This is a genomic window from Rhodococcus sp. 05-2254-5 (assembly GCF_002258575.1).
GTDB classification, from domain to species: domain Bacteria; phylum Actinomycetota; class Actinomycetes; order Mycobacteriales; family Mycobacteriaceae; genus Rhodococcoides; species Rhodococcoides fascians.
Window position 1 is genome coordinate 172,368 of the sequence record NZ_NOZG01000026.1, and the last position, 57,267, is coordinate 229,634.

The 57,267-nt window shown below is 66.0% G+C and carries 53 protein-coding genes and 2 tRNA genes (2 of these 55 running past the window's edge); 37 read left to right on the forward strand and 18 right to left on the reverse strand.

The genetic code is table 11. The features are described from left to right. Positions 1-244: the end of an acyltransferase gene (locus tag CH278_RS16645; protein ID WP_027496620.1), read on the forward strand. 518 nt of this gene lie to the left of the window's left edge; 244 of the gene's 762 nt are visible here — the last part of the coding sequence; the start codon falls outside the window, past its left edge; its stop codon occupies positions 242-244. Between the two features lie 52 nt (positions 245-296). Here the strand turns inward: CH278_RS16645 and CH278_RS16650 are convergent, their stop codons facing one another. From CH278_RS16650 to CH278_RS16660, 3 genes are read right to left on the reverse strand one after another with little or no spacing between them, the layout of a single operon-like run. Beyond that, positions 297-1,544: a glycosyltransferase family 4 protein gene (locus CH278_RS16650; RefSeq protein WP_094622408.1), complete on the reverse strand. Its 1,248-nt coding sequence runs from the start codon at positions 1,542-1,544 to the stop codon at positions 297-299. Continuing rightward, a complete protein-coding gene (locus CH278_RS16655; RefSeq protein WP_094622511.1) occupies positions 1,545-3,056 on the reverse strand; it encodes a 1,4-alpha-glucan branching protein domain-containing protein in 1,512 nt (503 codons plus the stop codon). Between the two features lie 23 nt (positions 3,057-3,079). Further along, positions 3,080-3,919: a class I SAM-dependent methyltransferase gene (locus tag CH278_RS16660; RefSeq protein ID WP_094622409.1), complete on the reverse strand. Its 840-nt coding sequence runs from the start codon at positions 3,917-3,919 to the stop codon at positions 3,080-3,082. Positions 3,920-4,092: 173 nt separating this feature from the next. Here CH278_RS16660 and CH278_RS16665 point away from each other — a divergent pair, with 173 nt between their 5' ends. The 10 genes from CH278_RS16665 to ligA all read left to right on the forward strand — a co-directional run bounded on the left by CH278_RS16665 (position 4,093) and on the right by ligA (position 14,966). After that, the gene (locus tag CH278_RS16665; RefSeq protein ID WP_027496624.1) at positions 4,093-4,893 is read left to right on the forward strand and encodes an electron transfer flavoprotein subunit beta/FixA family protein; all 801 of its coding nucleotides are present in this window, start codon (positions 4,093-4,095) and stop codon (positions 4,891-4,893) included. A gap of 43 nt (positions 4,894-4,936) precedes the next feature. Then, a complete protein-coding gene (locus tag CH278_RS16670; RefSeq protein WP_027496625.1) occupies positions 4,937-5,893 on the forward strand; it encodes an electron transfer flavoprotein subunit alpha/FixB family protein in 957 nt (318 codons plus the stop codon). A 153-nt stretch (positions 5,894-6,046) separates the two neighbouring features. Beyond that, positions 6,047-6,865, forward strand: coding sequence for a GNAT family N-acetyltransferase (locus CH278_RS16675; RefSeq protein WP_027496626.1), 819 nt, complete (start codon positions 6,047-6,049; stop codon positions 6,863-6,865). Then, positions 6,862-7,791: a lysophospholipid acyltransferase family protein gene (locus CH278_RS16680; RefSeq protein WP_051365119.1), complete on the forward strand. Its 930-nt coding sequence runs from the start codon at positions 6,862-6,864 to the stop codon at positions 7,789-7,791. Before CH278_RS16675 ends, CH278_RS16680 begins: the two co-directional genes overlap by 4 nt. Before the next feature lie 82 nt (positions 7,792-7,873). After that, a complete protein-coding gene (locus CH278_RS16685; protein WP_072692098.1) occupies positions 7,874-9,112 on the forward strand; it encodes a cysteine desulfurase family protein in 1,239 nt (412 codons plus the stop codon). After that, positions 9,112-10,200, forward strand: coding sequence for a tRNA 2-thiouridine(34) synthase MnmA (mnmA, locus tag CH278_RS16690; RefSeq protein WP_027496628.1), 1,089 nt, complete (start codon positions 9,112-9,114; stop codon positions 10,198-10,200). The genes CH278_RS16685 and mnmA overlap by 1 nt, the downstream gene beginning before the upstream one ends. Then, positions 10,197-11,216, forward strand: coding sequence for a methionine synthase (locus tag CH278_RS16695; RefSeq protein ID WP_094622410.1), 1,020 nt, complete (start codon positions 10,197-10,199; stop codon positions 11,214-11,216). The genes mnmA and CH278_RS16695 overlap by 4 nt, the downstream gene beginning before the upstream one ends. A 155-nt stretch (positions 11,217-11,371) precedes the next feature. Further along, a complete protein-coding gene (locus CH278_RS16700; protein ID WP_052057239.1) occupies positions 11,372-12,559 on the forward strand; it encodes a GGDEF domain-containing protein in 1,188 nt (395 codons plus the stop codon). A 25-nt stretch (positions 12,560-12,584) separates the two neighbouring features. Continuing rightward, complete coding sequence (locus CH278_RS16705) at positions 12,585-12,767, forward strand: hypothetical protein (protein ID WP_027496631.1); 183 nt, start codon at positions 12,585-12,587, stop codon at positions 12,765-12,767. Positions 12,768-12,821: 54 nt separating this feature from the next. After that, positions 12,822-14,966, forward strand: coding sequence for an NAD-dependent DNA ligase LigA (gene ligA, locus CH278_RS16710; protein ID WP_373557333.1), 2,145 nt, complete (start codon positions 12,822-12,824; stop codon positions 14,964-14,966). Between the two features lie 30 nt (positions 14,967-14,996). Here the strand turns inward: ligA and CH278_RS16715 are convergent, their stop codons facing one another. After that, positions 14,997-15,647 (reverse strand): amino acid-binding protein, encoded by a 651-nt coding sequence (locus tag CH278_RS16715; RefSeq protein ID WP_027496633.1) that lies wholly within the window; start codon positions 15,645-15,647, stop codon positions 14,997-14,999. Between the two features lie 292 nt (positions 15,648-15,939). Between CH278_RS16715 and gatC the strand changes: the two genes are divergently transcribed. Genes gatC through CH278_RS16730 form a run of 3 tightly spaced genes read left to right on the forward strand, consistent with a single transcriptional unit; the run spans position 15,940 to position 18,797 of the window. Beyond that, positions 15,940-16,239, forward strand: a complete 300-nt coding sequence (gene gatC / locus CH278_RS16720) for an Asp-tRNA(Asn)/Glu-tRNA(Gln) amidotransferase subunit GatC (RefSeq protein ID WP_027496634.1) — start codon at positions 15,940-15,942, stop codon at positions 16,237-16,239. Then, complete coding sequence (gene gatA, locus CH278_RS16725; protein ID WP_094622411.1) at positions 16,236-17,708, forward strand: Asp-tRNA(Asn)/Glu-tRNA(Gln) amidotransferase subunit GatA; 1,473 nt, start codon at positions 16,236-16,238, stop codon at positions 17,706-17,708. Before gatC ends, gatA begins: the two co-directional genes overlap by 4 nt. Positions 17,709-17,714: 6 nt before the next feature. Then, a complete protein-coding gene (locus CH278_RS16730; RefSeq protein WP_094622412.1) occupies positions 17,715-18,797 on the forward strand; it encodes an alpha/beta hydrolase in 1,083 nt (360 codons plus the stop codon). A gap of 35 nt (positions 18,798-18,832) precedes the next feature. On the opposite strand, the gene CH278_RS16735 is transcribed toward CH278_RS16730, so the two are convergent. Beyond that, positions 18,833-20,227: an alpha/beta-hydrolase family protein gene (locus tag CH278_RS16735; protein WP_094622413.1), complete on the reverse strand. Its 1,395-nt coding sequence runs from the start codon at positions 20,225-20,227 to the stop codon at positions 18,833-18,835. Then, complete coding sequence (locus tag CH278_RS16740; protein WP_256991863.1) at positions 20,227-20,868, reverse strand: hypothetical protein; 642 nt, start codon at positions 20,866-20,868, stop codon at positions 20,227-20,229. Before CH278_RS16740 ends, CH278_RS16735 begins: the two co-directional genes overlap by 1 nt. A 220-nt stretch (positions 20,869-21,088) precedes the next feature. On the opposite strand from CH278_RS16740, the gene CH278_RS16745 reads away from it, so the two are divergent. The 4 genes from CH278_RS16745 to gatB all read left to right on the forward strand — a co-directional run bounded on the left by CH278_RS16745 (position 21,089) and on the right by gatB (position 25,664). Beyond that, complete coding sequence (locus CH278_RS16745; RefSeq protein WP_094622414.1) at positions 21,089-22,276, forward strand: sensor histidine kinase; 1,188 nt, start codon at positions 21,089-21,091, stop codon at positions 22,274-22,276. Between the two features lie 10 nt (positions 22,277-22,286). Continuing rightward, the gene (locus CH278_RS16750) at positions 22,287-22,949 is read left to right on the forward strand and encodes a response regulator (protein WP_032366365.1); all 663 of its coding nucleotides are present in this window, start codon (positions 22,287-22,289) and stop codon (positions 22,947-22,949) included. A gap of 101 nt (positions 22,950-23,050) precedes the next feature. Continuing rightward, complete coding sequence (locus CH278_RS16755) at positions 23,051-24,082, forward strand: ATP-dependent 6-phosphofructokinase (protein WP_032366581.1); 1,032 nt, start codon at positions 23,051-23,053, stop codon at positions 24,080-24,082. Between the two features lie 70 nt (positions 24,083-24,152). Next, positions 24,153-25,664 (forward strand): Asp-tRNA(Asn)/Glu-tRNA(Gln) amidotransferase subunit GatB, encoded by a 1,512-nt coding sequence (gene gatB / locus CH278_RS16760; RefSeq protein ID WP_027496639.1) that lies wholly within the window; start codon positions 24,153-24,155, stop codon positions 25,662-25,664. 72 nt (positions 25,665-25,736) lie between these two features. Here gatB and CH278_RS16765 read toward each other — a convergent pair whose 3' ends face one another. After that, positions 25,737-26,885, reverse strand: coding sequence for a PQQ-dependent sugar dehydrogenase (locus CH278_RS16765; protein ID WP_032370765.1), 1,149 nt, complete (start codon positions 26,883-26,885; stop codon positions 25,737-25,739). Positions 26,886-26,978: 93 nt separating this feature from the next. Here CH278_RS16765 and CH278_RS16770 point away from each other — a divergent pair, with 93 nt between their 5' ends. After that, positions 26,979-27,926 carry a DoxX family protein gene (locus CH278_RS16770; protein WP_032370766.1) on the forward strand — a complete coding sequence of 316 codons (948 nt, stop codon included), beginning with the start codon at positions 26,979-26,981 and terminating at the stop codon, positions 27,924-27,926. A 72-nt stretch (positions 27,927-27,998) separates the two neighbouring features. Here the strand turns inward: CH278_RS16770 and ilvD are convergent, their stop codons facing one another. Continuing rightward, positions 27,999-29,840 (reverse strand): dihydroxy-acid dehydratase, encoded by a 1,842-nt coding sequence (gene ilvD, locus CH278_RS16775; RefSeq protein ID WP_027496642.1) that lies wholly within the window; start codon positions 29,838-29,840, stop codon positions 27,999-28,001. Between the two features lie 59 nt (positions 29,841-29,899). Then, positions 29,900-30,439, reverse strand: a complete 540-nt coding sequence (locus tag CH278_RS16780) for a PH domain-containing protein (protein ID WP_179274019.1) — start codon at positions 30,437-30,439, stop codon at positions 29,900-29,902. A gap of 257 nt (positions 30,440-30,696) precedes the next feature. Here CH278_RS16780 and CH278_RS16785 point away from each other — a divergent pair, with 257 nt between their 5' ends. The 5 genes from CH278_RS16785 to CH278_RS16805 all read left to right on the forward strand — a co-directional run bounded on the left by CH278_RS16785 (position 30,697) and on the right by CH278_RS16805 (position 37,053). Further along, positions 30,697-32,655 carry an acetolactate synthase large subunit gene (locus CH278_RS16785; protein ID WP_032366369.1) on the forward strand — a complete coding sequence of 653 codons (1,959 nt, stop codon included), beginning with the start codon at positions 30,697-30,699 and terminating at the stop codon, positions 32,653-32,655. Further along, positions 32,652-33,155: an acetolactate synthase small subunit gene (gene ilvN, locus CH278_RS16790; RefSeq protein ID WP_008717436.1), complete on the forward strand. Its 504-nt coding sequence runs from the start codon at positions 32,652-32,654 to the stop codon at positions 33,153-33,155. The genes CH278_RS16785 and ilvN overlap by 4 nt, the downstream gene beginning before the upstream one ends. A gap of 62 nt (positions 33,156-33,217) precedes the next feature. Further along, on the forward strand, positions 33,218-34,219 hold the full coding sequence (gene ilvC / locus CH278_RS16795) for a ketol-acid reductoisomerase (RefSeq protein WP_170944858.1): 1,002 nt from the start codon (positions 33,218-33,220) through the stop codon (positions 34,217-34,219). 184 nt (positions 34,220-34,403) lie between these two features. Continuing rightward, positions 34,404-35,999, forward strand: a complete 1,596-nt coding sequence (serA, locus tag CH278_RS16800) for a phosphoglycerate dehydrogenase (protein WP_027496645.1) — start codon at positions 34,404-34,406, stop codon at positions 35,997-35,999. A gap of 43 nt (positions 36,000-36,042) precedes the next feature. Further along, positions 36,043-37,053 (forward strand): 3-isopropylmalate dehydrogenase, encoded by a 1,011-nt coding sequence (locus tag CH278_RS16805; RefSeq protein WP_032370768.1) that lies wholly within the window; start codon positions 36,043-36,045, stop codon positions 37,051-37,053. An 83-nt stretch (positions 37,054-37,136) separates the two neighbouring features. On the opposite strand, the gene CH278_RS16810 is transcribed toward CH278_RS16805, so the two are convergent. After that, positions 37,137-38,372: an MFS transporter gene (locus CH278_RS16810; protein WP_032372854.1), complete on the reverse strand. Its 1,236-nt coding sequence runs from the start codon at positions 38,370-38,372 to the stop codon at positions 37,137-37,139. 132 nt (positions 38,373-38,504) lie between these two features. Here CH278_RS16810 and CH278_RS16815 point away from each other — a divergent pair, with 132 nt between their 5' ends. From CH278_RS16815 to CH278_RS16825, 3 genes are read left to right on the forward strand one after another with little or no spacing between them, the layout of a single operon-like run. Next, positions 38,505-39,278 (forward strand): fumarylacetoacetate hydrolase family protein, encoded by a 774-nt coding sequence (locus CH278_RS16815; RefSeq protein WP_027496648.1) that lies wholly within the window; start codon positions 38,505-38,507, stop codon positions 39,276-39,278. A 7-nt stretch (positions 39,279-39,285) separates the two neighbouring features. After that, positions 39,286-40,761, forward strand: coding sequence for a glutamate--tRNA ligase (gene gltX / locus CH278_RS16820; RefSeq protein ID WP_032390085.1), 1,476 nt, complete (start codon positions 39,286-39,288; stop codon positions 40,759-40,761). Positions 40,762-40,807: 46 nt separating this feature from the next. Further along, a complete protein-coding gene (locus CH278_RS16825) occupies positions 40,808-41,818 on the forward strand; it encodes a YihY/virulence factor BrkB family protein (protein ID WP_032366375.1) in 1,011 nt (336 codons plus the stop codon). Here CH278_RS16825 and CH278_RS16830 read toward each other — a convergent pair. Further along, on the reverse strand, positions 41,770-43,341 hold the full coding sequence (locus tag CH278_RS16830; protein ID WP_032387212.1) for a bifunctional 3'-5' exonuclease/DNA polymerase: 1,572 nt from the start codon (positions 43,339-43,341) through the stop codon (positions 41,770-41,772). The genes CH278_RS16825 and CH278_RS16830 overlap by 49 nt on opposite strands. Before the next feature lie 240 nt (positions 43,342-43,581). On the opposite strand from CH278_RS16830, the gene CH278_RS16835 reads away from it, so the two are divergent. Then, positions 43,582-43,653: transfer RNA gene (locus CH278_RS16835), tRNA-Gln, on the forward strand. Between the two features lie 99 nt (positions 43,654-43,752). Beyond that, positions 43,753-43,825: transfer RNA gene (locus CH278_RS16840), tRNA-Glu, on the forward strand. Between the two features lie 91 nt (positions 43,826-43,916). On the opposite strand, the gene CH278_RS27640 is transcribed toward CH278_RS16840, so the two are convergent. Next, positions 43,917-44,084, reverse strand: a complete 168-nt coding sequence (locus CH278_RS27640; protein WP_179274441.1) for a DUF5302 domain-containing protein — start codon at positions 44,082-44,084, stop codon at positions 43,917-43,919. A gap of 121 nt (positions 44,085-44,205) precedes the next feature. Further along, entirely contained in the window at positions 44,206-44,934 is a 729-nt protein-coding gene (locus tag CH278_RS16850; RefSeq protein ID WP_032366378.1) for an IclR family transcriptional regulator, read from the reverse strand. 145 nt (positions 44,935-45,079) lie between these two features. Between CH278_RS16850 and leuC the strand changes: the two genes are divergently transcribed. The 3 genes from leuC (at position 45,080) to CH278_RS16865 (ending at position 48,044) form a co-directional block, all read left to right on the forward strand. Next, the gene (gene leuC, locus CH278_RS16855; RefSeq protein WP_032366379.1) at positions 45,080-46,534 is read left to right on the forward strand and encodes a 3-isopropylmalate dehydratase large subunit; all 1,455 of its coding nucleotides are present in this window, start codon (positions 45,080-45,082) and stop codon (positions 46,532-46,534) included. 47 nt (positions 46,535-46,581) lie between these two features. Further along, the gene (gene leuD / locus CH278_RS16860) at positions 46,582-47,199 is read left to right on the forward strand and encodes a 3-isopropylmalate dehydratase small subunit (RefSeq protein ID WP_032366380.1); all 618 of its coding nucleotides are present in this window, start codon (positions 46,582-46,584) and stop codon (positions 47,197-47,199) included. 149 nt (positions 47,200-47,348) lie between these two features. Continuing rightward, positions 47,349-48,044 carry an HU family DNA-binding protein gene (locus CH278_RS16865; RefSeq protein WP_027496655.1) on the forward strand — a complete coding sequence of 232 codons (696 nt, stop codon included), beginning with the start codon at positions 47,349-47,351 and terminating at the stop codon, positions 48,042-48,044. Positions 48,045-48,164: 120 nt separating this feature from the next. Here CH278_RS16865 and CH278_RS16870 read toward each other — a convergent pair whose 3' ends face one another. The 3 genes from CH278_RS16870 to cofC form a co-directional block, all read right to left on the reverse strand. Next, positions 48,165-49,100, reverse strand: a complete 936-nt coding sequence (locus CH278_RS16870; protein WP_027496656.1) for an NUDIX hydrolase — start codon at positions 49,098-49,100, stop codon at positions 48,165-48,167. After that, a complete protein-coding gene (locus tag CH278_RS16875; protein ID WP_228139401.1) occupies positions 49,100-51,220 on the reverse strand; it encodes an RNA degradosome polyphosphate kinase in 2,121 nt (706 codons plus the stop codon). The genes CH278_RS16870 and CH278_RS16875 overlap by 1 nt, the downstream gene beginning before the upstream one ends. A 187-nt stretch (positions 51,221-51,407) precedes the next feature. After that, positions 51,408-52,205, reverse strand: a complete 798-nt coding sequence (gene cofC, locus CH278_RS16880) for a 2-phospho-L-lactate guanylyltransferase (protein ID WP_179274454.1) — start codon at positions 52,203-52,205, stop codon at positions 51,408-51,410. Positions 52,206-52,306: 101 nt separating this feature from the next. Between cofC and CH278_RS16885 the strand changes: the two genes are divergently transcribed. Both CH278_RS16885 and CH278_RS16890 read left to right on the forward strand, forming a co-directional pair. After that, the gene (locus CH278_RS16885; RefSeq protein ID WP_032366381.1) at positions 52,307-53,305 is read left to right on the forward strand and encodes an NAD(P)H-dependent glycerol-3-phosphate dehydrogenase; all 999 of its coding nucleotides are present in this window, start codon (positions 52,307-52,309) and stop codon (positions 53,303-53,305) included. 73 nt (positions 53,306-53,378) lie between these two features. After that, positions 53,379-54,485, forward strand: a complete 1,107-nt coding sequence (locus CH278_RS16890; RefSeq protein WP_032366382.1) for a D-alanine--D-alanine ligase family protein — start codon at positions 53,379-53,381, stop codon at positions 54,483-54,485. A gap of 7 nt (positions 54,486-54,492) precedes the next feature. Here CH278_RS16890 and CH278_RS16895 read toward each other — a convergent pair whose 3' ends face one another. Further along, the gene (locus CH278_RS16895; protein ID WP_032366383.1) at positions 54,493-55,119 is read right to left on the reverse strand and encodes a DUF3515 domain-containing protein; all 627 of its coding nucleotides are present in this window, start codon (positions 55,117-55,119) and stop codon (positions 54,493-54,495) included. 3 nt (positions 55,120-55,122) lie between these two features. Further along, positions 55,123-55,371: an Lrp/AsnC ligand binding domain-containing protein gene (locus CH278_RS16900; RefSeq protein WP_032370776.1), complete on the reverse strand. Its 249-nt coding sequence runs from the start codon at positions 55,369-55,371 to the stop codon at positions 55,123-55,125. 233 nt (positions 55,372-55,604) lie between these two features. On the opposite strand from CH278_RS16900, the gene CH278_RS16905 reads away from it, so the two are divergent. The 3 genes in view from CH278_RS16905 to CH278_RS16915 are tightly spaced (at most 38 nt apart) and all read left to right on the forward strand, a layout consistent with a single transcriptional unit that may run on beyond the window. Then, positions 55,605-56,564: a thiamine-phosphate kinase gene (locus tag CH278_RS16905; RefSeq protein WP_373557334.1), complete on the forward strand. Its 960-nt coding sequence runs from the start codon at positions 55,605-55,607 to the stop codon at positions 56,562-56,564. A 38-nt stretch (positions 56,565-56,602) separates the two neighbouring features. Next, positions 56,603-57,127 carry a gamma carbonic anhydrase family protein gene (locus CH278_RS16910; protein WP_032366386.1) on the forward strand — a complete coding sequence of 175 codons (525 nt, stop codon included), beginning with the start codon at positions 56,603-56,605 and terminating at the stop codon, positions 57,125-57,127. Continuing rightward, on the forward strand, positions 57,124-57,267 hold the 5' end (the start) of the coding sequence (locus CH278_RS16915) for a uracil-DNA glycosylase (protein ID WP_032387217.1). Its footprint extends 549 nt past the window's final position; the window shows 144 of its 693 coding nt (coding positions 1-144); it begins with the start codon at positions 57,124-57,126; its stop codon lies beyond the right edge, outside the window. The genes CH278_RS16910 and CH278_RS16915 overlap by 4 nt, the downstream gene beginning before the upstream one ends.

Genomic DNA, 57,267 nt, shown 5'->3' on the forward strand with positions numbered 1-57,267 from the left:
CGCCAAGGTGACGATCCTGCGGGAAACCAGAATCGGGCGAGGCTGCGTCCTCGGTGCCCATGCCGTCGTCAAGGGTGAGATTCCGGACTACAGCATCGCCGTCGGTGCCCCGGCCAAAGTCGTCCGCAATCGCAAGACGGCCTGGGAGGCCGGCGCAGCCGAGCGAGCGAAGTACATCGCGGCACTCGAAGACATCGCGCGCAAGAAGGCTCTCGGTCAGGCCGAGGCGGCGCGGGAGAGCTGAGACCCATGTGAGTGGAACCTCGTAGTGGACTACGAGGTTCCACTCACATGGGTCAGCTGCGATCGGGCAGGGCGCGTTCGACGATGTGCGGGCGACCCAGCGGATGGCGAACCTTGCGCTTGGCTTCGAGGTACACCCGAGCCGTCGACTCCGCGACGTGCTTCCAGTCGAAGTCGACGGTGAGACGTTCCCGAGCGGCGACGGCTCTCTCCTGCGCCGCATCGGCGTTGTCCAACACCCGCCGCACCGCCGCCGTCAGCGCGGCCACATCACCCGGAGGGAAGGACAGCCCGGTGACGCCGTCGACGATCGCCTCACCGAGTCCGCCGGCCGTCGATGCCACCAACGGAATGCCTGCTGCCGCGGCCTCGAGGGCGATGATGCCGAAGGGTTCGTACCGGCTGGGAAGGACGATGGCGTCGGCGCCGTGCAGCCATCCGAGCAGATCGGAGTGGTTCAGGTTGCCGAGGAACGACACCGACCTGGCGACGCGGTGGGTGCGTGCCAGGCCTGCCAGCCACCCGAACTGAGTGCCTTCGCCGGCGATGTGCAGCGTGGTGCCGGGGTGACTTCGTCTGACGCGTGGCAGAGCGGCTATGGCGTCCTGGATGCCCTTCTCGTATTCCAGACGACCGACGAAGAGCAATTTCGCGGGCTCGGAGCGGGGCTGTCGGCGTCGGAAACTCCACGCGGATCCGTCGATGCCGTTGTGAATGACCGAGACCGCCGACTCGGCGACGTCGAACAGGGCTGTGACCTCGTCCTTCATCGACGCCGAGCACGCGATGATCGCGTCGGAATCGTTCGCGAGCCACCATTCGATCGAATGGACCTGGCGGTTGACGGTGCCCGAGATCCAGCCGCTGTGCCGTCCGGCCTCGGTGGCATGGATGGTCGAGACCAGCGGCACGTCGTAGAACTCGGCCATTGCGATGGCCGGGTGCGCGACCAGCCAGTCGTGGGCGTGGACGACATCGGGCTGCCAGCCGTCGCCGAGGCCGGGTTTACCGAGGGCGACCCCTGCCCGCACCATCGCGTGCCCCATCGCCAGAGTCCACGCGAGCATGTCCTCTCCGAACACGAAGTGCGCCGGATCCTCGGCGACGGCGACCACCAGTACGCCGTCCTCGATGTGGTGGGAGGTGGGATGGGTGGACGCGTCGGTGCCGGTCGGTCGACGCGAGAGGACGACGACCTCGTGCCCGCAGCGCACCAGCTCGGTCGCCAGGTGATGAACGTGGCGACCCAGCCCGCCGACCACCACGGGTGGGTACTCCCACGACACCATCAGAACTCTCATCTACGCCCCCCCTGGGCCTTCTCGGCGTGCACCGGGCAGTCTGCGTGCGTCCAGCGCCGCGAACAGTCCGTCTGCGTGATTCCATTGCCGCGCCAATTCTTCGGCTCGGGCCGGGTGCTGCTGCGCGGCAGCGATTTCACGTAGCGCATGTGCGTGGACGTGAGCTCGCTCTCGGGCGTATCCGGCCGCGGAGTCCTTGCTGACCATGAACGCCCAGTCGCTGGCCACGGCCATGAGTGTCTCACGCAGAATCTGATCGTCGACTCGATTGCGCAGTTCGGGGCCACCCGCCCGGCTTCGGACGGCACGGGAGGCGTCGACGGCATCGAGCGCGGTCCGGGACACCTCGGCGTTGAGTTTCACCAGGTCGGCGACGTCGTCGCCTGCCCACACGCGCCAGTCCTTGCCCGATCCCCAGGAAGAATCCTGCAGTTCGAGTGGGGCTCCGACGTATCCCCGTTCCCGGGCATCGTTCAACGTTCCGACGGTGACTCCCGCGGCGGGCAGGGCGCGCATCAACTTTTCGAGCCACTGTGGCCCCTCGTGCCACCAGTGTCCGAACAGTTCGGTGTCGAACGCGGCCACCACCACGGCATCGCGGCCGATCCGCTCGGATTCGGAGATCAAGCGCCGACGCACCACGTCGACGAAGTCGGCGACGTGACGATCCACTGCTGCCGCGGCACGCTCGGGTTCGTAGGGAGCCTTGTCGTTCGAGTCGACGGTGCGACCGGTGACCCGGGCCGGTTTGAGTCCGGTCGCGTGGTCGTAGGTGTGGAAATCCCGGTAGGCACCGTGGCCCGGGTAGCCGGACTTCGGTGACCAGACGCGGTAGCTGACCGGGAGATCGCGCCCGAACGCGACGACGTCCGAATCCCACACGGGCCGGCCGAGGGAGGTGTCGCCCCGCATGGCGGGGCCGTCGACCATGAAGTGCGAGACGCCTGCGGCCGCGTATTCGGTTTCCATACCGGGGGTGAATCCGCATTCCGGTGCCCAGATGCCGCGGGGAAAGGTGCCCCATCGGGCGGCGGCGTCGCGTAGGCCCTCGCTCAGGGAGAACCGCCGCAGTCTTTCGTCGAGCAACGGTTGGAACGGGTGCGCGAGCGGCCCACCCAGCAGTTCGACGATGCCCGTGTCGATCAGCGGACGAAGTACTGCCGAGCCGCCGTGTCGCCATCGCGTCTCGAAGCGGTCCAGAGCCGCGGCGGATGCCCGGTGTTCACGTATCGAGAGCGCGGGGTCGGTTGCCTCGTGCGCGCGTAGCTGCCAGTTTCCGAGCCAATGGTGCATGCCGGCCAGGCAATGCGGATCGTCGAGCTGGGCCGCGAGTACCGGGGTGACGCCGAGCGAGAGGACGTCGGTGTAACCGTCGTCGGCCAGCCGTTCCAGTGCCGCGGTCAGCGGGAGGTAGCAGTCGGCCCAGGACTGGTACAGCCATTCCTCGCCGACGGGCCACCGGCCGTGATTGGCCAACCAGGGCAGGTGGGAGTGCAGCACGAGGGAGAACATGCCCGGCACGGTGGCACCGGATGTCACCCGATCACCGCAGCCGAGCTCTTTCGGGCGACGGCGACCAGGTCGAGGCTGTCGTCGATTCGGTCGGGCGCGATGTCGAAGTCGGCGATGGTGATCGCGGCGACGTCCTCGGCGAGTTCGGCAGGCCAGGGTTCACCGGCGAGTGCTCGTTCGATCTGCGCGTCGATGAAGGATCCGCCGTGTTTGGCGTCGAGGGCGGCCAGCGTGCTGCCGTGCCGGACTCCGGTGAGTTCGGTGACCTCGAGGCGGGCGGCGACGAGCAACTCGGTCAGTTCTGCCGCGTCGAGTTCGCGGGTGTGGAAGGGGTTGAGGGGAGTGTCGCGTCCGGGCGAGAAGGTGATGCGGTTCGGTGTGCTGATCAGCAGCGTGCCGCCGGGCTCGAGGACGCGGTGCACTTCGGCCAGGAACGCTCCTTGATCCCAGAGGTGTTCGATGACCTGGAAGTTGACGACGACGCCGACCGAGGAATCCGCGAACGGAAGGCGGTCGAGATTGCCGCGCACCATCGTCACCGCGGGGTAGCGCGCGTGGACGTGCGTCGCGGCCGAGACGTCGTAGTCGAGGCCGACGACGCAGGCCGCAACCTCGGCAATCATGTTGGCTCCGTAGCCTTCTCCCGATCCGGCTTCGAGCACCGTGCGGTCGCGGCACCGCTCTGCGAGGGCGCGGTAGACCACCTCGTGACGGCGGAACCAGTAGTTCTCCTCGGCGATGCCGGGCACAGTTCGCTCGCCGGTGAGGGGGAGTGGTTCCGGTGCCGGTGTCCGAGCCGATGAATCGTTCACCGACGGAAGGTTAGTGCCTCCGGCGATGAGGTAAGCCAACGTGGTCTCCATAACAGTCGGGGTGCGGATGTATGGTCGATCGGGCAGGGAGGTAAGTTACCCACCAGTAACTACGGTGGGGTAACCTCGTAGCGGAACGTAGAACTGCACCAACCGTTCGACTTGCAGCAACCGTTAGAACACTCACGATCAGCAGAACATGACCAGGAGGTCGACGCAGACCCATGACGAACATCGTTGTTTTGATCAAGCAGGTTCCAGACACATGGTCCGAGCGCAAGCTCAGCGACGGTGACTACACCCTCGATCGCGAGGCTGCAGACGCCGTTCTCGACGAGATCAACGAGCGGGCCGTCGAAGAAGCCCTGCTCATCAAGGAAGCTCAGGGCGGTGAGGTCAAGGTTCTGTCCGCAGGCCCCGATCGCGCCACCGACGCGATCCGCAAGGCTCTGTCGATGGGCGCGGACAGCGCGGTACACCTCAACGACCCGAGCCTGCACGGCTCCGACGCCATCCAGACCGGGTACGCCCTGGCTGCGGCACTGGGCAACGTCGCGTTCGAGAACGACGAGCCTGCCGATCTCATCATCGCGGGTAACGAGGCCACCGACGGCCGTACCGGCGCAGTTCCGGCGATCATCGCCGAATACCTGCAGATCCCGGCCCTGACGCAGCTGCGCAAGCTGTCCGTCGCAGACGGCAAGGTCACCGGCGAGCGCGAGACCGACGAGGGCATCTTCGGACTCGAAGCCACGCTGCCCGCCATCGTGAGCGTCACCGAGAAGATCAACGAGCCGCGGTTCCCGTCGTTCAAGGGAATCATGGCCGCCAAGAAGAAGACGGTGCAGACCATCACTCTGGCCGACATCGGTGTCGAGGACGGCATCGTCGGCGTCGACAACGCCGGAACGACGGTCACCTCGTCCACCCCCAAGCCTCCCAAGACTGCCGGCGAGCGGCTCACCGACGAGGGCGACGGCGGCGACAAGATCGCCACCTACCTCGTAGGCCAGAAGATCATCTGATCCCGCCCCACCGAGCAATCGAAGACCAACGAGGAGCAAAGTCATGGCAGAAGTACTCGTGCTCGTGGAGCACGTCGAAGGAACACTGAAGAAGGTCAGCTCCGAGCTGATCACCGCGGCCCGCGCACTGGGTGAGCCGTCCGCGGTCGTCACCGGCCCGGTCGGTACCGCCGACAAGGTCGCCGACGCGTTGACCGAGGCCGGTGCCGAGAAGATCTACGTCGCCGAGTCCGACGACGTCGACGGTTTTCTCGTCACGCCGAAGGTCGACGTCCTGTCGTCCCTCGCCGAGTCGGTCTCGCCTGCGGCGATCATCACCGCAGCGACGATCGAGGGCAAGGAAGTTGCCGGCCGCCTCGCCGCCCGTCTGGGCTCGGGCTACCACAACGACGTCGTCGCGATCAACGGTGACGGCAGTGCCGTCTACTCCATCTTCGGTGGTGCGTTCACCGTCGAGGCCAAGGCCAACGGCGACGTCCCCGTCCTCTCGCTGCGCCCCGGCGCAGTCGAGGCAGAGCCGAAGGCCGGAGCGGGAACCCGCGAGACCGTCGAGGTCCCGGCGCAGGAAGAGGGCACCGTCAAGGTCACCTCGCGTGACCCGATCGTCGGCGGCGACCGTCCGGAACTGACCGAAGCAACGGTCGTCGTCTCCGGTGGCCGTGGCGTCGGCAGCGCCGACAAGTTCACCGTCGTCGAGGATCTGGCAGATTCGCTGGGTGCCGCAGTGGGTGCCTCGCGTGCCGCCGTGGACTCCGGTTACTACCCGGGCCAGTTCCAGGTGGGCCAGACGGGCAAGACCGTCTCCCCGCAGCTGTACGTTGCACTCGGCATTTCCGGAGCCATCCAGCACCGTGCCGGCATGCAGACCTCGAAGACCATCGTCGCGGTGAACAAGGACGAGGAAGCACCCATCTTCGAGATCGCCGACTACGGCATCGTCGGTGACCTGTTCAACGTCGCGCCTCAGCTGACCGAGGCCGTCAAGAAGCACAAGGGATAGCCTCTCGGCGAAAATCTCTGCTCGACGGGCCCTCATCGCGATTGCGGTGGGGGCCCGTCGCGTTTCGACGGGCGCAATCGTGTTCATGCAAACTCTTCCGACACTTCTCCTCGGCGATGCCCGGTAGTCTTCCCCGCTCGTTAGACACACCTCATGACCACTTCCGTCATGAGCTCGACTGCATCGATCGTCCCGGCCACCGACCGCTATTCGCTCGTGTTGTCCACCGACCCCGAACACCGACTCGCGGCGCAGCGCCTGCGCTACGACGTGTTCGCCTCCGAGCCCGGCTTTGCCATACCCACCGACACGGACGGTCTGGACGCCGACCGGTTCGACGATTTCTGCGACCACCTTCTCGTTCGCGACCAGTGGACCGACACGTTCGTCGGTTGCTATCGCATGTTGCCGCCGCAGGCCGCGGTGTCGGCAGGCGGCTATTACACCGCAACCGAATTCGACATCTCCGCGCTCGATCCCGTCGGGATGAACATCGTCGAAATGGGTAGGGCTGCTGTGCATCCCGACCACCGATCGGGGTCGGTCCTCGGCCTGATGTGGGCGGGAATCCTGCACTACCTCGACGTGACGGGATACGAGTGGGTGATGGGTTGCGTGTCGGTTCCGATGCAATCGGCTCCCGGGGAAGCGGTCGGGGCCAACGTGCGTGGTGTTCGCGACCGGCTGTTGGATCGACACGCGACAGCGGTCGACAGGCGGGTCGTGCCCTACAACCCCGTGGTCGTCGACGGCGTCGATCTCCTCGACATTCCGGCGGCGAAGCGAGCGTCCATGCCGCCGTTGATGAACGGTTACCTCCGGCTCGGTGCCTCCATCTGCGGTGAGCCCGCCCACGACCCGGAATTCGGAGTGGCGGATTTCGTCGCGCTCCTCGGCCTGCACGAGGCCAACACCAGGTATCTGGACCGTCTTCGTTCTGCAGCAACGACATTCGAGTCGGGTGCCCGATGACGCAACCCCTGGTTCGCGCACACGCCTGGATGCCGTCCTCTCCGTGCAGTGACGGGTGTCTGCCGAAGAATCCGCCCACGGTGCGTCGAATCGTCCTCGTTCTGCGCATCGTTGCGGCAATCGCGGCCTTTGCGCTGCTGCCGCTGTTGGTCGTCCTGGGGGTGCCCTTTCCCCGGGTTCGGCATGCATTGACGCGGCTGGGCGCTCGGATGCTGCTATCGGCCATCGGCATCGATCTCACCGTGCTCGATACACGCTCGGAGCGAGAGCGGTCGCGTACGGCAGGTGGTGCCCTGCACGTCTCCGGACACATTTCGTGGACCGACGTCGTCGTCCTCACGGCAGTGCGCCCGTCGACGTTCGTTGCCCGAGCCGATCTGGTGGACTGGCCGCTACTCGGGCGACTGGCCCGGGCCATGAAGGTGCTTCCCATCGATCGCGCACGACTGCGTGAGCTCCCGGCCGTTGTCGACCAGGTTGCCGACCGAATCCGCGCGGGCGCTTCGGTTGTCGTGTTCCCCGAGGCCACCACCTGGTGTGGGTTGGCCTACGGATCGCTTCGCCCGGCCCTGTTGCAGGCTGCCATCGATTCCGAGACGTGGGTGCAGCCCATCCGGCTGCGCTATCTCGATCGACACGGCGAACCGACCACCGCGACGTGCTTCGTCGGAGACGAGACGATCGGAGCGTCGATCGGCCGCATCTTCCGGCTCGCCGGACTGCGCGCCGAGGTCGAGTTCACCGCCCCGGAAGCGCCCGGCGGCGATCGACACGACCTCGCGCGGCGCTGCGAGGTGGCGATTCGACGCGACGACGGAGTAGAGCCTGCGGAACGACCCCGGAAGGACGTCTACGACCCGGCGGTGCACGAGGTGATGGCCGAAGCCGAGCGAAGCCCCAGCGCGCCGACGGTTGCAGCCGCCTGATCCACAGCTGAACCGGGCGACCGTGGACCCACCTCGCGCAGGTAGGTCTGCGGTCGCTCGACCGGGTATCGTCGAGCTCGTTATGCCTTCTGTGCGCAGTACGCCTGCCCCCGCCCCGCCGCAGCCATCGGTGTACCTCGATCACGCCGCGACCACTCCCATGTTGCCGTGTGCGATCGAGGCGATGAACTCGGTGTTCGGCACCGTCGGGAACGCGTCGTCGCTGCACACCTCGGGCCGGTCCGCCCGTCGCCGAGTCGAGGAATCTCGCGAGTCGATCGCCGCGGACCTCGGTGCGCGCCCGTCCGAGGTGATCTTCACCTCCGGTGGTACCGAAAGCGACAATCTCGCCGTCAAGGGCATCTTCTCGGCCCGTCGAGACTCGAACGCCGCACTGACCAGGATCATCGCCAGCTCGGTGGAGCATCACGCCGTGCTCGACGCGGTGGAGTGGCTCGTCGCGCACGAAGGGGCGACTGTCACCTGGCTCCCGGTCGACGACGAGGGCCGGGTCACCCCCGATGTGCTGCGCGCCGAGCTGGCTCTGCACGCAGACGAGACCGCGCTGGTGACGGTCATGTGGGCCAACAACGAGATCGGCACCGTCATGCCGATCGTCGAACTCGCAGCGGTGGCCGCGGAGTACGGCGTTCCGATGCACAGCGACGCCGTGCAGGCCGTACCGCACCTACCAGTGGGATTCGCCGACAGCGGTCTGTCCGCCCTGAGTATCGCCGCGCACAAGTTCGGGGGCCCGCAGGGCGTCGGAGCCCTGTTGCTGGGCCGTCAGGTCCCGTGCGTGCCGCTGTTCCACGGTGGTGGTCACGAACGTGACGTCCGGTCCGGCACGCCCGACACGGCCGGCGTCGTCGCGATGGCGGCCGCACTGCGATCGACGGTGCAGAATCTGTCGCTGCACGGGGAACGAACTCGCGCGTTGCGTGATCGACTCATCACCGGGGTTCGCGAGGTGGTGCCCGACGCCATCCTCAACGGCCCGGAGGGCGACGGGCGGCTCGCCGGAAACGTGCACTTCACCTTCCCCGGGTGCGAGGGGGATTCGCTGTTGATGCTTCTCGACGCCGCGGGCATAGAATGCTCGACGGGATCCGCCTGCACGGCGGGTGTGGCGAGCGCGAGCCATGTTCTGATCGCGCTCGGGTGCGATCCGGGCGTGGCCCGCGGATCCCTTCGGTTCTCTTTGGGAACCGGCTCGTCCGATTCGGACATCACCACTGTGCTTGCGGCCCTGCCGCAGGTCGTCGAACGTGCTCGTGCCGCCGGACTCGCCGGCGTCGGAGCTCGAGGAGGAAATCGCTGATGCGTGTTCTTGCTGCCATGAGCGGGGGAGTCGACTCCGCAGTCGCCGCGGCTCGAGCCGTCGACGAGGGGCACGACGTCGTGGGCGTTCATCTGGCGCTGTCCACCGCTCCCGGGGCGCTGCGGACCGGCTCTCGCGGGTGCTGCTCGAAAGAAGACGCCGGGGATGCACGCCGAGCTGCCGACGTCCTCGGAATACCGTTCTACGTCTGGGACTTCGCGGATCGGTTCAAAGAAGACGTCATCGACGACTTCGTCGCCTCGTACGCCGCGGGGGAGACTCCCAACCCGTGCCTGCGGTGCAACGAGAAGATCAAGTTCTCCGCGCTCGCGGACCGCGCGTTGGCACTGGGCTTCGACGCCGTCGCGACCGGGCACTACGCGCAACTGCACGACGGAGTTCTGCGGCGTGCGGTGGACGCCGACAAGGATCAGTCCTACGTGCTGGCCGTCCTGAACCGCGGGCAGCTCTCGCGTGCGATGTTCCCCATCGGCGACACCCCCAAGTCCGAGATCCGCGAGGAAGCAGCCGAGCGGGGTCTCGCCGTCGCCGACAAGCCGGACAGTCACGACATCTGCTTCATTCCCTCGGGCGACACCCGGGCCTTCCTCGGCGCACACATCGGCGTTCGTCCCGGCAAGGTCGTCGACTCCGAGACCGGAGCCGAGTTGGCGGACCACGACGGTGTGCACGGCTTCACCATCGGCCAGCGTAAGGGTCTCGGGGTGGAAGGACCGGCCGTGGACGGCCGTCCGCGCTACGTCACCTCGATCGAACCGGACACCGGCACCGTCATGGTCGGTTCGGCGCAGAAGCTGGACGTCTGGTCCATCACCGGAGACCGCGCAGTGTGGACCGAGGGCACCGCGCCCACCGGGCCCATCGAATGCGTCGTACAGGTTCGGGCGCACGGCGGGCTGACCGACGCGGTTGCCGAGGCCGTCGGCGACGGGATGGAGATCCAGCTCCGGGCACCCTTGACCGGTGTCGCCAAAGGGCAGGCAGCGGTGTTGTACCGCAAGGACATTCACGGTGACATCGTGATCGGCAGCTCGACCATCTCGGGCACCCGATCCGAGCGCGAGTGACCCCGAGCACGTTCGGAGGGCTGGCGACCGGCATAGGTTCGTGGCCCGGCACCGACGTTCGTGAGGCCGTCGCCATCGTCCTCGGCGAGCTGGGTGAACTGCCACACGTGGTCGAACTGCCAGGGCGCGGGCTCGGTGCCGACATGATCGGCCGCACCGGAGCCATCATGGTCGACGTCGAACTCGACGTCCGGACGTCGGGCTACCGCGTCGTACCGCGTCCGATGCTGGCCGGTCGCCGTGCGACCGACTTTCTCACCGAGGATCTGGACGTGCTCGAGGAACTGTGGGAGGTCGCGGGACTACGCGGTGCCGGCCGGACCATCAAGGTGCAGGCTGCAGGACCGTTCACCATGGCCGCGCAGGTCGAATTGCGGCACGGACACCGCGCGCTGACCGACCGCGGCGCTCTACGGCACTTCGCGGAATCCCTCGGCGAAGGGCTGCGCCTGCACTGCGCAGAAGTGGCACGCAGACTCTCGGCGAACGTGGTGGTCCAACTCGACGAACCCAGTCTCGCCGCCGTTCTCGCGGGCAGTCTGACCGGGATCACCGGTATCGACTCGGTGCGCGCGATCCCGGAACCGGAGGTTCTGGACCTGCTCGACTCACTGATCGACACCATCGCGTTACCGGTCGCTGTGCACTGCTGTGACGGGGGAGCTCCCGTCGATCTGCTGCGCCGAACCCGAGCCGTCGCGGTGGCCGTGGATGCACACGAGCTGCGCCGAACCGACCTCGATGCGCTGGGAGAGCTGCTCCAGGCCGGCAAGACCCTCGTACTGGGATCGGTGCCGTCGGCAACCCCGGACCGACCACCCTTGTGGCGCGAGTGCGCCGAGCCCGGTGTGAAGTTGGTCGACAGCCTCGGCTTCGATCGTTCGATACTCGCTTCGCAGGTGTCGGTGACGCCGTCCTGCGGCTTGGCCGGAAGCACGCCCGAGTGGGCTCGTCGAGCAACGGCTCTCACCCACGAGGTTGTCGCGGCTTATCGGGACGCACCCGAATCGTTCTGACCACGGACCGGGACATTGTGACGAAACACAGTGTGCCGAGTCGGAATGCCTGGAGCGTCCTGCGGCTCCGTCCCGGGTCGTTCGGGACGCACAACAGGTGTGACATCATTCACACGGCCGTCGGGGGTCTGCTTTGAATCGGTGGGAGTTCGTACATGGCATCAGGTGGTCGCGGCTTCGATGAAGTCGCCTCCCTCCGACGTTCCGGCCGGCATCGACGCGGAGTTCTGGCCAAACTCGCCGCCGCCACGTCGGATTGGTACCGGGCTCCGCACGACTTCGAATGGATCCTCAACCACCGGTCCACTCGTCCACTGACGGGAATCATCCGGGTCGTCTTCGGCACCGCCGTCCTGATGTATGCCCTCACGTCGATTCTCATGTTGTTCAGCGATCTCGGCCCCACCGGCTCGCTGGCAATCGGGTGGGTCTTCTTCGTCCTGTTCACGCAGGTACTCGTTGCCGCACGGTGCGTGTTCGGCCCGATCCCCGGGAAGAAGTTCTTCGTCGGGTTCCTGGCGTTCGGCGACATTCTGACGACCTCGGTGCTGGTGTTGTACGCGCCGGTCGCGTCCTTGATCGGAACGGTGCTGTTCGCCGTCACCGGAGCGTTCTGTACGTATTTCCTCAGTCCTCGATTGCTCGTAGCCCACCTGGTGTGGACGGCGACGTTCATCATCGGCTTCGGTATTCGCACGTTCCTCGCTGTGATGGACGGCGAGGTGGTTGCCGTCGACGGACCGGCGGTCGCGACGGCGACGGTGGTGCTGTTGCTGGCAACGGTGGCGGTACCGGTGTTCGCGCAGGTGGCGTGGACGACGTTGTCCAACGACGCCAAGCGGTCGGTACTCGATCCTCTGACCGGGGTGTACAACCGCCGCGGTATCGACAGTGAACTGCTCGACCTGTGGCAGCTCGCGAACAAACGCGGACTGTCGATGGCGTTCCTGGTGGTCGACATCGACAAGTTCAAGGCCGTCAACGACCGCTACGGCCACAGCCGGGGCGACGAGGTCATCGTCCGGGTCGCGGATCGGCTGCGCAGACTCGCCCGCCACCACGGCGGAGTGCTCGCGCGAACCGGTGGCGAAGAATTTCTGCTGGCCGTCGTCGGACATGCGCAGAGCACCGTCGACCTCGGCGTCGATGTGGTGCGCGTGCTGTGCGACCACCGGGACGACATTCCGGTCACGGCGAGCGTCGGTATGGCACTGCTGCGTGAGGACTCCGCGCTGTGGGACGTGGGCACCTCCGTCGTGGGACGAGCGGCTCGCACGGCGGACGCGGCGATGTACCGGTCCAAGCAGTCCGGCGGGAACAGTGTGGTCGTCGACGAGATCTGACACGGGGATCTGCGATGATCGAGACATGTATCGACTCTCGGACGCCCAGCGGCGCGGTCTGCCCGCCGGTGTCCTGCTCTCGGTGATGGCCTCCGTCCTCGGCGGTATCTACTCCGACGACTTCCTGACCGGATTCGCGCTGACTGCCGGAATCTGCGCGGTGGCGTTGATCGCCGCCACCCTGCTGCTGGGCCTGATGGGCAGATAGCCTTCCGGACGCAGGATCGTTTCGATGTCGGTGCCGTCGGATAATCTTCGTCACGTGCCTGAGCCGACCGAACTGCCTGCAGGAACCGACGATGCCGCCGAGGCTGCCGGAGTCGAACTCGATTCTGCCACCCCTGCCGACCGCGAGCGGTGGCAGACACTGGCCGAGGAAGTACGTGGACATCAATTCCGCTACTACGTACGTGATTCGCCCATCGTCTCGGACGGTGAATTCGATGCCCTGCTGCGCGAACTGAACGATCTCGAACAAGCCCACCCGGACCTGCGTACGGCCGACTCACCGACCCAACTCGTGGGCGGTGGTTTCGCGACGGAGTTCACCGCCGTCGACCATCTGGAACGAATGCTGAGCTTGGACAACGTGTTCGATCACGACGAGCTCCGTGCGTGGGCCAAGCGGGTCGAGACCGAGGCCGGTCCGGATCTGCACTACCTGTGCGAAGTCAAGATCGACGGTGTGGCGTTGAACCTGGTGTACGAGAACGGCACTCTCGTGCGCGGTGCGACCCGAGGTGACGGGCGGACCGGCGAGGACGTCACGCTCAATGCTCGGACGATCGACGACATCCCCGATACCTTGACCGGCAGCGCCGAATATCCGATTCCGGAGCTGCTCGAGGTGCGCGGTGAGGTGTTCTTCCGGCTCGAGGACTTTCAGGCGCTCAACGCGGCGCTCGTCGAAGAGGGCAAACCCCCGTTCGCCAATCCACGGAACTCGGCGGCGGGCTCGCTGCGCCAAAAGAACCCGGCCGTGACCTCGAAGCGGCGTCTCGGCATGATCTGTCACGGATTCGGACGGATGGTCGGCTTCACCCCCGATTCGCAGTGGCACGCCTACGAGGCTCTGCAGGCGTGGGGTCTGCCGATCTCGACCCACACGACGCGCGTGCAGGGCATCGATGCCGTCGTCGAGAAGGTCGAGTACTGGGACAAGCACCGCCACGACGTCGAGCACGAGATCGACGGCCTGGTGGTCAAGATCGACGAGATGTCGTTGCACCGTCGGCTCGGAACGACGTCGCGAGCACCGCGGTGGGCCATCGCGTACAAATACCCACCTGAGGAAGTCACCACCACCCTGCTGGACATTCGCGTCAGCGTCGGCCGAACCGGTCGAGTGACTCCGTTCGCGTACATGACGCCGGTGCTCGTCGCGGGGTCCACGGTGTCTCTCGCGACCCTGCACAACGCGTCGGAGGTCAAGCGCAAGGGTGTTCTGATCGGTGACACCGTCACGATTCGCAAAGCGGGAGAGGTCATTCCGGAGGTGCTCGGCCCGGTCGTCGACGCCAGGACCGGCGACGAGACCGAATTCGTCATGCCCACCGAATGCCCGGAATGCTCGACGCCGTTGGCACCGGCGAAGGACGGCGACGCGGACCTGCGCTGCCCCAATTCGCAGTTCTGCCCGGCGCAACGCCGTGAGCGTGTGTTCTTCGTGGCCGAACGGCAGCGTTTCGACATCGAGGGTCTCGGATACGAAGCGGCGACGGATCTTCTGGCCACCGGTGCGATCGAGGACGAGGGCGATTTGTTCTCGCTCACCGAAGAAGACCTGATGAAGACTGCGATCTTCCGCACGAAATCGGGCGCATTGTCGGCCACCGGGCGCAAACTGCTCGACAATCTGTCCTCCGCCAAGAATCAGCCTCTGTGGCGAGTGCTGGTGAGCCTGTCCATTCGCCACGTCGGCCCCTCCGCTGCACGAGCCCTCGCCGGAGAATTCGGCAGCCTCGAGCGCATCGAAGCAGCGTCCGTCGAGGAGTTGTCGGCGGTGGACGGGGTGGGCGGCACCATCGCGGCTGCTGTGTCCGAATGGTTCGAGGTCGACTGGCACAGGGCCATCGTGGAGAAATGGCGGAATGCCGGTGTGCGGATGGAGGACGAGCGAGACGCCTCCATCGAGCGAAATCTGGAAGGCCTGTCGATCGTCGTCACCGGTTCGCTCGACTCCTACTCGCGCGACGAGGCCAAAGAAGCGATCTTGCTGCGGGGTGGAAAGGCCGCAGGTTCGGTTTCGAAGAAGACGGCGTTCGTCGTCGTCGGTGAATCGCCCGGTTCGAAGCACGACAAGGCCGTCGAGCTCGGCGTACCGGTCCTGGACGAGGCAGGGTTCACGCGTCTGTTGACCGAGGGCCCGGACGCAGTGTCGGAGCCGACGACGGACACCGACGCGTAGCAGTAGGGGAGACCGGGCGAGTTCCGGTGATCAGGTAAGGACGGTTGCGACGATCCCGGCGAGGTAACCGAGCCGGGCTACCTCCGACGGCCTGAACTCGGGCCCTCCCGGCCGGCCGAGCATCAGCACGGTGCCGGTGGTGCCGAGGGGAGCGGCAGCGATCTTGGTGTCCATGTCCCGCCACACCTGAGGTACCCAGTCTGCGTCGGAGTCGAGTGCAGCGGGAGAGGTCAACGGGAACCAGGGCAGTTCGGCGGCGTGTGTTTCGGGTGCGCCCGGGCTACCGACCAGGCGGAACGGACCGTGCGCGTTGGTGGCCACCACGGTGCTCCAGCCCACGCGCAGAACGCGGGGAGCGCCGTCGACCAGAACTTGCAGACGGTCGTCGGATGCCGCTGCGACCCGGTCGATCAGTTCCAGTTCGCGATGGGTGTCGAGAACGCCGGTGTACGGGCGGATCGAGTCGACGCGGACGTCGGTGAGGTTCTCGGCTGCAGTGATCAGTGTGTCGGGAAGCGAACCGGGCGCAACGTCGACCACCAGGTCGTCGACCGCGTAGCCGTCGCCGCGTTCGATGACGTCGAGCGAGAGGATGTCCGCTCCGACCGAGCCGAGGGCCACGGCCAGCGATCCGAGGCTGCCCGGCCGGTCGGGCAGCTGCACGCGGAGCAGGTAGGACATGGCACGCTCCCTTTCGACGTCTGGCGTAGTTCAGGGAACACTGTGCACCCCCGGCGCGAGCAATCTTTGCATCTTCGACCTGGCCGGCTCGACACGCAACGCGGGACGTGACAATTCTGACACTCGTGCGGGCGAGATCGGCGGCCGATCGAGACCGCTGACCGGGAGTGAGGTCGGCGAAACGGTGCGCACTAGGCTGGACCGCGTTCGCGGACCTGTGCGGTTCGCTCTGCGCAAATACGGGGCCGGTTCCTGCAGGCCCCACTCCTACTGTGTGAAAGGGGTCTACGCGGTGCCCGATATCTCCCGCGACGAGGTCGCTCACCTCGCCCGGCTGTCGCGCTTGGCTCTCAGCGACGCCGAACTCGACGAGTTCGCCGGCCAGTTGGATTCGATCCTCCACCACGTCAAGACCGTCGCCGAGGTGGCGACGGACGACGTTGCGCCGACAGCCAACCCCAGCGACATCGTCAATGTGACGCGTCCCGACGTGATCGTTCCCGGTCTGACGCCGGAGCAGTCGCTGTCCGGAGCACCGAATGCCGAGGAGGGCCGTTTCGCGGTGCCGCAGATTCTGGGAGAGAGCGAATGACCGACCTGACCAAGCTCGACGCGTCCGAGCTCGCCGACCGTATCCACTCGCGTGACGTCAGTGCGGTGGAGGTGACCCGGGCACATCTGGATCGGATTGCCGAGGTCGACGGCGACCTTCACGCTTTTCTGCATGTGGCGAGCGCGCAGGCGCTGGCCGCGGCGAACGACGTCGATGCCGGGCTGGCCGCGGGCGCGGCACCGGCCTCACCGCTCGCCGGGGTGCCGTTGGCGCTCAAGGACGTGTTCACCACCACCGACATGCCGACCACCGCCGGCTCGAAGATTCTCGACGGGTGGGTGTCGCCGTACGACGCGACGCTGACCTCGAAGCTGCGAGCCGCGGGCATTCCGGTTCTCGGCAAGACCAACATGGACGAGTTCGCGATGGGCTCCTCGACCGAGAACTCCGCGTACGGACCGACCAAGAATCCCTGGGACACCACCCGGATTCCGGGCGGCTCGGGAGGCGGAAGCGCGGCTGCGCTCGCCTCGTTCCAGGCACCGTTGGCCATCGGCACCGACACCGGTGGATCCATCCGGCAGCCCGCGGCACTGACCGGCACCGTGGGAACCAAGCCGACGTACGGCAGCGTCTCGCGGTACGGACTCATCGCCTGCGCCTCCTCGCTGGATCAGGGTGGACCCTGTGGTCGTACGGTGCTCGACACCGCGTTGCTGCACGAGGTCATCGCGGGTTACGACCCGCGGGATTCCACGTCGGTCGACACCCCGGTTCGTCCCGTCGTCGAGGCGGCCCGAGAGGGCGCTCGCGGCGACCTGACCGGAGTGAAGGTGGGTGTGGTCAAGGAGTTGCACTCGGACAACTATCAGTCCGGTGTCATCTCGTCCTTCGACGCCGCAGTGGCCGCATTGACCTCGCTCGGTGCCGAGGTGGTCGAGGTGTCGTGCCCCAACTTCGTCCACGCATTGGCTGCGTACTACCTGATTCTCCCGTCCGAGGTGTCGTCCAACCTGGCTCGGTTCGACGGAATGCGGTACGGCCTGCGTGCGGGCGACGACGGCCACCACAGCGCAGAGTCGGTCATGGCCACCACCCGCGCTCAGGGGTTCGGGCCGGAGGTCAAGCGCCGCATCATGATCGGCACCTACGCGCTGTCGGCCGGTTACTACGACGCGTACTACGGGTCGGCCCTGAAGGTCCGCACCTTGATCGCGCAGGATTTCGACGCGGCATACGAGAAGGTGGATGTGCTCGTATCGCCGACGACCCCGACGACGGCATTCCCGTTGGGCGACAAGGTCGACGACCCGATGGCGATGTACCTCAACGATCTGTGCACCCTGCCCACCAACCTCGCCGGCCACTGCGCGATGTCGGTGCCGTCCGGACTGGCGTCCGAGGACGGTCTGCCGGTGGGTCTGCAGATCATGGCTCCCGCGTTCGCAGACGAGCGGCTCTACCGCGTCGGCGCTGCGTACGAGGCCGCCCGCGGCGATCTGCGGTAGTTCGAGGTGCTGCATCGGTGGGCCGCCCGGTTGGCGCATCTGCCCTTGCTCGGTGGAGCGGTCCCGGTCATCGGATTGGCGGCGGCCACGGTGCTGGCGATCGTGGCCGCCGGTGCGATCGTGGTTCGCATCCGCCGTGGCCGTCCGCTCGGCTCGCCCGTCGGTGGGCTGAGCACACTGGGCCTGGCAGCGGCGCTCCTGGTGGCGACCGCCGTACTGACCAACCTGACGGTGACGCGGTACCCCACGGCCGCGTCGGCACTCGGGCGTACACCGGTCGTGCACGTCGAAGGACACGGCCGGTTGTTCGACGTGGAGGTGCCCGGCACGGTGTCGCAGTTCCGTGCTCGTCCGGCGACGGTCTATCTCCCGGCCGCGTACGACGACGGAGCGGACGACCTCCCGGTACTGGTGTTGCTCACCGGACAGCCCGGCCACGTGGTCGACTGGATCGAAGGTGGTCGACTACCGCAGACGATGGACGCGTTCGCGGCACGTCACGGCGGCGTCGCCCCGGTTGTCGTCGTCGCAGACGGGCTGGGGGACACCGAAGCCAACCCGATGTGCATGGATTCGGACCTCGGTAATGCTGCGACGTATCTGACAGTCGATGTCCCGCAGTGGGTTCGGTCGAACCTCCACGTGTCTTCGGACCCGCGATCCTGGGCGGTCGGCGGGTACTCCTACGGCGGAACCTGCGCCCTCCAGCTCGCGACGACGGAACCGTCGGCGTACCCCACATTTCTCGACATCTCCGGTGAGGACGAACAACGTCGTGGCACCAGAGCGGAGTCGGTCCTTGCTGCGTACGGGGCGGACACACCGGCCGACGAGGATCGGTTCGATCGTTCTACGCCTTTGAACGTACTCTCCCGCAACAGCTTTCCCGTCTCTGCCGGTGCCTTCGTCGTCGGAGCCGACGACGAGGAGTTCAGGCCGCAGACCGAGCGGGCCTACCGGGCAGCCGCCGCCGCGGGCATGGATGTGCACTACAGCGAGCTGCCGGGAGGACACTCGATGCAGGTCTGGGCTCCGGCGCTCGATCAGGAGATGGACTGGCTCGGCAATCGGCTCGGTCTGCTCGGCTGACGGTCCAGCACTCCCTTTTCCGGCGGCCCCGCTCTTCAGCGGCAGCGAGCCATGGCCTCGCCTTGGTCGGTCCCGTATCGATGGCCGTGGCCCGACGTGACATCCAATGCGGCGAGCAGGTCGACGGATGTCTGCAGGAAGCCGACGACAGGCAACCACGGCGGCCGTGGGGCGTCGAGCGTGAACGTCGTCGTATCCGGCGGCGACCACAACAGATCGAGAGACCATCGCGCGACGGGGTCCGAGGAGTTGGCGAGGACTGCGGCACCGTCGGTGTCGACCGATCCCGCGGGCGGGCCGGCCCAGACCGCCCCGCAGAGTGACGAAATGTTCTGTCGCACAGCAAGGTACGCATCACTTCCTGCAATCGAGCCCAGGCTCTGGCCGTACACGACGACTCTCGGAGTGGTCGGCTCCGCCGCCGCTCGTGTGGCGACCGCTCGAACCACGGCGTTCGCGGACCGGCGGGCGTCGTCCTCGGCGAACAGGAAGGTCGCCCAACTCGGCTTGTCGGAGTACTGCACCGCCACCGTCGAGACGTCACCGCCGAACGTTCTTTCGGCCCCGGTGATCGCATTCTCGTCCACCCAGCCGGACCCGGTGGGAATCGCGACCACGACGACGCTGCGTTCGAAGGCTCCGGCCCGTTCCATCTCGGAGACGGCCAGTGCTACACGCTCGTCCGGTGTCGCGGCCGACTCGAGTCCCACGTACGTCCGTACGGTGTCGAGATCCTGCCCTCCCGACGCGAACGCGCGGCCCTCGCGTCCCAGCGTGCGCCACGGTGCCGAGGATCCGGGACCGCCGGATCTCGTCTCCGATGTCGGGGCGGCCACTGCGTCGTCCATCGCCGAGTTCGAGGCCGAGTACGAGGCCGACAGAGTGGACCGCACGAACGGAACGGCCAGGGTGTATAACAGCGCAGCGAACGTGACGAGCAGTGCCACGCAACGGTTCCGGCCCAGAGTGGAGCAGATTCGCCGGAGCGCGTCACCGGCTCCGCACAGTACGAGCGCAACGCACAGGGCACCCCCGGTAACGTCGACGGCGTAGCTCCAGCTCACCGGTTCGACGTTCATAGCTGCTCGTAATCGGTTCTGCCAGAACATGTTCGAGGCCAACGCGCCGCTCGCGATCAATGCAGCAGTGCCGACGGTCCACGCTCGCAGTCGTTGCGGCGCGGGCCGTCGTGACCCGAACACCCGTCGGCCCGCCCATGCCACCGTCAGGGCGAGCGCCACCATGAATCCGGTGAACAGGGCCGCGGTGGCGGCGGAGCGGGGCAGGAGTGACGGAGCCGATGAAATCGCCACAGCCACCGCAACGGACATCGACGTGCCGAGTCTCGGAAGACGAAGGCCATTGGTTGACAACAGATCTGATTCGACCGGGGCCTCGACTCCGCGGTCCGGGATGGCCGTGGTGGACATCAGCGTAGGACCGTTCGGATCGTGGCCATCGACACGCGCCGGTACCGCGCGACAACGGATGCGATCAGCAGCGTCAGCGCCAGCACGGCTCCGAACAGCGTCAGGGGCATGGCGGGTTCGGCGACCGGTGCACCGAACGATTGGCGCCAGGAATTGAGATCGACTGCCGTCGCCGCCACGACAGCAGCTGCGTCGCAGATCTGCCGGGACCCCTCGTCGGTGCGGTGGTCACAGGCGTCGTGCATGCGACGGTCGAGTTGGGCGTCGATCGCCCTGCGCCACTGTGGGTCGACGCTCGATCCCGTCGTCTTGGCGTACCGGAGCAGGTCGTAGCCCAGGTCGTGGGCTCGGCACGCAGGCTCGAACTCGGGTGGCAGTGGGATCGGGGACGAACAGTCCCCGCCGGGATTGCTCGCCATCCCGTCCTGCACCGCAGGCCGGTACCCCATGACGTCTGCGAAGTCGCTCGGGATGGTCGACGCAGCGTTGTCGGCGGGTTCGGTGACCAATGCGCGAACGGTCAGTGCCACCGGGGAGCGACGGTCCTCGGCGGGTGACGACGTTGCTGCTCCCGTCGTGGCGGTCGCGACGACGATGGCTGCTGCCACGCAAGTGAGGATGCGAGATATGTTCCGGCTCATGAGGATCGACGCTAAGTTCGGCCGGCCGAGGCGAGCATCGCTCCGAGGTTCGGCTGTGGTGAGTGCCCCGGGGGCCGGCTGGACGCGGCCCTGATACCTCAGAGCCATGTCGAACCGATACCCCGGTACGAGGACGCCGGCGGTCGATGCTGCCTAGGCTCGAGACGTGCGAAAGAAAAGGTCGACGAGTCTCGAACTCGGGGTACGTGCTCGGCGCCGGGTGCCCGAGCAGATCGGCGGCGTCCGTTCGGTCGACGTGCTGATCATCGCGGTGACGGCAATTTTGTACTCGATCGCGTGGCCGACACTGACGGTGACGCATCAGGTTTCGGTTCCGTTGCTACCGTTCGTCGCAGCGTTGGCAGCGTTTCCGTTCGCTCTGATCAGACTCAATCCCGCGATGGGGTGGGCGGTATCGGCGCTGTCCGCGTTGGTGATTCCGGCGGCGTTCGACCGCGTTCCGGATTACGACTACCCGTGGCAAGTGGTGCACATCCTCGTCCTGTTGGCGTTGCTGTTCGCGGTCGCGCTGCGTTCTCCGGCGCAGGTGCTGTTGGTGGCGTGGTTGGCCAGCATGCTGGTGTTCTTCGCGTACATGCCGGGCTCCGACGGAATCGGGTGGTCGGTGGGCCTGACTGCCGTGGTCGTGTTCGGGCTGCTGATCCGGTGGCTCGTTCTCTCGCGCAGGCAGCTCGCGCAGCAGGAGGAGGTCAGCGAACTCGAACGCACTCGCCGCACGATTCTCGAGGAGAGGGCGAAGATCGCCCGCGATCTGCACGACGTCGTGGCACACCACATGTCGATGGTCGTCGTTCAGGCCCAGAGCGCGCCGTACCGACTGGACGACGTGTCACCGGCCGCGGCTCGGGAATTCGAGTCGATCGGCGCGAGTGCACGCGAGGCGCTCAACGAGATCCGGGGGATGCTCGGGGTACTGCGTAGCGATGGAGCGCAGATGCAGGACGCGCCCGCGCCGAGTGCACTGGATCTCGAACGCACATTGCAGGCAAGTCGCAGAGCGGGCATGAATGTGCGGTGGGCCATCGCCGGTACCGTCGAATCGGTCTCGGAGACAACAGGACTGGCCCTGTTCCGTATTCTGCAGGAATCGCTGTCCAATGCCGCGCGCCATGCGCCCGAAGCCGAGGTGGAGGTGGATATCGCGATCGGCCCTGCCGTCGTGGACATGACGGTGGTCAACGCACCGGCTCCGAACCCGAGCATCTCCCGCACTCCCGGAAGCGATTGCGGCGGGCACGGAATCGCGGGAATGCGCGAGCGAGCGCAGGCCGCACACGGCCGGCTGCATGCAGCCCCTCTGCCCGGCGGTGGGTTCGAGGTTGCGGTTCGCGTCCCGACCGGAATGTCGACTCCGCCGGCAACGGCTGACGCCGGCGACGCGGTTTAGGCTGTCACGCGTGGTTACAACGGTGTTCATCGCCGACGATCAAGCGATGGTGCGGCAGGGGTTCGGTGCACTGCTCGGCGCTCAGGACGACATCTCGGTCGTCGGCGACGCCGACAACGGTCGCACCGCGGTCAGCGAGGTAGCGCGGCTGTTGCCGGACGTAGTGCTGATGGACGTGCGCATGCCCGAGATGAACGGGCTCGACGCGGCCCGCGCGATCCTGTCCGCGTCGCACGCGTCGCCGGTCCGTGTCCTGATGCTGACGACCTTCGACATCGACGATTACGTCTACGAGGCCCTGGCTCTCGGGGCCAGCGGATTCCTCCTCAAGGACGCGCCGGCCGAGGAACTGATCAGAGGCGTACGGGTCGTCGCGGCCGGCGATGCGCTGCTGGCACCGTCGGTGACCCGACGGCTCATCTCCGACGTCACGACTCGTCGCGGTGCGCGGAGGAACACTCCTTCGCGCCTGGCCGATCTGACGCCGCGCGAGCGCGAGGTTCTCGAACTGATCGCGACCGGTATGTCCAATGCGGAAATTGCAGGTGCGCTGTTCTTGGCCGAACAGACGGTCAAGACCCATGTGGGCAAGGTGCTGAGCAAGCTCGGGCTACGCGACCGCGCGCAGGCGGTCGTGCTGGCCTACGAAACCGGTGTCGTCACGCCCAAGTGAGGCCGACCGGTACCGGCGCGCGCGGGGACCGACGCCCGATTAGGCTGATGTTCGTCACTTCGGTCCGCTCCGCGGGCCTGCGAGCAGAGAGGCCAAAATCGATGCGCATCGGAGTTCTGACCGGAGGCGGCGATTGCCCAGGGCTCAATGCGGTGATCCGCGCTGTCGTTCGCACCGCCGACGCGCGATACGGCTCCACGGTCGTCGGATTCCAGGACGGATGGCGCGGGCTTCTCGAAGACCGTCGGGTCCAGCTGCGCAACGACGACCGCAACGACCGTCTGCTCACCAAGGGCGGCACCATGCTCGGGACGGCTCGAACCAACCCCGACGTGCTGCGGGCCGGTCTCGACCGAGTCAAGCAGACCCTCGAGGACAACGGCATCGACGTGTTGATTCCGATCGGCGGTGAAGGAACTCTGACGGCAGCTGCGTGGCTGTCGGAGGAGGGTGTACCGGTGGTCGGTGTCCCCAAGACGATCGACAACGACATCGATTGCACCGACGTCACATTCGGCTTCGACACGGCGCTCACCATCGCCACCGATGCGATCGACCGACTGCACAGCACCGCCGAATCGCACCAGCGAGTGATGCTGGTGGAGGTGATGGGGCGACACGCAGGCTGGATCGCGTTGCACGCGGGATTGGCCTCGGGCTCGCACATGACTCTCATCCCGGAGCAGCCCTTCGACGTCGAAGAGGTATGCACGTTGGTGCGCAAGCGTTTTCAGCGGGGCGACTCCCACTTCATCTGCGTCGTGGCCGAAGGGGCCAAGCCCGTCGAAGGGTCGATGCAATTGCTCGACGGCGGTATCGACGAATTCGGGCACGTCCGATTCACCGGAGTCGCACATCAGCTCGGCGTCGAGATCGAACGTCGCATCAACAAAGAGGTACGCACCACGGTGCTCGGTCACGTGCAGCGCGGCGGCACTCCCACTCCGTACGACCGTGTGCTCGCAACGCGATTCGGTGTCAACGCCACCGATGCCGCGCATTCCGGAGACTTCGGAAAGATGGTGTCGCTGCGCGGTGCCGAGATCGGCCTGGTGTCGTTGGCCGAGGCCACCAAGCAACTCAAGCGGGTCCCTCAGACCCGGTACGACGACGCAGCAGCGTTCTTCGGCTGACCCCGAAGCGATCGGTGCCCGAGGACACGTGGTTACTCGGGTGGCGAATGCAATGCATAAACTACGGAGCATGACTGCTGCAACCGTCGATCTGATCGATTACGACGATGTGCTCGCCACGTTCGACCCCGTGCTCGGCATGGAGGTCCACGTCGAGTTGGGTACGGCCACCAAGATGTTCTGTGGTTGCCCCACCGCGTTCGGTGCGGAGCCCAATACGCAGGTGTGCCCGGTGTGCCTGAGCCTTCCCGGCGCACTGCCGGTGGTCAACGCTGCTGCGGTGGAGTCGGCGATCCGTATCGGGCTGGCGCTCAATTGCTCGATCACTCCGTGGGGACGGTTCGCGCGGAAGAACTACTTCTACCCGGATCAGCCGAAGAACTACCAGATCTCGCAGTACGACGAGCCGATCGCCACGGAGGGTTACCTCGACGTCGTGCTCGACGACGGCAGCACGTTCCGCGTCGAGATCGAGCGTGCCCACATGGAGGAAGACACCGGCAAGTCGACGCACGTCGGTGGCGCAACCGGACGAATCGAGGGCGCATCGCATTCGTTGCTCGACTACAACCGCGCCGGTGTGCCCCTGGTGGAGATCGTGACCAAGACCATCACCGGTACCGGGGCGCGGGCACCGGAGGTGGCGCGGGCGTACGTGACCGCATTGCGTGACCTGTTGAAGTCGCTGAACGTCTCCGATGTGCGGATGGATCAGGGTTCGTTGCGCTGCGATGCCAACGTCTCGTTGATGCGGAAGTCGGCAACCGAGTTCGGTACTCGCACCGAGACGAAGAACGTCAACTCGCTCAAGAGTGTCGAGGTCGCCGTGCGCTACGAGATGCGCCGTCAGGCTGCGGTGCTCGAATCCGGCGGTGAGGTGACGCAGGAAACCCGACATTTCCAGGAGTCCGACGGCACCACCACGGCGGGCCGGAAGAAGGAGACCGCGGAGGACTACCGCTACTTCCCGGAGCCCGACCTCGCTCCCGTGGCCCCGGATGCAGCGTGGATCGAGGAGCTGCGAGCCACTCTGCCCGAGCTGCCGTGGTTGCGCCGCGGGCGAATTCAGAAGGACTGGGGCGTCTCCGACGAGGAGATGCGCGACTTGGTCAACTCGGGTGCTCTCGAACTCGTGGCGGCGACCGTCGACGCCGGCGCGTCGGCGCAGGCTGCGCGGTCGTGGTGGGTGTCGTACCTGGCGCAGCAGGCCAACATCGCCGGCGTCGAATTGGGGGATCTGGCGATCACTCCGGCTCAGGTGGCCGAGGTGGCAGCCTTGGTGGCCGACGGCAAGGTCAACAACAACGGTGCTCGTCAGATCGTGGACGGCGTCTTGGCCGGTGAGGGCGAGCCCGCAGAGGTGATGTCGGCGCGGAATCTGGTGTTGGAGAAGGACGACACCAAGCTCCAAGCCGCCGTCGACGAAGCACTTGCCGCGAACCCCGGTGTGGTGGACAAGATTCGCAGTGGCAAGGTCCAGGCCGCCGGTGCCATCGTCGGCGCGGTGATGAAGGCGACGCGGGGACAAGCCGATGCCGCCCGAGTCAAGGAACTCGTGCTGGCGGCGTGCGGTCAGTCCTGATCGACGCATGAGCAGGGCGGCCGGGCAGCGATTGCTGCCCGGCCGCCCTTGGCGTTCGAAGGAGCTGTCGGATCAGTCGAAGCCGCCACCACCGCCGGCAGGGAACGGCACCTTGACGACGCGGTCGTCGGTGGGGCCGACGGCAGTGCCGTTCTTGTTCACCGTCCCCACCAGAATCTGACCGTCGCTCGTGCTGGTCGCCCCGTTCAACTGCCCGTACTTGTCCTGGATCAACAGGGTCGGCTCGGCGGACACCGCTCCGGTGTTCGGGTCCGTGGCCAGTGCTGCAACAGCTTTCGCTGTGGTCAGGGCAACCGCAACGCCGCTCTGACCGGCGGCGCACCCGGCCACACCCGGACGGTCGGGCCAGGTCCACACCGGGGAGAACACTGCTCCCAGCTTGTCGATGCGCTGCAGGCGATCCTCGGTGGCGGTGCGGTCGGTGACGTAGATGTTTCCGCTGCCGTCGGTGCACACGTCGCCCGCTGTGCCGATACCGCTGAGCGCGATCCCCGGCCGCGGGGGAGTAGGAGTCGGCGACAGTGACGTCACGCGTAACAGCTTGCCGGACAACGAGTTCGGATCCGCGGCGGCCACGGCATCGCCGTTGTCGCCGGTCAACACCAGAAGTTCGTTCGGCGTGTAGAACTCGAGGGAACCTCGGACTCCCGCGGCCCCGCGGGGGATCCCGGTCAAGATGTCCTTGGGTACGTCCCCCTGCGCGAGCCGAACGACCCGCGTATCCGACGCCGTCGTGATCAGCGCGTAGAGCAGTTTATCCTCGGCGTACGTGGGCGAGAGCGCGATGTCCAGCAGGCCCCCGTCGCCGGTGCCGTCGACGGGGATCGTGGCCACCTGCTGTGGCGTCCGGCCTGCGGTGACCTCCATGATGCGGCCGGTCCTGCGTTCTGCCACGAGGCTGCTCTGGCCGTCGGGAAGAGCTACGAGTCCGCCCGTGGTGTCGAGGCAGGTGGCGATCACTGCCGGGTCGGGATCCACGCACGGTCCCGATACGGGCTGCGGGGCGTTCGGACCCGCCGGGGGCGAGGTCTCGCTGGGTGTGGTGGGTTTGAGTTCGGCAGCTCCGACATCCGGCGCGGGAGTGAACGGGGACGAGTTGGAGTCGTCGAATCGGGCGCACCCGGCGAGCAGAACAGCCGTCGTCGACAGGGCGACGACAGCCGCGCGGGCAGTTCGTGACGATGCTCCGAGCGGCTTCATGGTTCGAACGTTACGGAACGTCGAGTCCGACGCGCCACGCGGCCGTGAGCGTCAACGTCGGTGGCGCGGGGTTGTCGGCCTTAGTGTGGGGAGGTGACCGATACACCGCGTGACCCCAACCAGCAGGATCCCTCGTACGAACCGGCCGAGAGCCCGTACGACAACCCCACCGAGAAGATTTCGCCCACGCGTTCGGGTTCCGACGCGTCCGGTGCATCGACCACAGCGTTCGGTGCGCAGCGTTCGGATCGTCTGCCCCGAACCGACGACGAGTTGGACTTCCCGCATTCCTCCGCATCCGACAAGCGGAGCACCGATGCGGCACCGACAGAGAAGATCCCGACGTACCGTCCGTCGGCTTTCGCCGACTCGCCGACCCAGACGCCTACGACGGCTACGACGGCCGGTGCCACCTCGAACGCGTACTCGGATCGTCCGACGGAGTATCTCGGTGAGTCCTCCGATTCGACGGTCGCTGCCCCGGCAGCCCCGGTGCGCACCGAGACCGTGGAAGTTCCGGCCCGACGCGGCACCACCGATCTGGGCCTGTTCGTCCTACGCGTCGCCATCGGAGCAGTGTTCCTCGGGCACGGACTGCAGAAGCTCGTCGGATTGTGGAACGGTCCCGGGCTGGACGGATTTCAGAATCTCCTGGAGGAGTCCGGGTTCCGATACCCGGAGATCCTCGCCATCGCGGCCGCGGCCGGCGAAACCCTCGGCGGCGCACTGCTGATCCTGGGACTGGCGACGCCGCTGGCCGGTGCAGCTGTGTTGGCGACCATCATCAACGCCTGGTGCTTCAAGCAGGTGGCGGAGCCGGGGCTGCAGTTCTCCGGTGCCACCGGCGTGGAGTACGAAACCGTTCTCGGCTTCGCGGCCGCGGCCATCATTCTCACCGGACCCGGAAAGATCGCGTTCGACGGCCGCCGCGGTTGGGCGACCCGCCCGCGCATCGGATCGTTCCTCGCACTCGCGGTGGGAATCGCTGCGGGCGTGTGCATCTGGATCTTCCTCAACGGAGCGAATCCGGTCGTCCGCTGATCCGGTCGACAACCAACCATGTGAGTGGTTCCTCGTACCCTGCTACGAGGAACCACTCACATGCTTTTCTGCTCAGGGCACGTAGCGCACAGCACCCTTGTCCGCGGATGTCGCCAGTGCGGCGTAGGCGCGCAGCGCCGTCGTGACCGTGCGCTGTCGGTCGACCGGCTGCCACGGCCGCTCGGACGCGAGCATCTTCGCGCGTCGAGTCTCCAGAGTTTCCTCGTCGACGAGGATCTCGAGCGTGCGCGTGGCAACGTCGATGCGGACCTGGTCGCCGTTCTCGACGAGGCCGATCACGCCGCCGGCCGCAGCCTCGGGGGAAATGTGTCCGATGGACAGGCCCGACGTACCACCGGAGAACCGTCCGTCGGTGATCAGGGCACAGACCTTGCCCAGACCGGCACCCTTGAGGAACGCCGTCGGGTGCAGCATCTCCTGCATTCCCGGTCCACCCTTGGGTCCCTCGTACCGCACGACGAGCACGTCACCGGGTTGGATCTTCTTCTGCAGGATGGCCGAGACGGCTTCTTCCTGAGACTCGACGACCAGCGCAGGTCCCTGGAACGAGAAGAGGTCCTCGTCGATGCCCGCAGTCTTCAGAATCGCGCCGTCGACGGCAATGTTGCCGCGCAGCACCACCAGGCCACCCTCGACCGTGTAGGCGTGTTCGAGATCGCGGATGCAACCACCCGCGGCGTCGGTGTCGAGGGAGGACCAGCGATTGCTCGTGGAGAACGGTTCGACGGTTCGGACGCCGCCGGGAGCGGCATGGAACAGCTCGATCGCCTCGTCGGATGCGGCACCGGAGCGGATGTCCCACGTGTCGAGCCACTCGTCGAAGCTCTTCGTGTGGACGGTCGAGACGTCGGTCTCGAGCAGATTCGCACGCCGCAGTTCGCCGAGGAGAGCGGGAATTCCACCCGCCCGGTGCACGTCTTCCATGTGGTAGTCCGAGTTGGGCGACACCTTGGCCAGGCACGGCACCTTGCGGCTGATGGCGTCGATGGTGTCGAGATCGAAATCGACCTCGCCCTCCTGCGCCGCCGCGAGAGTGTGCAGCACGGTGTTGGTCGAGCCACCCATCGCCACGTCCAGTGCCATCGCGTTGCGGAATGCCGCCGGGGTGGCGATGTTGCGGGGCAGCACCGACTCGTCCTCGTCCCGGTAGTACTTGATCGCCGCCTCGACGATGGTCGTGCCGGCCCGGGTGAACAGGGCGCGGCGGGCCTCGTGGGTGGCCAGCGTGGAGCCGTTGCCGGGCAATGCCAGGCCGAGCGCTTCGGTGAGGCAGTTCATCGAGTTGGCGGTGAACATGCCCGAGCAGGACCCGCACGTGGGACACGCGCTGCGCTCGACCTCGTCCAGGCCCTCTTCGGACACGGCGTCGTTCGCGCTGGCGGAGATTGCGGTGATCAGGTCGGTGGGTGCCTGCGCGACCCCTCCGACGACCACCGCTTTACCGGCCTCCATCGGCCCACCGGAGACGAACACCGCCGGGATGTTCAATCGCATGGCCGCGTTGAGCATGCCGGGGGTGATCTTGTCGCAGTTGGAGATGCACACGAGTGCGTCCGCAGTGTGGGCGTTGGCCATGTACTCGACCGAGTCGGCGATGATCTCGCGGCTGGGCAACGAGTACAGCATGCCCCCGTGCCCCATCGCGATTCCGTCGTCGACGGCGATGGTGTGGAACTCGCGAGGGACTCCGCCTGCCGCGCGGACGGCGTCGGCGACGATCTCGCCGACGTTCTTCAGGTGAACGTGGCCGGGTACGAACTGGGTGTACGAGTTCGCGATGGCGACGATCGGTTTACCGAAATCCGAATCGGTCATTCCGGTGGCGCGCCACAGCGAGCGCGCGCCCGCAGCATTGCGTCCGACAGTGGTGACCCGTGAGCGTAGCGGCGGCATAGTGCAGTTCCTCGTTCGTTGCAGCGGTGATCGCAACGAGGAGATTACTCGGCCGCTCGTCAGCGATCCTTCGGTGCCTGTTCGTCGTCGTGCTCGGCATTCTCGGCCTCTGCGCGTGCCTGATCCTCCGCCGCAGCTGCCGCGGCATAGGGGTCGGTGATGCGACCGCCGCTGGCGGCCGCGAGTTGGGGGAGCCGATCGAACCGCACGAGCGGAAGTGACTTCTCCGTCTTGTCGGTGAGCACCACGCGTGCCCAGCGGCGATCGGGGAAGTGCAGTCCGACCACGGACTCCCACTCGATGACGTCGGAGCCGATGAATCGGCGGGCCGTGATCGCCTCGGGAGTGATGACGGTGCGCACACGCAGCACCCAGATGCACGCGACGATCGGCAGAATCAGCAGCCAACCCAGTGCGGCGGGCCAGCTCGCCGCCGGCAGAGAGGTACTGAACAGGAGCAACCCGACGCCGATCAGGGCCAGACGCGGGAGGCGGATGACCTGCCTGCTCGACGGCGGTGGCCCGTCGGCACTGTTCGGTTGCTCGGAACCGGTGTGGGATGATGGCCGAGGTGGTTCGGACTGCTGCGAAGACGACACCCATTCATCTTCGCATTGCATCTACGCGATCTCACATAATGGGATTGCGTCGTGACGAGTTTGACTCTTCCCTGTGCGCGCGCCTACCGTTCAGTGCGTGAAGCGGAATTGGATACTCGTAATCGGCCGGCGCGTCAACGCCTGAGCCGGTTGTTCAAACTCGCATCGACGCGCCACCCTCGTACAGCTCACGCTGACGGGGGTTTTTTCTTGCCCAGAGATCGCCCAGCACTTTCACATTCCTGAGGAAGCAATCAGTGAGCGCACCAACCGCACGCCCAGGGCCCACGACACGTAAGTCGGGGACAGCCACGAGCCCGTCGACCAGCAACCCGTCCGCAGACGCGGCGACCAACGGATCGCGACGCCACGTCGCACCCGAGAAGGTCAGCGGCGCACAGTCGGTCGTACGAGCTCTCGAAGAACTCGACGTCGACACCGTATTCGGCATTCCCGGTGGCGCGGTTCTCCCGGTCTACGATCCGCTCTTCGACTCCGTCAAGGTGCGCCACGTGCTCGTTCGCCACGAGCAGGGTGCGGGTCATGCCGCCACCGGCTACGCCCAGGCGACCGGCAAGGTCGGCGTCTGCATGGCGACGTCCGGCCCGGGTGCGACCAACCTCGTCACCCCGTTGGCCGACGCGCAGATGGACTCGGTTCCCATCGTCGCGATCACCGGTCAGGTCGCCCGCAGCCTCATCGGTACCGATGGCTTCCAGGAAGCCGACATCTCGGGTATCACGATGCCCATCACCAAGCACAACTTCCTGATCACCGACGGTGCGGACATCCCGCGCATCATGGCCGAGGCGTTCTACATCGCCGCGTCGGGTCGTCCCGGTGCCGTCCTCGTCGACATCCCGAAGGATGTGCTGCAGGCGCAGACCACGTTCTCGTGGCCGCCGGAAATGCGTCTGCCCGGCTACCGCCCGGTCACCAAGCCGCACGGCAAGCAGGTTCGCGAAGCGGCACGCTACATCGCCGATGCCAAGCAGCCGGTGCTGTACGTCGGTGGCGGCGTCATCAAGGCCAACGCCTCGGCAGAACTGCTCGAGCTCGCCGAACTGACCGGCATCCCGGTCGTCACGACGCTGATGGCGCGCGGGGCATTTCCCGACACCCACCAGCTGAACCTGGGCATGCCCGGTATGCACGGCACCGTCGCGGCGGTCGCCGCTCTGCAGCGCAGCGACCTGCTGATCACGCTCGGTGCCCGGTTCGACGACCGCGTCACCGGTCAGCTCTCGTCCTTCGCTCCCGATGCCAAGGTCATCCACGCCGACATCGACCCGGCCGAGATCGGCAAGAACCGATACGCGGACGTGCCGATCGTGGGCGACTGCGGCGAGGTCATCACCGAGCTGATCGAGGCCCTGCGGGCCGATCGCGCCACCGGAACGACTCTCGACCTCGAGCAGTGGTGGGTCTACCTCGACGGCATCCGCAAGACGTACCCGTTGAGCTACGACCGTCCGTCCGACGGTTCCATGTCTCCCGAGTTCGTCATTTCCTCGGTCGGCAAGTTCGCCGGTCCCGACGCGATCTACTGCGCCGGCGTCGGCCAGCACCAGATGTGGGCCGCGCAGTTCATCAACTACGAGAAGCCGCGCACGTGGCTCAACTCCGGTGGTCTGGGCACGATGGGGTACGCGGTTCCGGCCGCCATGGGAGCCAAGATGGGCCTGCCCGACGCCGAGGTGTGGGCGATCGACGGCGACGGCTGCTTCCAGATGACCAACCAGGAGCTTGCTACCTGCGCGGTCGAGGGAATCCCGATCAAGGTCGCGCTCATCAACAACGGCAACCTCGGCATGGTTCGGCAGTGGCAGACCCTGTTCTACGAGGAGCGCTACTCCAACACCAATCTCGGAACTCACGGTGCCGTCCGCATCCCCGATTTCGTCAAGCTGGCCGAGGCTTTGGGCTGCGTCGGTTTGCGATGCGAGCGGGAAGAGGACGTGGATGCGGTGATCGCTCAGGCACGCGCCATCAACGATCGTCCGGTCGTCATCGACTTCATCGTCGGTGCCGACGCCCAGGTGTGGCCGATGGTGGCCGCCGGAACGGGTAACGACGAGATCATGGCCGCCCGCGGCATCCGTCCGCTGTTCGACGAGGACGAGACCGTGGGCAGTGAGCCAGGACTCGACGACGCGATGGAGCGCGAGCAGGCGCCGCACCCGATGAACAACGACGCGAAAGGCACGGACCTGTGAGCACCAGCCATACCCTCAGCGTTCTCGTCGAGGACAAGCCAGGTGTGTTGGCGCGCGTGGCCGCGTTGTTCTCGCGCCGCGGCTTCAACATCTCCTCACTCGCGGTCGGCGGCACCGAGATTCCCGATATCTCGCGCATGACGATCGTGGTGACGGTCGACGAGTTCCCGCTCGAGCAGGTGACCAAGCAGCTCAACAAGCTGATCAATGTCATCAAGATCGTCGAGCAGGACGACGATTCCTCGGTGGCGCGCGAGTTGGTCCTGATCAAGGTCCGCGCCGATGCCAGCGTTCGGAGCGAGGTCATCGAAACGGTGAATCTGTTCCGCGCCAAGGTCATCGACGTCTCTCCCGAGGCGGTGACGGTCGAGGCGACGGGCACCCGCTCCAAGCTCGACGCGTTGCTGAAGATGTTGGACCCCTATGGAATTCGAGAAATAGTTCAGTCGGGAGTCGTTGCCGTCGGACGTGGACCGAAATCGATCACTGCGTCGCGTTAGCGGCCCCGGTGACGAACATGCGTAAAACCCAAGAGGAAAGGTAACAACCAGTGGCAGTCGAGATGTTCTACGACGACGATGCTGATCTGTCGATCATCCAGGGCCGCAAGGTCGCTGTGATCGGCTACGGAAGCCAGGGCCACGCGCACTCGCTCAGCCTGCGCGACTCCGGCGTCGATGTTCGCATCGGCCTGGCGGCAGGCTCGAAGTCCCGTGCCAAGGCGGAGGAGCAGGGCCTGAAGGTCGGAACTCCCGCAGAGGTGTCCGAGTGGGCCGACGTGATCATGGTGCTCGCACCCGATACCGCTCAGGCCAAGATCTTCTCCGAGGAGATCGAGCCCAACCTGAAGGACGGCGACGCGCTGTTCTTCGGCCACGGCCTCAACATTCACTTCGACCTGATCAAGGCTCCGGAGTTCGTGACCGTCGGCATGGTTGCCCCCAAGGGCCCCGGCCACCTCGTGCGTCGTCAGTTCGTCGACGGTAAGGGTGTTCCCGCGCTCATCGCCATCGATCAGGACCCGAAGGGTGAGGGTCAGGCCCTCGCGCTGTCGTGGGCCAAGGGCATCGGCGGCACCCGCGCAGGCGTCATCAAGACCACGTTCAAGGAAGAGACCGAGACCGACCTGTTCGGTGAGCAGGCCGTGCTGTGCGGCGGCACCGAAGAACTCGTCAAGACGGGCTTCGAGGTCATGGTCGAGGCCGGCTACGCACCCGAGATGGCGTACTTCGAGGTGCTGCACGAGCTCAAGCTCATCGTCGACCTCATGTACGAGGGCGGCATCGCCCGCATGAACTACTCGGTGTCCGACACCGCGGAGTTCGGTGGGTACCTCTCCGGACCGCGCGTCATCGACGCAGGCACCAAGGAACGCATGAAGGCCATCCTGGCCGACATCCAGTCGGGCGAATTCACCCGTCGCCTCGTCGCCAACGTCGAGAACGGCAACACCGAGCTCGAAGGCCTGCGCAAGGCCAACGCCGAGCACCCCATCGAGGTCACCGGCAAGAAGCTGCGCGACCTCATGAGCTGGGTCGACCGCCCGATCACCGAGACGGCCTGATTCTCATCGAATCGCGTTGTCACGCAATCTGATCGAAGGGCACCCCTGGATTGCCGGGGGTGCCCTTCGGTGCGTGAGTCCGGTGGCGTCACCGTGTGACGTCTCGGACCTCTAAACTGTTCGTGCTGCACAGCCCGCCGAATTTTTCCGACCACGTCTCGAACCGATATAGGGAGTTTTTCACGTGAGCCAGCCAGGCCGTCCTGTCGTTCTGATCGCCGACAAACTTGCGCCGTCCACCGTCGAGGCACTGGGCGACGGCGTCGAGGTTCGCTGGGTCGACGGTCCGGATCGCCCCGCGTTGCTCGCTGCAGTTCCCGAGGCCGACGCCATTCTCGTGCGGTCCGCGACCACGGTCGACGCCGAGGTGCTCGCTGCCGGGACCAACCTCAAGATCGTCGCCCGCGCCGGTGTCGGCCTGGACAACGTCGACGTACCCGCAGCCACCGAGCGCGGCGTCCTCGTCGTCAACGCACCGACCTCCAACATCCACACGGCCGCCGAGCATGCGGTGACGTTGCTTCTCGCGGCCGCGCGCCAGATCCCCGCTGCCGACGCCACTCTGCGTCAGCACGAGTGGAAGCGCAGCAAGTTCAACGGTGTCGAGATCTTCGGCAAGACCGTCGGCGTCGTCGGACTCGGCCGTATCGGCCAGCTGTTCGCGCAGCGTCTGGCCGCGTTCGAGACCCACATCATCGCGTACGACCCCTACGTCTCGGCAGCGCGCGCGGCGCAGCTCGGAATCGAACTGGTGAGCCTGGACGAGCTGCTCGAGCGGGCCGACATGTTCTCGGTGCACCTGCCGAAGACGCCGGAGACCAAGGGCATCATCGGCAAGGAAGCCCTCGCCAAGACCAAGCCCGGGGTCATCGTCGTCAACGCCGCACGCGGTGGACTGGTCGACGAGCAGGCACTGGCCGACGCCATCACCTCCGGTCACGTGTTCGCCGCGGGCATCGACGTCTACGCCTCCGAGCCGTGCACCGACAGCCCGTTGTTCGAGCTGCCGCAGGTCGTCGTCACTCCCCACCTCGGGGCATCGACCACCGAAGCGCAGGACCGAGCGGGCACCGATGTGGCCAAGTCCGTATTGCTGGCTCTCGCAGGCGAATTCGTGCCCGACGCGGTCAACGTCAAGGGTGGGGCCGTCGGCGAAGAGGTATCGCCGTGGCTCGAAATCGTGCGTAAGCAGGGTGTGCTGCTCGGAGCCCTGTCCGACGAACTTCCCACCTCGTTGTCGGTGGACGTTCGCGGCGAACTCGCCAGCGAGGACGTGCAGATCCTGAAACTGTCCGCGCTGCGCGGACTGTTCTCGGCCGTCATCGAGGATTCGGTCACGTTCGTCAACGCTCCGTCGCTGGCCGAGGAGCGCGGTGTCACAGCAGAAGTGACCACCGCTCCCGAGAGCGAGAACCACCGCAGTGTCGTCGACATTCGCGCCGTCTACGGTGACGGATCGGTCCTCAACGTTGCCGGCACTCTGACGGGCACCTCGCAGGTCGAGAAGATCGTCAACATCAACGGCCGCAACTTCGACCTCCGCGCCGAGGGCAAGAACCTCATCGTCAACTACGCGGATCAGCCCGGCAGCCTGGGTCGAATCGGCACTCTGCTCGGCGACGCCGGAATCGACATCCAGGCCGCAGCACTGAGCCAGGACTCCGAGGGCGACGGCGCAACGATTCTGCTGCGCGTCGACAAGGACGTTCCGGCCGAGCTCAGTGCGAGCATCGCTACCGCCGTGGGTGCCTCCACCATCGAGCTGGTCGACCTGTCCTGATCGCTCGCAGCCGATCGGACCGACACGAACTACGAGGAGTGAAATGAAGCTGGCCGTCATCGCCGGGGACGGAATCGGACCGGAGGTCGTCGCCGAAGCGCTTGCCGTTCTCGACGTGGTCGCACCCGGAGCCGAGAAGACCGAGTACGACCTCGGGGCGCGGCGTTACAACGCCACCGGAGAGTTGCTGCCGGATTCGGTGTTGGCAGAACTGCGTGAGCACGACGCAATTCTGTTGGGAGCCATCGGCGATCCGTCGGTGCCCAGCGGTGTGCTCGAGCGTGGGCTGTTGCTGCGGGCGCGATTCGAGCTCGATCACCACATCAATCTGCGGCCGGCCAAGTTGTACCCGGGCGTGGTCGGTCCGCTGGCCGGGGACAAGCAGATCGATGTCGTCGTCGTTCGGGAGGGTACCGAGGGGCCGTACACCGGCAACGGTGGTGCACTGCGCGTCGGTACACCGCACGAGGTGGCCACCGAGGTCAGCGTCAACACTCGTTACGGCGTGGAGCGGGTGGTGCGCAACGGTTTCGAGCGGGCGCTGACCCGCAGGAAGCACCTGACGCTGTTGCACAAGACCAACGTGCTCACGTTCGCCGGTAGCCTGTGGGCCCGCACGGTCGAGGCAGTCTCGGCGGACTTCCCGGACGTCGAGGTCGCGTATCAGCACATCGATGCCGCGATGATCCACCTCGTCACCGATCCCGGCCGGTTCGACGTGATCGTCACCGACAATCTGTTCGGCGACATCGTGACCGACCTCTCGGCTGCCGTCACCGGCGGAATCGGTTTGGCCGCAAGTGGAAACATCGACGCCACCGGTACCAACCCCAGCATGTTCGAGCCGGTACACGGTAGCGCGCCCGACATCGCGGGACAGCAGAAGGCCGATCCGACCGCTGCCATCCTGTCGGTGTCCTTGCTACTCGATCATCTCGGCGACGCGGCGGGGGCCGCGCGAGTAGAAGCCGCTGTCGCAGCGGATCTCGCCGAGCGGGGAACCACGACCGCGTCGACGAAAGAGATCGGCGCTCGGATCGCCGCTCGCCTGTAACTCTCACGCCACGACATGCCACGGTGGGCCGACAGCCCACCGTGGCATGTCGTGTATCACGGGCAGGTCACCCCTTGGGCACGTCAGCGGGCGCGGTCTGCACCGGTGTCGGACGTCTCGTCCGTGGGCTCGGGTGCCGGATCGTCGGGCACGATCGGTACGGAGAGCGCGGGAAAGACCGCCGAGACCAGGAACGCCACGGGGAAGCTGATGGCCGCGATCGCCCCGAACACCGGCGGTACAGCCGAGGCGAACACGTACTGGCTCGTGTTCTGTACCCCGAGAGCGCGTCCGCTCCAATACGGTCCCGAGATTTCCGCGACAGCAGTGAACGCGAGGCCGTTCGGGGCAACGGTGGCGACGGACGCGACGACGAGCAGGACGATGGCGGCGGGGGAGTCGAACCAGTCGGCGATGCCGAGCCCGAGCATGCTGGCAGCGGCTGTCACGGCCACCCACCGCAAAGGCCGCATGCGGCTACCGACACGATCGGACAGCGCGCCCACGCTCATCCGACCCAGTGCGCCGAGAATCTGGGTCAGCGTGACGAGGACACCCGCGGCCGCGGCCGTCCAGCCTCGGTCGGTCATCAGCCACACGAGCGCATACGTCCACACAACGTACTGCGGCACCACCAACAGGATGGACGTGGCGTGAATGCGCCACAGTTGGCTGCTGTTGCGGTACGGATTGTCGAGCAGACCCTGCGCCGCCGCATCGGTGCGGTTCGGACGGGGAGGGTCGACCACGGCCAGGCACAGCAGAGCGCTCGCAGCGCAGACGGCAGCAGGCACGAGCAGGGCCGCGCCGACGCCGTGGTCACGCGCGACAGGCGGGATGGTCAGTGCCGCGACGGCCACGCCGAGGGGAACCGACATTTGTCTGATGCCCATGGCCAGCCCACGACGGTGCGGCGGAAACCAGCCCACCACGACGCGTCCGCTCGCGCTGTTCGCGCTGGCCGCAGACATACCGCCGATCAACAGCAGGGCGGCGAGCGCCGGAATGGACGTGCTGACCACCGCAGCCAGGCTCGCGGCAGCGGTGAGCCCGAGCCCGATCACGAGAACGAGACGTTCGCCGATGCGGTCGACGAGCACGCCCCATGCGATGAGGGTCAGCATGATGCCCACGGTCGGCATCGCAACCACGAATCCTGCGGTCGCAAGTCCGAGTCCCCGGTCGTCGTGCAGGGCGGGAATGAGAAATGCAGCACCGTTGATGAAGACGGCACCGGCAGTCTGCGCGAGCATCCCGAGCACGAGCATGAACCACCGTCGCGTCTCGCCGATACTGGACAGCTGCTTCGTGGCGCTCATTCCGGCCTCTCGTCTCACTATGTGAACCCATAATCTTGCTATCTGGATACAGATCGAAACATTACACCGGCGAAAGATCGACGGACAGGACGGCATCGGCGTGCGGAGAACGGCGGTCGATAGACTTTCGACATGCGTCTCGGTCGAATTGCAAGTCCTGATGGTGTGGCATTCGTGAGTATCGAAGGTGAGGGGGATGCCCGGACGGCGAAGGAAATTGCCGAACATCCTTTCGGCACACCGACGTTCACGGGTCGATCGTGGCCACTGGCCGACGTGCGACTGCTCGCACCGATCCTCGCCAGCAAGGTGATCGCCATCGGTAAGAACTACGCCGCGCACGCCGCCGAGATGGGTGGTGAAGCGCCGGAGACTCCCGTCATCTTTATCAAGCCGAACACCTCCATCGTCGGTCCGGGTGCGGCCATCGTGCTGCCTCCGTCGTCGAACGAGGTGCACTACGAAGGCGAACTCGCCATCGTGATCGGTCGTCCGTGCAAGGACGTGCCCGCCTCCAAGGCGTACGACGTGGTGCTCGGATACACCGTCGCCAACGACGTCTCGGCACGCGACCATCAGAAGCACGACGGGCAATGGACCCGGGCGAAGGGGCACGACACGTTCTGCCCCCTCGGGCCGTGGATCGAGACGTCCCTCGATCCTTCCGACCTCGAGATCAAGACCGAGGTCGACGGCGTCGTCAAGCAGCAGAGTCGTACTTCGCTTCTACTGCACGATATTCCGAAGATCATCGAGTGGGTGTCCGCGGTGATGACCCTGCTGCCCGGAGACGTCATTCTGACCGGAACGCCCGAGGGTGTCGGCCCCATCACCGACGGAGACAGTGTGTCGATCACCGTCGAGGGAATCGGTACCTTGACCAACCCAGTCGCAGCGAAGAAGTAGGACAACGATGACCACAGCAGCAGATGTCCGCGTTCGGTTCTGCCCGTCGCCCACCGGCACACCGCACGTCGGTCTGGTCCGCACCGCCCTGTTCAACTGGGCGTTCGCGCGACATCACGGCGGCACCTTCGTCTTTCGGATCGAGGACACCGACGCCGCTCGCGATTCCGAGGAGTCCTACGCAGCGTTGCTCGACGCGCTGCGATGGCTCGGTCTGGATTGGGACGAGGGCCCCGAGGTGGGCGGTCCCTACGAGCCCTACCGCCAGTCGCAGCGACGCGACCAGCATGTGGCTGTCGTACAGCAACTGCTCGATGCAGGCGAAGCCTACGAGTCGTTCTCGACGCCCGAGGAAGTCGAAGCGAGGCACAAGGCCGCCGGGCGTGACCCCAAGCTCGGCTACGACAACTTCGACCGCGACCTGACGCCGGAGCAGCGGCAGGGATTCCTCGACGAGGGACGCGGGGCCGTCGTGCGGCTGCGCATGCCCGATCACGATCTGACGTGGAACGACCTCGTACGCGGCGAGACCACGTTCAAGGCGGGGACCGTACCGGACTTCGCCTTGACTCGCGGCAACGGAGTTCCGCTGTACACGTTGGTCAATCCGGTCGACGACGCACTGATGAAGATCACGCACGTGCTGCGCGGCGAGGACCTGTTGTCGTCGACGCCTCGACAGCTCGCACTGTACGAGGCCCTGATCCGAATCGGTGTGGCCGACCGCACCCCGGAGTTCGGACATCTGCCGTTCGTGATGGGCCAGGGCAACAAGAAGCTGTCCAAGCGTGACCCCGAATCGAACCTCTTCATCCACCGCGACCGAGGCTTCGTCCCGGAGGGGCTGCTGAACTACCTGGCGCTTCTCGGGTGGGGCATCTCCGACGATCACGACGTGTTCTCGCTCGACGAGATGGTGGCGGCGTTCGAGATCTCGTCGGTCAATTCCAACCCTGCGCGCTTCGACCAGAAGAAAGCCGACGCGATCAACGCCGAGCACATCAGGATGTTGGCTGCAGACGACTTCGCGGCACGGTTACGCGAGTTCCTCGTTGCTCGAGGGCATCTTGCCGAGCCGGTCGACGAGAAGATGTTCGCTGTCGCGGCGGATCTGGTGCAGACGCGCATCGTCGTGCTGTCGGATGCGTGGGGCCTGCTGAAGTTCCTCTTCGTCGACGACGCGGAGTTCGAGATCGATCCTGCGGCGGCGGCCAAGAATCTCGGCGCAGACGCGGCGCCGGTACTCGACGCCGCCATCGAAGCGCTGACCGCAGTGACGGATTGGTCGACAGCCGAGCTGGAAGTCGCCCTCAAGGACGCGCTCATCGAGAAGATGGAACTCAAGCCCCGCAAGGCCTTCGCGCCGGTTCGGGTGGGAGTCACCGGCTCCCACATCAGCCCGCCGCTGTACGAGTCCATGGAACTTCTCGGCCGCGAGAGGACACTCGCTCGTCTGACCGCCGCACGTACCCTTATCGCGTGACGGCGGTGCGACGTCGGCCGTCGAGGTCGGTCGGAGACTCTCGCACATGAGCGTCGCCGACCGACTGGATCGACTGCAGCGCAGGCGTCCGGTTCTCGGATTTCCGATTGCGGTGGTCTACAAGTTCGTCGACGATCAGGGTGGTTACCTGGCCGCGCTGATCACGTACTACGCATTCGTCTCGCTCTTTCCTGCGCTGCTGCTCTTCTCCGTGATTCTGGGCATCGTGTTGATGGGCAACCCGGAGTTGCAACAACAGATCCTGAACTCGGCACTCGGTCAGATCCCGGCGATCGGGGAAGAACTGGGGCGTCCCGAACGGATAGGTGGCGGCACGGTCGGTCTGACGGTGGGTATCCTCGGGTCGCTGTACGGCGGACTCGGCGTGTCCGTTGCGCTGCAGAACGCGATGAACACCGCATGGGCCGTACCGAAGAATCTTCGGCCCGATCCCATTCGAGCCCGAGTGCGGGGATTGGGTTTGCTGAGCACCGTGGGTCTGGCGGTACTGGCGATCACCGCACTCAATGTGCTCAGTGCCGCAGGATATTTCGGTCCGGAATCCGGTCTCGTCGTGTTCGTGATCGGAACGCTGCTGTACGTCGGGGTGTTCGTCGTTGCGTTTCGGCTCGCCACAGTGCGAGCGGTGTCGATCGGACAGGTACTCCCGGGAGCCATAGCGGCCGGTCTGACGTGGCAGCTGCTGCAGACCTTCGGCGGTGTGTACGTGAAGTACGTCGCTGCAAGTGCGACGGTGACGAACGGTGTCTTTGCGGTCGTGCTCGGGCTGTTGGCCTTTCTGTACGTGACCTCGGTATCGATCGTGATCTGCATCGAGATCAACGTGGTTCGTGTCGACAGGCTGTTCCCGCGGGCCCTTCTGGCCCCGTTCACCGACGACGTCGACCTGACCGAAGGTGACAAACTCACCTACACCGGACAGGCAGAAGCGCAGCGCAGTACTGCGTTCGAGGAAATAGACGTGACGTTCGAGGACCCACCGAGCGCTCAGTCGGACTCCGGCCCGAACTCCGGCTCGGCAGCCGGGGCACCGTAGAAGCGGTCGATCCTGGTCTCCATCGGGAAGAGCACTGCCGTGTCGCCGAACATCAGACGCGTGGCCGACTCTGCCGCCGCCGCAACGGCCTCGGACACCCACGGTGCGTCTCCGAGTGGACAATGCACGACTACTTCGTCGTGCTGAAAGAACACCAACTCACTTCTGCTCGACCGCAATCGCCCGCGCAGATCTGCCAACAGGCACAGCGCCCACTCGGCTGCGGTCGCCTGCACCACGAAGTTGCGCGTGAATCGGCCACGCGCGTGGGCGTCACCGGTGGACCACCATTGCGGCGTAGGGGGAGGGCACGCTCGGCCCAGCCACGACCGGACCACCTCGCCCCGCTCACCGGCCCGCGCCGCCTCTTCCACGACCGCCACCGCGTCGGGGAATCTGGCGCGTAGGCGGGTCAGCAACGCACGAGCCTCACCCGACGTCGCGCCGTACAGCACTCCGAGAACAGCGACCTTGGCGTGCGCACGATCACCGTCGAACGACTCGGCGGCGACGGGGGCGTAGAGATCCGCTGTTCCCGCAGCGGCGACCATGCGAGGGTCACCCGACATCGCGGCGAGAATGCGGGGCTCGAGCTGGCCGGCGTCGGCGGCGACGAAGGTGTACCCCGAGTCGGCGATCACGCTGGCGCGCAGCGGTTTCGGGATCTGCAGACCCCCACCGCCCCGGCTCGCCCAGCGGCCGGAGACGACGGCCCCCGGCACGTAGACCGGCCGGAAACGATCTCCGCGAACCCACGCGTCCAGCCACGTCCACCCGTTGGTGCTGTGCAGTTTCGACAGATCTCGGTGGCTAAGCAACAGCGGCACCGCAGGATGGTCGATGTCTCGGATCACGTGTGCTCGAGTGGATGTGAGCTCGATACCGGCGCGCGCGAACGCGGCGACCACCTCTGCGGGTGAACCGGGGTTCACGCGGCGCCCGAACACCGACGAGATCTCGTTCTCGAGCTTCACCAACGCAGGAGGAGTCGATCCGTCGACCGGCCTCGCACCGAGGGTCGCGTCGAGGTGCCGCCGATGCGCAGCGGCCGAGAACGGCAATCCGTCGAAGGTCATCTCCGCCGCGGCCAGACCTCCGGCCGACTCGGCGGCCGCCAACAGCTGCAGCCCCCGATCGTCACCGATCTCCTCGATCTGACGGCGGTAGTGGGCGAGCACTGCCACCGGATCGGCATGCGGGTCGGCGTCGAACAATCCGGGTCGCAGGTCTGCGGGTGTGGACGGTGTCGTGGTGCGCCCCGTTCGCATCGCCAGAATGGCACCGACGAGGGCGAGATCGTGGCAGCGCCGGACCCGCACCCCTGCGTCGAGCAGTCGCGGGTAGATGCGGCTCGTGTCCTCCCACACCCAGCGGGGAGCGTGCTCTCGCTCGACAGCGGCCACGGAGCCCACCAGATCGTCGGTCACCTCCTCGGCAGGGGAACTGCCGCCGGACGGGGAGCCGTCCTCCTCGAGGCGGATCAGCACGGCCCGGTTGCCCTGGGGAACGAGCAGCACCTTCATCGGCGTCTGCGAAGTTCGAGAACGCTCACGAAACAGGAGTCTGCTGCATGCTCTGCGGCCGACGATGCGCGGGTTCTGCGTTCACGCGATGGTGTCCGAGCGGGCCTCGCGGGCGGTCGAGGGCGGTTATCAGGGCTCTGAGCAGCCGATTTGGAGAATGGGTAGTGACCTTTGATAGTCTCTATCCCGGCTCGAAACGCAGTGCACATCGATCGGATGCGTACTTCGATTCAAGTCCATTGGGGTATGGTGTAATTGGCAACACAGCGGTTTCTGGTACCGCCATTCTAGGTTCGAGTCCTGGTACCCCAGCGAGCAGGTGAGTGGCGATTTTGCCGCCGATGCCGAGGCAGTTAAGCTACCTCAGCATCACGTGTTCGATACAGCGTCAACAATGCAGGTGAAGTTCCTGGCCCCGTCGTCTAGCGGCCTAGGACGCCGCCCTCTCAAGGCGGTAGCGCGGGTTCGAATCCCGTCGGGGCTACGAAGACAGAACCCCCTCGATCTCCGGATCGAGGGGGTTCTGTCGTTTCGGTGTGACCGTCGTTGCTGTCGTGCGGTGGTGTCGCTTCGCGTCAGACGCTCTTGCGGCGGAACATCTTTTGGTAATCGGCCGGACCGTGGACATTGTTCACCTTGGGGCCACCGTCCTTGTGGTCGACGGAATTGTGCGACTTGCTGTTCTTCTGTTCGAGAACCTCGCGGAACTTCTTCTTCAACTCTTCGCTGCCGGATTCTGACATGGGGCACTCCTTGCAGTCGGCGACCGGCCGGGTGGGCCGTTCGAGACGAACGTACTCCACTTCTGCGGCCTCTTCAGCCGGTTTTTGGTGGGGTGCCGCTCGATCGGCCTCGGTTCGGCGCTCAGAGGCGCTTGTGCAGCGCGTCGGCGGCGGCGAGCAGGTCTGCCGCCCAGCGTGCGCCCGGCTTGCGTCCGATGCGGTCGATCGGGCCGGACACCGAGATCGCCGCCACGACAGTGTCGTTGCTGTCGCGAACGGGAGCCGAGACGCTCGCGACCCCCGGCTCACGTTCACCTGCGCTCTGCGCCCACCCTCGCCTGCGGATCTCCAGCAGCACCCGTTCGCCGAATTCGGCGTCCGGCAGCACTGTGCGTTGAGTCTGCGAATCTGCCCACGCCAGAAGAACTTTCGCACCGGAGCCGGCTGTCATGGGTAGCCGGGCCCCGACGAGCACGGTATCTCGGAGACCGGTCGGGGGCTCCATGGATGCGACACAGACGCGAACGGTCCCCTCGCGGCGGTAGATCTGCACGCTCTCTCCGGTGATTTCGCGAAGCCGAGGCAGTACCGATGCTGCGGCGTCGAGCAGCGCATCCGACGCGCTCGCCGCCAATTCCCCCAGCCCCGGACCGGTGCGCCACAATCCGTCGGAATCGCGCACGAGGAGGCGGTGGGTTTCGAGTCCGACCGCGAGCCGATGCGCAGTGGCGCGGGGGAGCGCTGTGCGGGCACACAGGTCGTTGAGAGTGCAGGGTGTCTCGGCCACTGCATGCAACACGGCCATGGCCTTGTCGAGGACACCGATACCGCTCGATTTGTCGACGGCGCCGCTCAGGCTATGCTGTCTCATAGAACGATATTAGCCTCCCGAATGCTGAGATTGCACAACCGCGAGAAGTCCAGCGTGCCGCGGGGGACGATGTCGAGACGATCACGCGAGGTGGACCAGCCCGTCCGCCGGCGCGACGACAGGGAAGACGAGGTCTGCGACAGCGATGTCCGAAACGACGAAATCCGATGCGTCCGTAGCACAAGCGCCGAAGACGCTGGCGGAGAAGGTGTGGGACCAACATGTGGTCGTCCCCGGTGGGGGAGAAGGCGGTGCACGTGAGCCGGATCTGATCTACATCGATCTGCACCTCGTGCACGAGGTCACCAGCCCCCAGGCATTCGACGGTCTGCGTTTGGCCGGCCGCGAGCTTCGTCGCCCGGACCTGACGATCGCAACGGAGGATCACAACGTCCCGACGGCCGACATCTTCGCGCCGATCGCCGATCTCGTCTCACGCACCCAGGTCGATACTCTTCGCCGCAACTGCGAGGAATTCGGAGTTCGGTTGTACCCGATGGGAGATCTCGATCAGGGCATCGTCCACATCATCGGCCCGCAGCTGGGTCTGACCCAGCCGGGTATGACCATCGTGTGCGGAGACAGCCACACCTCGACGCACGGTGCATTCGGTTCGATCGCAATGGGAATCGGCACCAGCGAGGTCGAGCATGTGATGGCCACCCAGACTCTGTCTCTGCGACCGTTCAAGACCATGGCCATCACCGTCGACGGAGAACTGGCTCCCGGTGTGACGAGCAAGGATCTGATTCTCGCGGTGATCGCCAAGATCGGCACCGGCGGCGGTCAGGGATACGTGCTCGAATATCGCGGTGAGGCCATCCGCAAGTTGTCGATGGAAGCCCGAATGACCATCTGCAACATGTCGATCGAGGCCGGGGCGCGCGCGGGCATGATCGCACCCGACGAGATCACGTACGAATACCTGAAGGGACGGCCGCATGCGCCCCAGGGGGCGGAGTGGGATGCGGCGGTGGCCGCCTGGAACGAACTGGCAACCGACCCGGATGCGGTGTTCGACAACGAGGTACACATCGATGCGAGCACTCTGACGCCGTTCGTCACCTGGGGAACGAACCCGGGTCAAGGTGCTCCGTTGGGGGATGCCGTGCCCGATCCCGAGGCAATGCTCGACGAAGGCGAGCGCGTATCGGCCCAGAAGGCCTTGCAGTACATGGGTCTCGAAGCCGGTACACCGATCCGCGAGATCTCCGTCGACACCGTGTTCGTCGGCTCCTGCACCAACGGCCGCATCGAGGATCTGCGTGCGGTGGCGTCCGTCCTCGAGGGCCGCCGCGTCGCAGACGGCGTGCGAATGCTGGTGGTACCCGGGTCGATGCGGGTGCGCGCGCAGGCCGAAGAGGAGGGACTCGGTGAGATCTTCACCGCAGCAGGGGCCGAGTGGCGGCAGGCCGGCTGCTCGATGTGTCTGGGAATGAACCCCGATCAGCTCACCTCTGGAGAGCGTTCGGCATCCACGTCCAACCGCAATTTCGAGGGGCGTCAGGGCAAGGGTGGTCGCACTCACCTCGTGTCGCCTCTGGTTGCGGCGGCCACTGCAGTTCGCGGAACCCTGTCCTCTCCGGCGGATCTCGCGTAGCAGCGAGCCCTCCGACCGGATCGATCGAACTCACAGGAGAAATTTCGATGGAAGCTTTCACTCGACACAAAGGCATCGGCGTTCCGCTCCGGCGGTCCAATGTCGACACCGACCAGATCATTCCGGCGGTCTATCTCAAGCGCGTGACTCGCACCGGATTCGAGGACGGATTGTTCGCCGGTTGGCGATCCGATCCGAACTTCATCTTGAACCTCGCGCCTTACGACCGCGGATCGGTTCTCGTGGCCGGGCCGGACTTCGGCACGGGATCGTCACGCGAGCACGCTGTCTGGGCGCTGTCGGACTTCGGTTTCAGGGTCGTCATCGCATCCAGATTCGCCGATATCTTCCGCGGAAACATGGGCAAGGCCGGCTTGGTGGCGGCCGAGGTGGAGCAATCGGACGTCGAATTGCTGTGGAAAGCCTTAGAAGAACAGCCCGGTCTGGAGCTCGTCGTGGACCTCGTCGACAAGACGGTCACGGCTGGAACCTTGGTGGTGCGCTTCGCGATTGACGACTACACGCGGTGGCGTCTGCTGGAGGGTCTGGACGACATCGGACTGACATTACGCCAGGTAGAGGCCATTACGGAGTACGAAAAGTCAAGGCCTTCATACAAACCCCTCACCCTTCCGGCAAGGATCGAGGAGCCTTCGAAAAGCTGACGGACGGGGGGTCCGACACGCTTTGCGGCCGTGAAGCATTCCGCGACACCGAAATGAAAATTGGCGTGGCGCATAGACTCTTGACGACTTGGGGTTTACCGTTGTAGTAGTCGGTCCGACGATGGGCCACAATATAGCGGAGGAAATCCATGAACAAGGCAGAGCTGATTGACGCCCTGACCGAGAAGTTGGGGTCTGACAGGCGGAGCGCCACAGAGGCTGTCGAGAACATCGTCGACACCATCGTGCGCGCGGTCCACCGCGGCGAAAGTGTCACGATCACGGGCTTCGGCGTGTTCGAGCAGCGTCGTCGCGCGGCGCGTGTCGCCCGTAACCCCCGCACCGGTGAGACCGTTCGCGTCAAGCCGACCAACGTACCGGCATTCCGTCCGGGCGCGCAGTTCAAGGCCGTCATCGCCGGTGGACAGAAGCTGCCCGCAACCGGACCTGCCGTCAAGCGCGGTTCGGCAGCAGCTCCGGCCAAGAAGACTGCGGCAGCGAAGAAGACGGCCGCCAAGAAGGCAGCGGTGAAGACGACCGCCCGCAAGGCCACCACCGCGGCAGCCAAGAAGGCGGCTCCGGCGAAGACTGCCGCCAAGAAGGCAGCTCCCGCAAAGACCGCCGCCAAGAAGGCAGCTCCCGCAAAGACAACCGCACGCAAGACCACGACGGCTGCTGCCAAGAAGGCTCCGGCCAAGACGACCGCACGCAAGGCCGCAACCACTACGGCCCCTGCCAAGAAGGCTCCGGCCAAGACAGCGGCCAAGAAGACCGTCGCCAAGAAGGCCCCCGCCAAGAAGGCTCCGGCCAAGAAGGCACCCGCGAAGCGCGCTGCAAAGAAGTAGCGCTCGACCGGCACCGGTCATCCAGGACCGGGCCGTTCTCGCACTCCACAGAAGGCCCCGACCGAAATTTCGGTCGGGGCCTTCTGCCGTGTTCGTGATCCGAGGATCCTCGGATGCGACTCAGTCGTCGGCGACCAGGTTCGGTAGCGGGCTGGCGATGTGGTCGGCCGCGACGAGCCGACCGTCGTGGCGCGAGAGCACCCACACGCTCCCTTTTCGATTTCTGTTGGCAGGCAACGTGATGCCGTCCTTGTCGGCCCACCATCGCATGAGATCGGGGATCACCTTGCCTTGGCTGCAGATCACCGGTGTGCTCATGGACTCGGCGATGTCGCGAGCCCGGTGGCGGCCCTTTCGGGGGTCCTCGGCGTACCCCTCCTCGGACAGCAGATGCTCCGGTTCGACCTGCACGCCCAGTGATTCGGCGAACGGCGCGACCGTCTGTTCGCACCGGACGCGGTCGGCCGCATACACCGAGTCACCGCCGAACGCGCCCAGCAGTGAGACGAGTGCCTCGGCCTGACGTCTACCGGTCTTGTCGAGGGGGCGATCGGCGTCGTTGCCCTTGTATCGCGACCGCGAGCCGGCACTGCCGTGCCGGACCAGCAGCACGGTGGACGTAGCGGCCGGCTTGGCGACGAATCGTCGAAGAATCTTGTGGTCCATGGGATACGAGAGTTCGCCGCCGATCTTGTCGGGTGCGATCCAGCGAAGTTCGTCCACTTCGTCGTTCGGGACGAATTCTCCGCCGGTTGCCTCGGCAGCCCAGTAGAGCACCTTCTTCATGCGACGGTGGCCGGGAATCGGGTAGGTGACGTAGGACAGCGACCGTCCGAGAGTCGAGTCGAAGCCCGTCTCCTCCTTGACTTCTCGGACAGCCGCGTCGACCGCTGTCTCCCCGGGATCGAGCTTTCCCTTGGGAAAAGACCAGTCGTCGTACTTCGGCCTGTGTACCAGAGCTACTTCCACCACCGAGTCGTTCTCCGGTGATCGTCGCCACAGAATCGATCCGGCCGCGAAGATGTTGGCGCGGGGGGAGCCATCGGAAGTGCCCATCAGGACGCCTGATTCCTCCGGCTGCGCATCAATTCCACCTGGTGTTCTCGGACACTTTCGCCTTGCGCAGGCGACGCGACCCAGCCACCGTCCGGCCCCAGTTCCCAGCAGCGGGTGGTGGGGTCGAGGGCCGAGTCGAAGATGTCACCGAGTTGCTTGGTCAGCTTCGGATCCTTGACCTGGGCCATCACTTCCACTCGCCGGTCGAGGTTTCGGTGCATCATGTCGGCGCTGCCGATCCAGAATTCGTCGGCACCCTGGAAATGCAGAACCCGTGAGTGTTCGAGGAACCTGCCGAGAATGGACCGAACTTCGATGTTCTCCGACAGGCCCGGTACGCCCGGCTTGAGCGCGCAGATCCCGCGTACGACCACCTTGACGGGGACCCCGGCGACCGATGCGCGGTACAGAGCGTCGATCACCTGCTCGTCGACAAGAGCGTTGGCCTTGAGGCGAATTCCGGCTGCGCGACCCGCCTTGAGGTGCTCGACTTCCGCTTCGATGCGCTCGACGATGCCGCGTCGCACGCCGTACGGGGCCACGAGAAGATTGCGGTACTTGGACTTTCGCGAGTATCCGGTGAGCGAGTTGAACAGGTCGGTGAGGTCCGCACCGATCTCGGGCGACGACGTGAGCAACCCGACGTCCTCGTAGATACGCGCCGTCTTCGGGTTGTAGTTGCCCGTGCCGATATGGCAGTAACGGCGGATGACCGATCCTTCTCGGCGGACGACGAGGCAGGTCTTGCAGTGAGTCTTCAACCCGACGAGGCCGTAGACCACGTGCACCCCGGCCTTTTCGAGCTTGCGTGCCCACTCGATGTTCGCCTGCTCGTCGAATCGTGCCTTGATCTCGACGAGTGCAACCACCTGCTTGCCGGCCCCGGCCGCGTCGACGAGTGCGTTGACGATCGGCGAGTCACCCGAGGTGCGGTACAGAGTTTGCTTGATCGCGAGGACCTGCGGATCGGCCGCAGCCTGTTCGATGAAGCGCTGCACGCTGGTGGAGAACGAGTCGTACGGGTGATGCACCAGAACGTCGCCGTCGCGCAGCGTCGAGAACACGCTCTTCGGGGTTTCGCGCTCACCGAACGCGGGATGTGTTGCCGGGACGAAGGGAGCGTCCTTGAGATTGGGGCGGTCGACGCTGTAGACCTGCCACAGGCACGACAGATCGAGCAGACCGGGAACCTGAATGACGTCGCCCGGATCGACGTCGAGTTCGCGTAGCAACAGTTCGAGCATGTGCTCGGTCATGTCGTCGGCGATCTCGAGGCGGACGGGAGAACCGAAACGCCTACGCGCCAGCTCTCGTTCGAGTGCCTGCAAAAGATCCTCGTCGCGGTCCTCTTCGACCTCGAAATCGGCGTTGCGAGTAATGCGGAACGCGTGGCTCTCGACCACCTCCATGCCGGGGAACAACACGTCGAGGTGCGCCGAGATCAATTCCTCCATCGACAGGAAGGCGTCGATGCGATGGCTCCCCTCACCGCGCTTGACGCGCACGAATCGGTCGACGTTGTCGGGTACCTTCACACGGGCGAAGTGCTCGCCGGTTGTGGAGTAATCCTTCACCGTCACAGCGAGATTCAGGCTCAGGCCGCTGATGTACGGGAAGGGGTGCGCCGGGTCGACGGCCAGCGGGGTGAGGACCGGGAAGACCTGTTCGGTGAAATAGTCGGACAGACGCGCACGCTCGTCGCTGTCGAGATCGGACCACCGGATGATTGCGATGCCCTCGGCCGTGAGCTCGGGCAAGATCGAATCGAGCAGTACTCGGGCGTGTTTGAGAGCGAGCTCCTGAGTGCGCTGCCCGATGACCGCGAGCTGCTCGCGCGGGGTCATGCCATCGGCCGATCGAACCGACAGTCCGGTCTCGTCGCGGCGTTTGAGCCCTGCGACGCGAACCATGTAGAACTCGTCCAGATTGGACGCGTAGATGGCCAGGAACTTGGCACGCTCGAGTAGCGGCAGGGACGAGTCCTCTGCGAGCGCGAGAACGCGGGAGTTGAAATCCAACCAGCTCAATTCCCGGTTCAGGTACCGATTTTCGGGAAGCACCATGGCGGCATCCACCGATTCCGGAGTGGCGGCAGGAAGGGCGGAGGGAATGCTCGGCATCGTTGCGGTCACCGGGGCACTCCACACCGGCTCCGCACCGTTGCTGTCCGCACCGTTGCTCTCCGCGGTCTCGATCGCCGGATCTTCGGTCGCTGGCTGCGCGTCGTCTGTGCTCACAGCACGATCATCCCCCATACCCGCCGTCGGTGAAACTCCGATGACCGAACTTGTTCGCACGTTCACCGAATCACGCGGTGGTTGCGGATTCCTCGTCGCTCCAACCGAGTGAGCGGAGTACGGCTGTCGTCTCCGGTCCGACCCCGAGTCGATGAGCCCGACGTACGTCGTCGACGGTGTCGACGTCGAGTCGAAGTCCCGGCCACGTGCCGTCCAGTGGTCGCGCTCCCGACAAGGTGTGGCGGCGTGCGGAATCCGATCCGAACAGCGGCGCGAGCTCGTCGGCAGAATTCTTCAGGATCAGCGCTGCGGTTCCGGTGCCGTGATGGTCGACCACGACCGACCTGCCGCCGGAGACTGCCGTCGCATACGCCTGCGCGAGTTCGGCGGGACGAAGCGCAGGCAGATCCGCTTGCAGCGCAACGATGTCGATCCGATCGGCCGGGGCCGCGCCGGGGTTCCCGTGGCGATCGCGTGGTGCGTGATCGACTCGCAGTGCGGCCGCAGCAGCGGAGAATGCGGCATTGAGACGGGCTTCGGGATCTCGAGCGCCGGAAGCCGATGGTTCGTCCAGCACCCGGGCACCGATTTGTCGCGCGGTGTCGGCGACGACCGGATCGGGTGTGACGACGGTGACCGAATCGACCACCGACACCGAACCGGCCGCGGTGACCGTGTCGACGAACATGGCGAGCACCAATCGGGTCCGGTCGGCCCCGGAGAACTCGGACGCCAGACGGGACTTCGCCGCTGTCAGGTCCTTGACCGCGATGACGACTCCGACCGCGCGGCGCAGCGCATCGGACGGCCGACCCTCGCGGTCGTCGTCGCTGCTTCGAATTGCGCCCATGGTGTTCGATCCTGCCAGCGTCACCGATGTCTGCCGACTCCGACCGCCCGGGCAGGTCTGCGCGTTAGGGTGATGCGCGCGTAGGCAGGGCATCGGCGAGTAGGTGAGAGGTTGGCGGCATGAGCAGAGCAGCGGTACTGGGGTCCGGGTCGTGGGGTACCGCATTCGCCAAAGTGTTGGCCGATGCCGGAACCGATGTCACCATGTGGGCGCGCCGAGAGGAACTCGCTGCCTCGATCAGCGAACGGCACGAGAACGCGGACTACCTCCCCGGAATCGAACTGCCGTCGTCGATCCGCGCCACGAGCGATCCGGCGATGGCCCTCGACGGTGCGGACATCGTGGTGCTCGCGGTGCCGTCGCAGAGTCTGCGCGCGAACCTGGGGGAGTGGACGGATGCGATCGCACCGCACGCGACACTGCTGTCTCTGGCCAAGGGCATAGAGACCGGAACGCTCATGCGCATGAGCCAGGTGATTTCACAGGTGACCGGGGCCGATCCCAGCCGGGTGGCCTGCCTGTCCGGGCCGAATCTGGCGCGCCCGATCGCCGAGGGGCAGCCGGCCGCGACCGTCATCGCGTGTTCCGACTCGCAACGAGCGCTCGAGATTCAAAAAGCTTGCGCCACAGGATATTTCAGGCCGTACACCAACTCCGACGTCATCGGTGCCGAGATCGGTGGCGCGTGCAAGAACGTCATCGCCCTCGCCTGTGGAATGGCCAGCGGAGTCGGCTACGGCGAGAACACCCTCGCGTCGATCATGACCCGAGGCCTGGCCGAGATCATCCGGCTCGGTGTCGCGCTCGGGGCCACACCGTCGACGCTGTCCGGGCTCGCCGGCGTGGGAGATCTGGTCGCCACCTGCTCGTCGCCGCTCTCGCGCAACCGTACGTTCGGTGAGCGGCTCGGTTCGGGAGGCTCCCTCGAGAGCGCGCAGGAAGCAGCGCACGGGCAGGTGGCCGAGGGCGTGAAGTCCTGTACGTCGGTGCGCGCGCTCGCCGAGAGCTACGACGTCGAGATGCCGTTGACCGATGCCGTGCACCGTGTGTGCCACGGGGGAATGTCGGTTCCGGACGCGGTGGGCCACCTGCTGGGGCGTCGAATCAAGCCCGAGTGAGGTCACGTTCTCGACGTGTGCTCGAACAGGGCGAATCCGCGTTCGCGGGGAGACGGCGGTACGGTTTGTCACCGTGAGTACTCCCCGAATCAAAGTTGCCGTCGTCTTCGGTGGCCGCAGCAGTGAGCACGCGGTGTCCTGTGTCTCGGCGGGTAGCGTGCTCGCGAATCTGGACCCCGATACCTACGAGGTGGTCCCGGTGGGAATCACCCCCGACGGTGCCTGGGTGCTCGGCTCCAGTGATCCGGATGCGCTGACGATTCGTGATCGAGTACTTCCGACGGTGGACAAGTCCGGTGCCGCACTCGCGCTGAGCACCGATCCGGGACGTGCAGGCGCGCTGATCGCTCTCGGTGAGGGCGACGCCGGACAGGTCCTGGCTGCGGTCGACGTCGTGTTTCCGGTGCTGCACGGGCCGTACGGCGAGGACGGCACCCTGCAGGGAATGCTCGAACTCGCCGGTGTCCCGTACGTGGGTCCCGGAGTGTTGGCCAGTGCCGCAGGCATGGACAAGGAGTTCACCAAGAAGCTTCTGGGAGCCGACGGACTACCGATCGGCAGGCAGGTCGTGCTGCGACGCGGCACCGATGACCTGACCGAAGCCGAACGCGGCCACATCGGTCTCCCTGCCTTCGTCAAGCCCGCGCGAGGCGGATCGTCGATCGGAATCTCGCGCATCACCTCGTGGGATCACCTGCAGTCGGCGATCGGCGTTGCCCGCGAGCACGACCCCAAGGTGATCGTCGAAGGAATGATCCACGGCCGCGAGGTCGAATGCGGCGTGCTCGAATTCCCCGACGGCAGCGTGCGCGCCAGCGCGATCGCCGAGATCCGGCTCCCCGACGCGGACAGTGACGATCACGCCTTCTACGACTTCGACACCAAGTATCTCGACGATGTCAGCGAATTCGACATTCCTGCCGCACTCGACGACGACATCAGCGATCGTATTCGCGAACTCGCAGTCTCGGCCTTCCGCGCACTGGACTGCCAAGGACTTGCGCGGGTCGACTTCTTCGTCACCGAGGAAGGCCCGGTGATCAACGAGATCAACACGATGCCCGGATTCACGTCGATCTCGATGTACCCCAAGATGTGGGCCGAGAGCGGAATCGACTACTCGACCCTGATCAGCACCCTGATCGACACCGCTCTCGCACGCGGTACCGGCCTGCGCTGACCCGGCTCTACTGCAACGGTGCCGGGTCGAGGGGCTGCTGGGGTAGTGCTGCCGACACTGCCGACGAGGCATCCTGCAGAGGAGTCGGGCCGGAGTCGCCGGGAATGGTGAGAGCGATGTACGTGCCGCGATCGACGACGAACCATGTGCTGGCGTCGATGCCGTCGTTCTCGCCGGACACCTCGAACCACTGGACGCCGTCGATCACCTGAAGTGGTGCGGCCACGTCGAATCCGACAGGGCGAGGCAGCCCGCAGCGGAGCACGACCGGCTCGGCGTTCTCCTCGGCCGATACCCAGGCTCGGACTCCGACAGGTGCCGGGTCGGCCAGGTCGGCGCGGCTGTAGTCGCCCAGCTCGTCGGGCAGCGCATCGAGAAGGGTCGAGCACTGTGCGCCCGCGGCGTCGGGTGCGTCGACCGGCCCCAGCGCTACCGGATCGTGGGCGGGGGAGCTGTTCACCGCTATCGCGGCCACGAGAACTCCCACCACCAACGCGACCGGCAGGGCGATCGCGGTGGCTATGACCGCAGGGTGGCGCTGCTCGCGGGTCTCGTCGGCCGCTGCTGCATTCTCGGACCGGGTGCCGGCGTCGTCGCCGTTGTCTTTGTCGTGGTCGTGGTCGGCAGAGTTCATGCGCTACCGAACCGCCGAGGTCGACTGCGGGGCGACGGGACAGGTGAGGGTACGCGTGATGGCGTCGACCTTCTGAATTCGGGAGACGATGTCCGCGATCTCGGTGTCGGATGCGCCGTCGGCCCTGACGATGACGTCGTAGGGTCCAACCACAGCTTCTGCGGATACGACGCCGTCGACCGACTCGATCTGCCGCGCAACGGTCGTGGCACGGCCGACTTCGGTCTGAACGAGAACGAAGGCTTGCACCATCGGTGGTCCCTTTCCTTGCTGGGACGATCGACTGTAAGTTGAGTCGACTGTACGTTGAGTCGGTTGCGTACTCACAGCACGAAACCGGCTGCGCCGGACCGGGCCCGGGCACCGCTAAAGGTACCGCAGGCGCGGTGCCGGTTCCGCGGGAGACCGACGTCCGAATTGCGCTCTGAGGGAGGAACATCATCGACGACACCGGCCCTTCGGGGACCACCGCCGCCGAACCGACGGTGGCCCAGATCGGCGAGTTCGACGTCATCGCCCGGGCCGTCGCCGATCGAGTGCAACCGACGTCGACCATCGTCGGCCCCGGCGACGACGCTGCCGTCGTCAGTGCATCCGACGGCAGGGTGGCCGCCACGACAGATATGTTGGTGCACGGCAGGCACTTTCGGCTCGATTGGTCGACTCCGGTGGAGATCGGCCGGAAGGCGATCGCGCAGAACGGGGCAGACATCGCCGCGATGGGTGGGCAGTGCTCGGCATTCCTGGTTGCTCTCGGCTGCCCGGCGGACACACCGGTGAGCGTGACGGACGGTCTGAACGAGGGCATGTGGCGCGAGGCGTCGGCTGCGGGTTCGGCGATCGTCGGCGGTGATGTGGTGCAATCGGATCAGCTGGTGATCTCGATCACTGCGCTCGGTGACCTACAGGGCAGGGCTCCCGTACTGCGATCGGGTGCGCAGGTCGGTGATGTGATCGCGTTCGCGGGGCGGCTCGGGTGGTCCGCGGCCGGACTCGCTCTGTTGCTCGCGGGCGGCGATCGCTCCGGGCACGACGCGGTTCTCGATGCACACCGCGTGCCCGCCCCGCCGTACCGTGCCGGAATCGAGGCCGCCGAGGCAGGCGCGACATCACTCACCGATGTGTCCGACGGGTTGTCGGCCGACCTGGGGCATATCGCCGACGCATCCGGCGTATCGATGGTTCTGGAACCGGAGCGTCTTCCGATCGCCGACGAAGTCCGTTCGGCTGCAGAGCTGTTGGGGGTAGATCCCCTCGAGTGGGTACTCACCGGCGGTGAGGATCATGCTCTCGCCGGCACGTTCCCCGGTCTCGATACCGTTCCGACGGGGTGGATCGTGATCGGCCGCGTCGAGCCGGCGTCGAGCGCGACCGACGGTGGCGTCACCGTCGCCGGGCACCGCCGGGTGGGCAGATCCGGTTGGTCGAGCTTCGACCGAGAGTGAGCTCCGACCGGGTCGATGGAGTCGGCTAAGTTGCAAGGATGGCTATCTACGCGCTCGGCGACCGCGAACCCGATATTCACCCGGACGCCTATGTCCATCCCGATGCAGTCGTCATCGGAGCGGTGACCTTGGCGGCGGGGTCGTCGGTGTGGCCGACGGCCGTGCTCCGAGCCGATTACGGCACGATCTCCGTCGGTGCGGGCACCAACATCCAGGACGGGACCGTCATCCACTGCACCCCCATCGACGCGACCGTGATCGGTGCCGGATGCGTTCTCGGTCACAACGCGCATGTCGAGGGTGCGACCATCGGCGACAACTGCCTCATTGCGTCGGGTTCTGTGGTGCTCAACGGCTCGAGGATCGGGGCCGGTTCCATCGTGGGTGCGGGTGCGGTGGTGCCGTTCAAGTTCGTCGTTCCCGAACGCAGCATGGCGCTCGGTGTTCCCGCAAAAATCCGTGAGGGCTTCGAGGTTCCGGAGGGGCACGTGGACATCAACGTGCAGATGTATTCCGCGAACGCCGCGTACTACCGCGACGCGCTGCGCCGGATCGACCGATGACGGCCCGCCCGCTCGCCGAGAGCGTAGATCCGGGTTGGGCCCGTGCCTTGGCTCCGGTCGAGACGAATGTTGCTGCGATGGGCGACTTTCTGCGAGCCGAGCTCGCCGCCGGAAAGCACTACCTCCCCGCCGGTGAGAAC

Excerpts from the sequence above, each read along its gene's own strand:
- CH278_RS16685 (WP_072692098.1), top strand. The coding sequence starts at position 7,874 with ATGCCTTCTGTGCGCAGTACGCCTGCCCCCGCCCCGCCGCAGCCATCG.
- CH278_RS16825 (WP_032366375.1), top strand. The coding sequence starts at position 40,808 with ATGAGCGTCGCCGACCGACTGGATCGACTGCAGCGCAGGCGTCCGGTT.
- CH278_RS16815 (WP_027496648.1), top strand. The coding sequence starts at position 38,505 with ATGCGTCTCGGTCGAATTGCAAGTCCTGATGGTGTGGCATTCGTGAGT.
- CH278_RS16765 (WP_032370765.1), bottom strand. The coding sequence starts at position 26,885 with ATGAAGCCGCTCGGAGCATCGTCACGAACTGCCCGCGCGGCTGTCGTC.
- CH278_RS16670 (WP_027496625.1), top strand. The coding sequence starts at position 4,937 with ATGGCAGAAGTACTCGTGCTCGTGGAGCACGTCGAAGGAACACTGAAG.
- CH278_RS16675 (WP_027496626.1), top strand. The coding sequence starts at position 6,047 with ATGACCACTTCCGTCATGAGCTCGACTGCATCGATCGTCCCGGCCACC.
- CH278_RS16900 (WP_032370776.1), bottom strand. The coding sequence starts at position 55,371 with ATGGTGCAAGCCTTCGTTCTCGTTCAGACCGAAGTCGGCCGTGCCACG.
- CH278_RS16740 (WP_256991863.1), bottom strand. The coding sequence starts at position 20,868 with ATGAGCCGGAACATATCTCGCATCCTCACTTGCGTGGCAGCAGCCATC.
- CH278_RS16805 (WP_032370768.1), top strand. The coding sequence starts at position 36,043 with ATGAAGCTGGCCGTCATCGCCGGGGACGGAATCGGACCGGAGGTCGTC.
- leuD (WP_032366380.1), top strand. The coding sequence starts at position 46,582 with ATGGAAGCTTTCACTCGACACAAAGGCATCGGCGTTCCGCTCCGGCGG.
- CH278_RS16875 (WP_228139401.1), bottom strand. The coding sequence starts at position 51,220 with ATGCCGAGCATTCCCTCCGCCCTTCCTGCCGCCACTCCGGAATCGGTG.
- CH278_RS16850 (WP_032366378.1), bottom strand. The coding sequence starts at position 44,934 with ATGAGACAGCATAGCCTGAGCGGCGCCGTCGACAAATCGAGCGGTATC.
- CH278_RS16755 (WP_032366581.1), top strand. The coding sequence starts at position 23,051 with ATGCGCATCGGAGTTCTGACCGGAGGCGGCGATTGCCCAGGGCTCAAT.
- CH278_RS16700 (WP_052057239.1), top strand. The coding sequence starts at position 11,372 with ATGGCATCAGGTGGTCGCGGCTTCGATGAAGTCGCCTCCCTCCGACGT.
- CH278_RS16735 (WP_094622413.1), bottom strand. The coding sequence starts at position 20,227 with ATGTCCACCACGGCCATCCCGGACCGCGGAGTCGAGGCCCCGGTCGAA.
- CH278_RS16715 (WP_027496633.1), bottom strand. The coding sequence starts at position 15,647 with ATGTCCTACCTGCTCCGCGTGCAGCTGCCCGACCGGCCGGGCAGCCTC.
- CH278_RS16865 (WP_027496655.1), top strand. The coding sequence starts at position 47,349 with ATGAACAAGGCAGAGCTGATTGACGCCCTGACCGAGAAGTTGGGGTCT.
- gltX (WP_032390085.1), top strand. The coding sequence starts at position 39,286 with ATGACCACAGCAGCAGATGTCCGCGTTCGGTTCTGCCCGTCGCCCACC.
- ilvC (WP_170944858.1), top strand. The coding sequence starts at position 33,218 with ATGTTCTACGACGACGATGCTGATCTGTCGATCATCCAGGGCCGCAAG.
- mnmA (WP_027496628.1), top strand. The coding sequence starts at position 9,112 with ATGCGTGTTCTTGCTGCCATGAGCGGGGGAGTCGACTCCGCAGTCGCC.
- gatA (WP_094622411.1), top strand. The coding sequence starts at position 16,236 with ATGACCGACCTGACCAAGCTCGACGCGTCCGAGCTCGCCGACCGTATC.
- CH278_RS16830 (WP_032387212.1), bottom strand. The coding sequence starts at position 43,341 with ATGAAGGTGCTGCTCGTTCCCCAGGGCAACCGGGCCGTGCTGATCCGC.
- CH278_RS16885 (WP_032366381.1), top strand. The coding sequence starts at position 52,307 with ATGAGCAGAGCAGCGGTACTGGGGTCCGGGTCGTGGGGTACCGCATTC.
- gatB (WP_027496639.1), top strand. The coding sequence starts at position 24,153 with ATGACTGCTGCAACCGTCGATCTGATCGATTACGACGATGTGCTCGCC.
- CH278_RS16680 (WP_051365119.1), top strand. The coding sequence starts at position 6,862 with ATGACGCAACCCCTGGTTCGCGCACACGCCTGGATGCCGTCCTCTCCG.
- CH278_RS16650 (WP_094622408.1), bottom strand. The coding sequence starts at position 1,544 with ATGAGAGTTCTGATGGTGTCGTGGGAGTACCCACCCGTGGTGGTCGGC.
- leuC (WP_032366379.1), top strand. The coding sequence starts at position 45,080 with ATGTCCGAAACGACGAAATCCGATGCGTCCGTAGCACAAGCGCCGAAG.
- CH278_RS16910 (WP_032366386.1), top strand. The coding sequence starts at position 56,603 with ATGGCTATCTACGCGCTCGGCGACCGCGAACCCGATATTCACCCGGAC.
- CH278_RS16810 (WP_032372854.1), bottom strand. The coding sequence starts at position 38,372 with ATGAGCGCCACGAAGCAGCTGTCCAGTATCGGCGAGACGCGACGGTGG.
- CH278_RS16660 (WP_094622409.1), bottom strand. The coding sequence starts at position 3,919 with ATGGAGACCACGTTGGCTTACCTCATCGCCGGAGGCACTAACCTTCCG.
- CH278_RS16705 (WP_027496631.1), top strand. The coding sequence starts at position 12,585 with ATGTATCGACTCTCGGACGCCCAGCGGCGCGGTCTGCCCGCCGGTGTC.
- CH278_RS16655 (WP_094622511.1), bottom strand. The coding sequence starts at position 3,056 with ATGTTCTCCCTCGTGCTGCACTCCCACCTGCCCTGGTTGGCCAATCAC.
- CH278_RS16870 (WP_027496656.1), bottom strand. The coding sequence starts at position 49,100 with ATGGGCACTTCCGATGGCTCCCCCCGCGCCAACATCTTCGCGGCCGGA.
- CH278_RS16665 (WP_027496624.1), top strand. The coding sequence starts at position 4,093 with ATGACGAACATCGTTGTTTTGATCAAGCAGGTTCCAGACACATGGTCC.
- ilvD (WP_027496642.1), bottom strand. The coding sequence starts at position 29,840 with ATGCCGCCGCTACGCTCACGGGTCACCACTGTCGGACGCAATGCTGCG.
- CH278_RS16895 (WP_032366383.1), bottom strand. The coding sequence starts at position 55,119 with ATGAACTCTGCCGACCACGACCACGACAAAGACAACGGCGACGACGCC.
- CH278_RS27640 (WP_179274441.1), bottom strand. The coding sequence starts at position 44,084 with ATGTCAGAATCCGGCAGCGAAGAGTTGAAGAAGAAGTTCCGCGAGGTT.